The organism is Halomonas sp. FeN2 (assembly GCF_020595105.1).
Classification (GTDB): domain Bacteria; phylum Pseudomonadota; class Gammaproteobacteria; order Pseudomonadales; family Halomonadaceae; genus Vreelandella; species Vreelandella neptunia.
In genome coordinates this window covers 3911721-3969391 of the sequence record NZ_CP074200.1, presented here as the reverse complement: position 1 = coordinate 3969391, position 57671 = coordinate 3911721, and the positions used below count along the sequence as shown (strand labels likewise).

At 56.2% G+C, this 57671-nt stretch carries 49 protein-coding genes (1 of these 49 only partly in view); 24 read left to right on the top strand and 25 right to left on the bottom strand.

The window, feature by feature from the left end; genetic code table 11:
- Positions 1-91: 91 nt before the first annotated feature.
- Together clpS and KF947_RS18305 are read right to left on the bottom strand one after the other, a co-directional pair.
- Positions 92-400 carry an ATP-dependent Clp protease adapter ClpS gene (gene clpS, locus KF947_RS18310; RefSeq protein ID WP_035538640.1) on the bottom strand — a complete coding sequence of 103 codons (309 nt, stop codon included), beginning with the start codon at positions 398-400 and terminating at the stop codon, positions 92-94.
- 356 nt (positions 401-756) lie between these two features.
- Complete coding sequence (locus KF947_RS18305; protein ID WP_227404736.1) at positions 757-2994, bottom strand: NADP-dependent isocitrate dehydrogenase; 2238 nt, start codon at positions 2992-2994, stop codon at positions 757-759.
- 264 nt (positions 2995-3258) lie between these two features.
- Here KF947_RS18305 and KF947_RS18300 point away from each other — a divergent pair, with 264 nt between their 5' ends.
- The 9 genes from KF947_RS18300 (at position 3259) to KF947_RS18260 (ending at position 12164) form a co-directional block, all read left to right on the top strand.
- Positions 3259-3891 carry a pseudouridine synthase gene (locus tag KF947_RS18300; protein ID WP_133733361.1) on the top strand — a complete coding sequence of 211 codons (633 nt, stop codon included), beginning with the start codon at positions 3259-3261 and terminating at the stop codon, positions 3889-3891.
- Positions 3891-4331, top strand: a complete 441-nt coding sequence (locus KF947_RS18295; protein ID WP_227404735.1) for an NUDIX hydrolase — start codon at positions 3891-3893, stop codon at positions 4329-4331. The genes KF947_RS18300 and KF947_RS18295 overlap by 1 nt, the downstream gene beginning before the upstream one ends.
- 88 nt (positions 4332-4419) lie before the next feature.
- Entirely contained in the window at positions 4420-5595 is a 1176-nt protein-coding gene (gene mnmA / locus KF947_RS18290) for a tRNA 2-thiouridine(34) synthase MnmA (RefSeq protein WP_166650430.1), read from the top strand.
- Positions 5592-6233, top strand: coding sequence for a high frequency lysogenization protein HflD (gene hflD / locus KF947_RS18285; protein WP_133733358.1), 642 nt, complete (start codon positions 5592-5594; stop codon positions 6231-6233). The genes mnmA and hflD overlap by 4 nt, the downstream gene beginning before the upstream one ends.
- 95 nt (positions 6234-6328) lie before the next feature.
- Positions 6329-7714 carry an adenylosuccinate lyase gene (purB, locus tag KF947_RS18280; RefSeq protein ID WP_227404734.1) on the top strand — a complete coding sequence of 462 codons (1386 nt, stop codon included), beginning with the start codon at positions 6329-6331 and terminating at the stop codon, positions 7712-7714.
- Positions 7715-7768: 54 nt separating this feature from the next.
- Positions 7769-8959 (top strand): cupin domain-containing protein, encoded by a 1191-nt coding sequence (locus KF947_RS18275; RefSeq protein ID WP_227404733.1) that lies wholly within the window; start codon positions 7769-7771, stop codon positions 8957-8959.
- Positions 8959-9384, top strand: coding sequence for a GNAT family N-acetyltransferase (locus tag KF947_RS18270; protein ID WP_227404732.1), 426 nt, complete (start codon positions 8959-8961; stop codon positions 9382-9384). The genes KF947_RS18275 and KF947_RS18270 overlap by 1 nt, the downstream gene beginning before the upstream one ends.
- A gap of 403 nt (positions 9385-9787) precedes the next feature.
- Positions 9788-11386, top strand: a complete 1599-nt coding sequence (locus KF947_RS18265; protein WP_133733354.1) for an isocitrate lyase — start codon at positions 9788-9790, stop codon at positions 11384-11386.
- A gap of 307 nt (positions 11387-11693) precedes the next feature.
- On the top strand, positions 11694-12164 hold the full coding sequence (locus KF947_RS18260; RefSeq protein ID WP_133733353.1) for a glycine zipper 2TM domain-containing protein: 471 nt from the start codon (positions 11694-11696) through the stop codon (positions 12162-12164).
- 82 nt (positions 12165-12246) lie between these two features.
- On the opposite strand, the gene KF947_RS18255 is transcribed toward KF947_RS18260, so the two are convergent.
- Positions 12247-12528, bottom strand: a complete 282-nt coding sequence (locus KF947_RS18255) for a hypothetical protein (protein WP_227404731.1) — start codon at positions 12526-12528, stop codon at positions 12247-12249.
- Positions 12529-12704: 176 nt separating this feature from the next.
- Here KF947_RS18255 and KF947_RS18250 point away from each other — a divergent pair, with 176 nt between their 5' ends.
- Positions 12705-13187: an FKBP-type peptidyl-prolyl cis-trans isomerase gene (locus KF947_RS18250; protein ID WP_071695751.1), complete on the top strand. Its 483-nt coding sequence runs from the start codon at positions 12705-12707 to the stop codon at positions 13185-13187.
- A gap of 69 nt (positions 13188-13256) precedes the next feature.
- Here KF947_RS18250 and nikR read toward each other — a convergent pair whose 3' ends face one another.
- Positions 13257-13658 (bottom strand): nickel-responsive transcriptional regulator NikR, encoded by a 402-nt coding sequence (gene nikR / locus KF947_RS18245; protein ID WP_007111085.1) that lies wholly within the window; start codon positions 13656-13658, stop codon positions 13257-13259.
- A 107-nt stretch (positions 13659-13765) separates the two neighbouring features.
- Here nikR and KF947_RS18240 point away from each other — a divergent pair, with 107 nt between their 5' ends.
- The 6 genes from KF947_RS18240 (at position 13766) to KF947_RS18215 (ending at position 20026) form a co-directional block, all read left to right on the top strand.
- A complete protein-coding gene (locus KF947_RS18240) occupies positions 13766-15355 on the top strand; it encodes an ABC transporter substrate-binding protein (RefSeq protein ID WP_227404730.1) in 1590 nt (529 codons plus the stop codon).
- Positions 15346-16326, top strand: a complete 981-nt coding sequence (locus KF947_RS18235; RefSeq protein ID WP_227404729.1) for an ABC transporter permease — start codon at positions 15346-15348, stop codon at positions 16324-16326. The genes KF947_RS18240 and KF947_RS18235 overlap by 10 nt, the downstream gene beginning before the upstream one ends.
- Positions 16323-17123: an ABC transporter permease gene (locus tag KF947_RS18230; protein WP_223287796.1), complete on the top strand. Its 801-nt coding sequence runs from the start codon at positions 16323-16325 to the stop codon at positions 17121-17123. The genes KF947_RS18235 and KF947_RS18230 overlap by 4 nt, the downstream gene beginning before the upstream one ends.
- A 64-nt stretch (positions 17124-17187) precedes the next feature.
- Positions 17188-18012, top strand: a complete 825-nt coding sequence (locus tag KF947_RS18225) for an ATP-binding cassette domain-containing protein (protein ID WP_227404728.1) — start codon at positions 17188-17190, stop codon at positions 18010-18012.
- Positions 18005-18628, top strand: a complete 624-nt coding sequence (locus KF947_RS18220; RefSeq protein ID WP_227404727.1) for an ABC transporter ATP-binding protein — start codon at positions 18005-18007, stop codon at positions 18626-18628. The genes KF947_RS18225 and KF947_RS18220 overlap by 8 nt, the downstream gene beginning before the upstream one ends.
- A gap of 375 nt (positions 18629-19003) precedes the next feature.
- Positions 19004-20026: an IS110 family transposase gene (locus KF947_RS18215; RefSeq protein WP_227404726.1), complete on the top strand. Its 1023-nt coding sequence runs from the start codon at positions 19004-19006 to the stop codon at positions 20024-20026.
- 508 nt (positions 20027-20534) lie between these two features.
- On the opposite strand, the gene KF947_RS18210 is transcribed toward KF947_RS18215, so the two are convergent.
- The 4 genes from KF947_RS18210 to KF947_RS18195 form a co-directional block, all read right to left on the bottom strand.
- On the bottom strand, positions 20535-21734 hold the full coding sequence (locus tag KF947_RS18210; protein ID WP_227404725.1) for an MFS transporter: 1200 nt from the start codon (positions 21732-21734) through the stop codon (positions 20535-20537).
- Positions 21735-21761: 27 nt separating this feature from the next.
- Positions 21762-22289, bottom strand: a complete 528-nt coding sequence (locus KF947_RS18205; RefSeq protein WP_227404724.1) for a C40 family peptidase — start codon at positions 22287-22289, stop codon at positions 21762-21764.
- Positions 22290-22488: 199 nt separating this feature from the next.
- Positions 22489-24954: a YbeU/YbeR family protein gene (locus tag KF947_RS18200; RefSeq protein ID WP_227404723.1), complete on the bottom strand. Its 2466-nt coding sequence runs from the start codon at positions 24952-24954 to the stop codon at positions 22489-22491.
- A 153-nt stretch (positions 24955-25107) separates the two neighbouring features.
- The gene (locus KF947_RS18195) at positions 25108-25350 is read right to left on the bottom strand and encodes a GlsB/YeaQ/YmgE family stress response membrane protein (protein ID WP_133733343.1); all 243 of its coding nucleotides are present in this window, start codon (positions 25348-25350) and stop codon (positions 25108-25110) included.
- A gap of 137 nt (positions 25351-25487) precedes the next feature.
- On the opposite strand from KF947_RS18195, the gene KF947_RS18190 reads away from it, so the two are divergent.
- From KF947_RS18190 to KF947_RS18170, 5 genes are all read left to right on the top strand, one after another.
- Positions 25488-26357, top strand: a complete 870-nt coding sequence (locus tag KF947_RS18190; RefSeq protein WP_227404722.1) for a D-hexose-6-phosphate mutarotase — start codon at positions 25488-25490, stop codon at positions 26355-26357.
- A 61-nt stretch (positions 26358-26418) separates the two neighbouring features.
- Positions 26419-26610: a hypothetical protein gene (locus tag KF947_RS18185; protein ID WP_022520445.1), complete on the top strand. Its 192-nt coding sequence runs from the start codon at positions 26419-26421 to the stop codon at positions 26608-26610.
- 33 nt (positions 26611-26643) lie between these two features.
- Complete coding sequence (locus tag KF947_RS18180) at positions 26644-28047, top strand: YcjX family protein (protein WP_227404721.1); 1404 nt, start codon at positions 26644-26646, stop codon at positions 28045-28047.
- Positions 28044-29081 (top strand): YcjF family protein, encoded by a 1038-nt coding sequence (locus KF947_RS18175; protein ID WP_227404720.1) that lies wholly within the window; start codon positions 28044-28046, stop codon positions 29079-29081. Before KF947_RS18180 ends, KF947_RS18175 begins: the two co-directional genes overlap by 4 nt.
- Positions 29082-29189: 108 nt before the next feature.
- Positions 29190-30830 carry a BCCT family transporter gene (locus KF947_RS18170; RefSeq protein ID WP_227404719.1) on the top strand — a complete coding sequence of 547 codons (1641 nt, stop codon included), beginning with the start codon at positions 29190-29192 and terminating at the stop codon, positions 30828-30830.
- 98 nt (positions 30831-30928) lie between these two features.
- On the opposite strand, the gene KF947_RS18165 is transcribed toward KF947_RS18170, so the two are convergent.
- From KF947_RS18165 to KF947_RS18135, 7 genes are all read right to left on the bottom strand, one after another.
- Complete coding sequence (locus KF947_RS18165; RefSeq protein WP_227404718.1) at positions 30929-32050, bottom strand: ABC transporter ATP-binding protein; 1122 nt, start codon at positions 32048-32050, stop codon at positions 30929-30931.
- 180 nt (positions 32051-32230) lie between these two features.
- On the bottom strand, positions 32231-33109 hold the full coding sequence (locus tag KF947_RS18160; RefSeq protein WP_009287309.1) for a carbohydrate ABC transporter permease: 879 nt from the start codon (positions 33107-33109) through the stop codon (positions 32231-32233).
- Complete coding sequence (locus tag KF947_RS18155; RefSeq protein WP_227406315.1) at positions 33102-34028, bottom strand: carbohydrate ABC transporter permease; 927 nt, start codon at positions 34026-34028, stop codon at positions 33102-33104. The genes KF947_RS18160 and KF947_RS18155 overlap by 8 nt, the downstream gene beginning before the upstream one ends.
- Positions 34029-34163: 135 nt before the next feature.
- Positions 34164-35423 (bottom strand): ABC transporter substrate-binding protein, encoded by a 1260-nt coding sequence (locus KF947_RS18150; protein WP_227404717.1) that lies wholly within the window; start codon positions 35421-35423, stop codon positions 34164-34166.
- A gap of 111 nt (positions 35424-35534) precedes the next feature.
- Positions 35535-37034 (bottom strand): ATP-binding protein, encoded by a 1500-nt coding sequence (locus KF947_RS18145; RefSeq protein ID WP_227404716.1) that lies wholly within the window; start codon positions 37032-37034, stop codon positions 35535-35537.
- Positions 37031-37756 (bottom strand): response regulator, encoded by a 726-nt coding sequence (locus KF947_RS18140; RefSeq protein ID WP_009287305.1) that lies wholly within the window; start codon positions 37754-37756, stop codon positions 37031-37033. The genes KF947_RS18145 and KF947_RS18140 overlap by 4 nt, the downstream gene beginning before the upstream one ends.
- Positions 37757-37890: 134 nt before the next feature.
- Entirely contained in the window at positions 37891-38688 is a 798-nt protein-coding gene (locus KF947_RS18135; RefSeq protein WP_227404715.1) for an HAD family hydrolase, read from the bottom strand.
- A gap of 173 nt (positions 38689-38861) precedes the next feature.
- Here KF947_RS18135 and KF947_RS18130 point away from each other — a divergent pair, with 173 nt between their 5' ends.
- Positions 38862-40802: an exoribonuclease II gene (locus KF947_RS18130; protein WP_227404714.1), complete on the top strand. Its 1941-nt coding sequence runs from the start codon at positions 38862-38864 to the stop codon at positions 40800-40802.
- A 124-nt stretch (positions 40803-40926) separates the two neighbouring features.
- On the opposite strand, the gene KF947_RS18125 is transcribed toward KF947_RS18130, so the two are convergent.
- From KF947_RS18125 to KF947_RS18115, 3 genes are all read right to left on the bottom strand, one after another.
- A complete protein-coding gene (locus tag KF947_RS18125) occupies positions 40927-42552 on the bottom strand; it encodes a methyl-accepting chemotaxis protein (RefSeq protein WP_227404713.1) in 1626 nt (541 codons plus the stop codon).
- A 144-nt stretch (positions 42553-42696) separates the two neighbouring features.
- Positions 42697-43818, bottom strand: a complete 1122-nt coding sequence (locus tag KF947_RS18120; protein ID WP_227404712.1) for an alpha/beta hydrolase family esterase — start codon at positions 43816-43818, stop codon at positions 42697-42699.
- Positions 43819-43841: 23 nt separating this feature from the next.
- A complete protein-coding gene (locus tag KF947_RS18115; protein WP_133731112.1) occupies positions 43842-44258 on the bottom strand; it encodes a CopG family transcriptional regulator in 417 nt (138 codons plus the stop codon).
- Positions 44259-44536: 278 nt separating this feature from the next.
- On the opposite strand from KF947_RS18115, the gene KF947_RS18110 reads away from it, so the two are divergent.
- Positions 44537-45655: a glycosyltransferase family 4 protein gene (locus KF947_RS18110; protein WP_223287805.1), complete on the top strand. Its 1119-nt coding sequence runs from the start codon at positions 44537-44539 to the stop codon at positions 45653-45655.
- Positions 45633-46658 carry a lysylphosphatidylglycerol synthase transmembrane domain-containing protein gene (locus KF947_RS18105; RefSeq protein WP_223287806.1) on the top strand — a complete coding sequence of 342 codons (1026 nt, stop codon included), beginning with the start codon at positions 45633-45635 and terminating at the stop codon, positions 46656-46658. The genes KF947_RS18110 and KF947_RS18105 overlap by 23 nt, the downstream gene beginning before the upstream one ends.
- 105 nt (positions 46659-46763) lie before the next feature.
- On the opposite strand, the gene sucD is transcribed toward KF947_RS18105, so the two are convergent.
- The 7 genes from sucD to sdhA form a co-directional block, all read right to left on the bottom strand.
- The gene (sucD, locus tag KF947_RS18100; RefSeq protein ID WP_007111115.1) at positions 46764-47636 is read right to left on the bottom strand and encodes a succinate--CoA ligase subunit alpha; all 873 of its coding nucleotides are present in this window, start codon (positions 47634-47636) and stop codon (positions 46764-46766) included.
- Positions 47636-48802 (bottom strand): ADP-forming succinate--CoA ligase subunit beta, encoded by a 1167-nt coding sequence (sucC, locus tag KF947_RS18095; protein WP_088701079.1) that lies wholly within the window; start codon positions 48800-48802, stop codon positions 47636-47638. The genes sucD and sucC overlap by 1 nt, the downstream gene beginning before the upstream one ends.
- 164 nt (positions 48803-48966) lie before the next feature.
- On the bottom strand, positions 48967-50406 hold the full coding sequence (gene lpdA / locus KF947_RS18090) for a dihydrolipoyl dehydrogenase (RefSeq protein WP_223287807.1): 1440 nt from the start codon (positions 50404-50406) through the stop codon (positions 48967-48969).
- A 135-nt stretch (positions 50407-50541) separates the two neighbouring features.
- Positions 50542-52116, bottom strand: a complete 1575-nt coding sequence (gene odhB, locus KF947_RS18085) for a 2-oxoglutarate dehydrogenase complex dihydrolipoyllysine-residue succinyltransferase (protein ID WP_227404711.1) — start codon at positions 52114-52116, stop codon at positions 50542-50544.
- A gap of 38 nt (positions 52117-52154) precedes the next feature.
- Positions 52155-54989, bottom strand: a complete 2835-nt coding sequence (locus KF947_RS18080) for a 2-oxoglutarate dehydrogenase E1 component (RefSeq protein ID WP_133731354.1) — start codon at positions 54987-54989, stop codon at positions 52155-52157.
- Between the two features lie 388 nt (positions 54990-55377).
- Positions 55378-56088, bottom strand: coding sequence for a succinate dehydrogenase iron-sulfur subunit (locus tag KF947_RS18075; protein ID WP_009287296.1), 711 nt, complete (start codon positions 56086-56088; stop codon positions 55378-55380).
- A gap of 27 nt (positions 56089-56115) precedes the next feature.
- Positions 56116-57671 carry the 3' portion of a succinate dehydrogenase flavoprotein subunit gene (gene sdhA / locus KF947_RS18070; protein ID WP_223287809.1) on the bottom strand. It continues 217 nt past the right edge of the window, so the window shows 1556 of its 1773 coding nt (coding positions 218-1773); its start codon lies beyond the right edge, outside the window — the gene reads right to left on this strand; its stop codon occupies positions 56116-56118.

The window sequence follows — 57671 nt, the reverse complement described above, 5'->3', positions numbered from 1 at the left end:
TGCGTCGGATCAGTTTAATCGACCGGCACTCTCAACATCGGGTACAAATGGCACGGTTGCAAGCCTCGCCACCAATTATTTCTCAACGTTTCTAATTGGCGGCCTCAATATCACTTATCAACGGGTGCTCACACTCACGGGCATATTCGTTAACCTGATAGCTTTTTGTCTCGGCTATATCGCGTGTAAACACGCCGCAAGTGCCCTTTCCTTGGGTATGTACGGCGAGCATAACCTGCACGGCCGTCTCGCTATCCATATTGAAAAAATCTTGCAGCACTTCAATGACAAATTCCATCGGCGTGTAATCGTCATTATGAAGCACCACCTTATAAAGCGGCGGTTGCGCCAGCGCCGGTTCTGCTGACTGCACCGCTATGTCGCCATCTTCATCGGGCATATTTGGCCGTGTCATTCCCGCCTGGGCAGGTAGCACGGTCAAGCATGAACTATCTAGTTTGGGCATAAGCAGCACGGTTGGTTGTCTCGCCACTGACCGATGGAAGCGTCTAAATGATGTTGTCTACATTTCAGACGCTGCCGATCAGCAAGGGTTCATGGAAAATTCAAAATTAACATATTAAACAAGACAAAAAACCCTCGCCCACAACGATGGGCGAGGGATATCACAGCGTTTTCATGCGAAGCGGTCTCACAAGCCGCACTAAAGTGCTTGTGAAACCTTGGCTTTTAAAACCCTGGCTCTTGAAAACTTAGATGTAAAAACCGGGCTTCAAAAACCTGATCTTTAACAAATTAGTCGTTTGCCACCATAGCAAGCGCTTCGTTGAGCGTTTTGCTCGGCCGCATGACCTGTCTAGCCAACTCGCCATTGGGGTGATAGTAGCCCTTAAGGTCAACGGGCTGCCCTTGAACGCTATTGAGCTCATCGATAATAGTCGCTTCGTTGGCTTTCAGCGTTTCTACAAGGCGGGCAAAGCGTTTTTTCAGTTCAGCGTCTTGATCTTGAGCCGCCAACGCTTCTGCCCAGTAAAGCGCCAGGTAGAAATGGCTTCCTCGGTTGTCCAGCTCACCCACTTTGCGTGACGGTGACTTGTTGCTTTCGAGGAACTTTCCGTTAGCTTCATCCAGCGCTTTCGCCAGCAGCTTAGCACGGTCATTGCTAAAGCGTTTAGCGAGGTGCTCCAAGGAGGCCACCAGTGCCAGGAACTCGCCAAGACTGTCCCAACGTAGGTGATTCTCTTCCAGTAGCTGCTGCACGTGCTTAGGTGCGGAACCACCAGCACCGGTTTCAAACAGGCCACCGCCATCCATCAGGGGAACGATAGAGAGCATCTTGGCACTGGTGCCCAACTCAAGAATCGGGAACAGATCCGTCAGGTAATCACGCAGGATGTTACCCGTCACCGAGATAGTATCGAGGCCACGAATCACACGCTCCAGGGTGTAACGCATTGCCCGAACCTGGGACATGATATGGATCTCGAGCCCATCAGTGTCGTGATCCTTGAGGTACGTTTTAACCTTTTTGATCAACTCGTTCTCGTGCGGGCGGTATGGGTCGAGCCAGAACACCGTCGGCATACCCGAATCACGGCAGCGCTCTACTGCCAACTTGACCCAATCGCGAATCGGCGCGTCCTTGACTTGGCACATCCGCCAGATATCGCCCTGCTCCACGTTCTGCGTTAATAGCACCTCACCCGTGTCCAGATCGGTGATATTAGCAACACCATCTTCCGGAATTTCAAAGGTCTTGTCGTGGGAGCCGTACTCTTCGGCTTTTTGCGCCATCAAACCAACGTTGGGTACGGTGCCCATCGTCGCCGGATCAAAAGCACCGTGCCATTTACAGAAATTGATCATTTCCTGATAAATACGCGCGAACGTGGACTCGGGCATAACGGCCTTAACGTCCTTAAGACGACCGTCACCGCCGTACATCTTACCCCCGGCACGAATCATCGCTGGCATCGAAGCATCCACAATCACATCGCTGGGCGAGTGAAAGTTGGTGATACCGCGAGCCGAATCTACCATCGCCAACTCTGGGCGTTTTTCATGGCAGGCGTGCAAGTCGCTGATGATTTCATCACGCTGTGATTCTGACAGCGTCTCTATCTTTTCGTAGAGATTGGCGATGCCATTGTTGACATCGACACCCAACTCTTTGAATAACTCGCCGTGTTTCTCAAAGGCGTCTTTGTAAAAAATCTTGATACAGTGGCCAAACACAATCGGGTGTGAAACCTTCATCATCGTCGCTTTTACGTGCAACGAGAACATCACGCCAGACTTGCGAGCATCTTCTATTTCCTGCTCGTAGAATTCGAGTAATGCTTTTTTGCTCATGAACATACTGTCGATGATCTCGCCTTCGAGTAGCGGGATATTCGATTTGAGCACCTGGGTCTGGCCACTCTTGGTGATCAGCTCCATCTTCACATTGCGCGCACGATCCAGCGTAATGGACTTCTCACCGTCGTAGAAATCGCCCTTATGCATGTGGGAAACGTGGCTACGCGAGGCCTGACTCCACTCACCCATCGAGTGAGGATACTTGCGCGCGTACTCTTTGACGGCCTTCGGCGCACGACGGTCAGAGTTACCTTCGCGCAATACTGGGTTAACCGCGCTGCCTTTGACTTTGTCGTAGCGCGCTTTGATGTCTTTCTCTTCGTCGTTACTTGGCTCGCTAGGATATTCAGGCAGTGGGTAGCCCTGCTCTTGCAGCTCTTTGATCACTGCCCGAAGCTGCGGCATGGAAGCACTGATATTGGGCAACTTGATGATGTTGGCTTCCGGAACCTTGGCCAGGGCACCCAACTCAGCCAAGTGATCCTCAATGCGCTGATCTTCAGTCAAGTAATCAGGAAATAAAGCGAGAACGCGAGCCGCCAGGGAGATATCCCGGGTTTCCACTTCGATACCAGCTGCGTCGGTGAAGGCGTCAATAATCGGTAGCAAAGAATATGTTGCGAGCGCAGGCGCCTCGTCGGTGAGCGTGTAAATGATCTTCGGCGTTTTGGACATTTTGCGTTAACCTCTTTTTTCTATCGCTGTGATTATAAAGACCCTGAGCGACGCGACTCATTCAACGAGAGACCATGCCGCGAAGCAGGCGGGGCCGTTTTATTTGGCTTTATCTAGCCTTATTTAGCTTGCTCAATTATCGATCGGTGGTGATTGAGACGGTTGTTGAGCTGGTTGTTGAAACAGTTTTGAAAAGTATACCAGCGCTGCATTTTAATCACATGAGAGATTGTCGACAAATCAAGGACAGCCCCGAGAGAGATTATGAGCACTCTATATTTATTGCATAAACCCTACCGCATGCTCTCTCAGTTTACCGATAAACAGGCTCGTGCCACATTAGCCGATATCATTACGGTGCCGGGCGTGTACGCCGCTGGACGGCTTGACTACGACTCGGAGGGCCTGTTGCTACTTAGCGATGACGGCGAACTGATTCACCGCATCTCGCACCCGCGGCATAAGCAGCCCAAAACCTACTGGGCTCAGGTGGAAGGCGATATTAGCGAGGCCGCGCTGCAAGCGCTGCGTCAGGGAGTGGCCCTGAAAGATGGCCCAACACAGCCAGCCAAAGTGCGCAGGATAGATCCTCCCACTACCGCGCCGCGCCAACCGGCCATTGACCCCAAGCGCCATCCGTCAACTAGCTGGCTGGAGCTAACCATCAGTGAAGGCCGTAACCGCCAAGTACGCCGCATGACGGCCCATGTCGGTTTTCCAACGCTACGCTTGATTCGCACGGCCATTGGCCCCTGGCGACTGGATGGATTAGCCCCCGGAGAGTGGCGCAAAGAAACCTTGCACGCGCCCCGCCCCGCCAATGCGCCGCCTGGCCGGGGAGCAGGTCAGCGAAAAGAGCAGCGAGCGCGGCCCACCACAAAACGCAGGAAATCCTGATGGATCTTATTCGCAGCACGGCTGCCTGCGTCATTCAGCAAGGCGAGCGCTTTTTAATGGTAGAAGAGCAGCGTGGCGGCCCGAAGAGCGTGTTTAACCAGCCCGCTGGCCATATCGAACCAGGCGAAGGCCCCATGGAGGCCATTCTGCGTGAGGTACTGGAAGAGACTGCCTGGCAGGTATCACTCACCGGCTATCTGGGACTCTACGTTTTTCATACCGAAGGTGGACAGACATTCCATAGCCACGGCTTTATTGCCGAGCCGCTTAGTCAACTCGATCTCGCCCTTGACCCCGATATCACTGCCGCCCACTGGTTAACGCTTGAGCAGATACGCGCGTTAGAGCAGCAGGCGCGCCTACGCAGCCCACTGGTACTCAAACGTATTGAGGACGCACTCAGCGGGCCTTGCTATCCGCTGGCGGTGATTCGCGAGTGAAGCACTCGAAGGCATTCCCTCCCATCGTGTATAATCCCTGCCCAAATGCACACTGCTCTTTTGCACACTACTTCTACTGAGGATGCCTATGTCATCCAAGACCGAGTCATCCAATACCGACTCATCCAGCACCGGCTCAACCACTACCGGATCCTCTGCTAACGGTAAAGTGATTGTCGGAATGTCCGGCGGCGTCGACTCGTCCGTTTCCGCCCTTCTCCTCATGCAGCAAGGCTATGAGGTCGAAGGCCTGTTTATGAAAAACTGGGATGAAGACGACGGCACCGAATACTGTACGGCCAAAGAAGATCTCGCCGACGCCGAGGCGGTCTGCGCCAAACTGGGCATTAAACTGCACACCGCCAATTTTGCCGCAGAGTATTGGGATAATGTATTCGAGCACTTTTTAGCCGAATACAAAGCAGGCCGCACGCCCAACCCGGACATTCTGTGTAACCGGGAGATCAAGTTTAAGGTGTTCCTTGAGTACGCCGAAATGCTCGGTGCCGACAAAATCGCCACCGGCCACTATGTGCGCCAGGGCGTGCGTAATGGTCGCCCGCGTCTGCTTAAAGGCCTGGATAGTAATAAAGATCAAAGCTATTTCCTGCATGCGGTGCCGGAAGCCGCGATTGCCCGCACCCTGTTCCCTGTGGGTGAGTTGGAAAAACCCGCCGTGCGTGCGTTAGCAGAACAGTACGAGCTGATTACCGCCAAGAAAAAAGACTCCACCGGGATCTGCTTTATCGGCGAGCGCCGCTTTCGCGACTTCCTGCAGCAGTACCTGCCCGCCCAGCCCGGCACCATTGAAACGCCGGATGGCGATGTCATCGGCGAACATATGGGGCTGATGTACTACACCCTGGGCCAGCGTCAAGGTCTAGGCATTGGCGGGCTTGCCAACTACTCCGAAGAGCCCTGGTACGTGGCGGCGAAAGATCTTGATCGCAATGTGCTGATCGCGGTGCAGGGTAAGCATGACCCGTTGCTCTACTCCGATACGCTGGCCACAGAGGCCATGGACTGGGTGGCGGGCGAGCCGCCGGTCACCCAGGGGCGCTTTACCGCCAAGACGCGCTATCGGCAAAGCGACTGCGGCTGTGAAATGCGCGCGCTGCCCGACGGCGGTGTGGAAGTTACCTTCGACGATCCTCAGTGGGCGGTTACACCCGGCCAATCACTGGTACTTTACGATGGCGACATTTGCTTAGGCGGCGGTGTTATTCGTGCTACCTGGAAGAAAGCTGCGGAGGCCGCTGCATGAATCCTACCACCCCGATTCATCGCGCCCCCGACTCACCGGCCGCCCGCCAAGCACTTGCCCTGGCGGGTGTGTTCCAAGCTGCCAGCCTGGTTGACGAGCTTGCCCGCACCGGTCAAGTCGACCCGCGTGCCTGGGAAACGCTAATTGAGGCCACCGTGGACACCAACCCGGCGAGCTTTGAAGCGATCTATGGCGGTCACCCCAACAACTTGCGACGAGGTCTGGATACCCTGGAAGCCTTGGTGGGGCGCAAACAGGCGAACCCGGTGGTGCTGCGTTACGGCTTTTCACTGCTGATGTTGATGAACAAACTGCGCACCGATAACGACATGATGGATACGCTGGGGCAAAAGTTAACCCGTATTCAGGGGCAGGCCGAGCACTTTGGCACTACCCATGAAAACGTGGTCGCCAGCCTTGGGGAAGCGTATCAAGAGACGATCTCCACCTTTAAAACCCGTATCGTGGTGCAGGGCGATCCATCACTGCTGCAGAGCCGTATGATGCCCGAGCGTGTGCGCGCCTGTTTAATGGCCGGCATTCGCTTTGGATTACTGTGGCACCAGCAAGGCGGGCGGCGTTGGAAGCTGGTCTTCCAGCGTAAAGCGCTACGCCGGGCGCTGGACAGTCTCAGCTAGATGCCTAGCGAACCGGCTACTCTGTTATCGACCGACGTCTTCTCAATTAACTTGCTCTCGACTAAATTTCTTTCGAACCTCCTGGAAACGATGCCATGCAACTCTCCGCTTTGACCGCCCTCTCCCCCGTTGACGGCCGCTACGCCACTAAAGCCGCCGCGCTGCGCGAACACTTCAGTGAATTCGGCCTGATTCGCGCCCGCGTGATTGTGGAAGTTCGCTGGCTACAGCGTCTGGCTGAGCACCCGCAAATTATCGAAGTACCAAGACTCTCCGCTGAAGCTACCGCGTTTCTTGAACAGTTGATTCGTGAGTTTTCGCTTGAAGATGCCGAGCGCATTAAAGAGATCGAGCGCACCACCAATCACGACGTCAAAGCGGTTGAGTATTTCCTCAAAGAGAAGATCGCAGGTCAGGCCGAGCTACATGCAGTGACCGAATTCATTCACTTTGCCTGCACCAGTGAAGATATCAACAACCTCTCATACGGTGTGATGCTCAGCGACGGCCTAAATGCCATGCTGCCCACCATGCACGAGGTCGCCGACGACATTGCCCAACTGGCCATTGCCCATGCCGCTCAGCCGATGCTATCGCGTACCCATGGTCAAACCGCAACGCCCACCACCCTGGGCAAAGAGATGGCCAACGTGGCGTATCGTTTAAAGCGCCAGCTCAAGCAGATTGAAGCAGTGGAAGTGCTTGGCAAGATCAATGGGGCCGTGGGTAACTATAACGCCCACCTAACCACCTACCCAGAGATCGACTGGGAAGCCAATGCACGCACTTTTGTGGAGGGTTTAGGATTAACGTTCAACCCCTATACCACTCAGATCGAGCCTCACGACTACATCGCTGAACTGTTTGATGCCATTTGCCGCTTCAATACGATCCTGATCGACTTCGATCGCGACGTATGGGGCTATATCTCTCTGGGCTACTTTAAGCAGCGCACGGTTGAGGGCGAAATTGGCTCTTCCACTATGCCGCATAAAGTGAACCCGATTGACTTCGAGAACTCCGAGGGCAACCTGGGTCTGGCCAATGCGGTACTTAGCCACCTCGCCCAGAAACTGCCGATCTCGCGCTGGCAGCGTGACCTCACCGATTCCACTGTGCTGCGCAACCTGGGAGTGGGCTTGGCCTATGGCTTGATTGCTTACCACGCTAGCCTGAAAGGTATCAGCAAGCTGGAAGCCAACCCGGAGCGTTTAGACGCTGACCTGGATAACAGCTGGGAAGTGCTTGCCGAGCCTATCCAAACGGTGATGCGCCGCTACGGCATTGAGAAGCCCTATGAAAAACTCAAGCAGCTAACCCGTGGCAAACGTATTGACCAGGCGGGCTTTGCGGCGTTCATTGATACCCTTGAACTGCCCAATGAGGTCAAAACCGAGTTGAAGGCGCTCTCACCGGCCAACTATATTGGTAATGCCCAGGCCCAAGCCGAAGCGCTGACACAACAGCTAAGCTCTTTATAACGCTACGTTTATAACGCACCTTATTACGCCAACTTACTAACGCCAGGGCATGCCATGAACCATCACGATAAGCCGTTAACCCTGCTGGGCGATCTTACCGCTGCAGACTTTCTGGCCAACTATTGGCAGCAAAAGCCGCTGCTGATCCGTGGCGCAATGCCAGACTTCATCAGCCCGATTGAAGCCGATGAGCTGGCCGGCCTCGCCTGCGAGCCTGGCGTGGAAGCGCGTTTGGTTGAAGAGGAGGGCCCGGATGGCCCTTGGCAGGTCTCCCACGGCCCCTTCGATGAAGCCACCTTTGAACGGCTCCCAGAAAACAACTGGAGCCTGCTGGTGCAAGCGGTTGATCACTATGTACCGTCGGTGGCTGCGCTGATGGATGAGTTTGACTTCCTGCCTCGCTGGCGGCTCGATGACGTGATGATCAGCTACGCGCCTCCTGGCGGCAATGTGGGCGCACATATCGATCAATACGACGTTTTCCTACTCCAAGCCAGCGGCCATCGCCGCTGGCAGCTGGGTGGCAAACTTACCGATGACGCGCCGATTATCCAAGGCATCGATCTGCGCATTCTGAAGGAGTTCACCGTAGAGCCTGACTCCGACTGGGTGCTTGACCCCGGCGACATGCTTTATCTCCCTCCCGGCTGGGCGCATCACGGCGTTAGCCAAAGCGATGACTGCATGACCATCTCGGTTGGTTTCCGCGCCCCCTCCGCCGATGAGGCGATTACCTCCTACGCCGACTATTTGGGCGAACAGCTTCCCGCCTCCCAGCGCTACAGTGATGCGGGCATGGCGCCTGCGCAGCAGATCGGTGAATTGGACGACGCAGCCGTTGAGCGTATGCGTCAGTTGATCATGTCGACACTGGATAACCCCACCCAGGTCGCCCAGTGGTTTGGCCGGGTGATGACCCAGCCAAAATATGTCGATCAAGTGGTACCGCTTGAAACACCGATGGACGAAGCAGCGCTTGTTGCTCAACTACAAGATGGCGATCCGCTCTACCATATGCCCGGCTCACGCTTTGCCTGGCGGCACGACGCCAGCGGCACCACGCTGTTTGTCGATGGCGACGGCCACGCCTGTTCTACTGAGTTAGCCAAGCGACTTGCCGACACCACCCCACTCTACGCCGAAGACCTCGAGCTTGACGGTGCAGCTACGCTCATCACCCAACTGGTCAATACCGGCAGCCTTGGTTTTATGAGCGATGAAGGTGACGACGACGAGGAGTATTAATGGCGATCACCCACATCAGAACCGGTGACTGGGAAACGCTGGGGTCAGCGGCCAGCGAGATCCGGCGCCGAGTATTTATTGAAGAGCAGAGCGTGCCTCAGGATGAGGAGTGGGATGGCTTGGATCCTGAGTGCCAGCACTTTCTCGCCATGCTTGATGGGCAACCGGTAGGCACCGCACGGCTGCTGCCCGACGGACATATCGGCCGCGTCGCGGTGCTCGCCGAAGCGCGTGGTTCTGGTATTGGTGAACTGCTGATGCAGGCTGCGATTGAAGCAGCCCGCCATGCGAACCATACCCAGGTAGCCCTCAGCGCTCAGGTGCATGCGCTGGCGTTTTATGAGCGGCTAGGCTTCGTCGCCCACGGCGATGAGTTTCTGGATGCGGGCATCCCCCATCGAGAAATGACCCTTTCGCTCGCGTAATTAGCTATCTTGATTGATCTCTAGCACTGCCTCGGCAGTGCTTTTTTATGCCCTCCTGACGAAAAACCACTACACAAACCCACCGCTTTCTCACCGCACTGTAGTCGGGTTACAACCCGCTATGCCTCCAAGTGTCAATTGTTGAATGAGCCATCCTAGTAGATAGTTGTTGCATTGCAGCGTTATGGCGAATGCTTCAAGTCCGCGACGCTGTATCAGATGTCTCTAACCCTGGTGTCTCTAGTACCCAAGACGATGGACTTAGAGACGATTGACTTAGAGACATAAAGAACAAATTCGATGATGCTGAATACAACTTCGCAGGTGCAGCATAAGCAAGCGCTGATTTGCGAATCATCATTAGCATTCAAGAACTGCTATCACGACCAAAGAGGGTAAGCTCATGTCAGGACTGCTCGACGATATCAAAGCCATGGCCCAACTACGCGAAGCACAAGGCGGCAAATGGGAAGCTATCAAACCTGAGTACGCCGCCCGTATGCGTGCTCAAAATCGCTTTCACACCGGCCTGGACATTGCCCGCTATACCGCCAAAATCATGCGTGAGGACATGGCCGCTTACGATGCCGATACCGCACAGTACACTCAATCACTGGGCTGCTGGCACGGCTTTATTGGCCAGCAGAAGCTTATCTCGATCAAAAAACACTTTGGCACCACCAAACGTAGCTACCTTTACCTGTCAGGCTGGATGGTTGCCGCGCTGCGCTCCGAGTTTGGCCCGCTGCCCGACCAGTCGATGCACGAAAAAACCTCGGTCGCGGATCTAATCGAAGAGCTCTACACTTTCCTCAAGCAAGCCGATGCGTGGGAACTTAATCACCTGTTCCGCGCCCTGGATGAAGCCAAAGAGGCTGGCAACAGAGGCAAAGAGCAGGAGCTGATCAGCAAAATCGATAACTACGAAACCCATATCGTCCCGATCATTGCCGATATCGACGCTGGTTTTGGCAATGCAGAAGCCACTTACCTGCTAGCCAAGAAGTTTATTCAAGCAGGTGCCTGCTGCATCCAGCTGGAAAACCAAGTCTCTGATGAGAAGCAGTGCGGCCACCAGGACGGTAAAGTTACCGTGCCCCATGAAGACTTTCTGGCCAAAATTAACGCCGTCCGTTACGCCTTTTTGGAACTCGGCATTGAAGATGGCGTTATCGTGGCACGTACCGACTCACTCGGCGCGGGTTTGACACAAAAAATTGCCGTCACTAATGAGCCAGGCGATCTCGGCGACCAATACAACAGCTTCCTCGACGGCGATGTGATTGAGAATGCTGCCGACATCAATAACGGCGACGTTGTCATCAAGCAGAACGGCAAGCTGGTGAAACCCAAGCGCCTCGCTTCAGGCCTCTACCAGTTCAAACCCGGCACTGGTGAAGATCGCGTAATTCTTGACTGCATCACCAGCCTGCAAAACGGTGCCGACCTGCTGTGGATCGAAACCGAGAAGCCCCACGTTGGCCAGATCGCTAGCATGGTTAACCGGATTCGCGATGTCGTGCCGGATGCCAAACTGGTCTACAACAACTCACCGTCGTTCAACTGGACGCTGAACTTCCGCCAGCAGGTCTTCGATGCATGGCAGGAAGAGGGCAAAGATGTTTCAGCGTACCAGCGTGACATGCTGATGAGCGCCGAGTACGACGACACCGAACTGGGCCAGTTGGCCGATGAGTGGACGCGCAATTTCCAGCGCGACTCGTCGCGTGAAGCGGGCATCTTCCACCACTTGATCACGCTGCCGACGTACCATACCGCTGCCCTGTCCACCGACAACCTTGCGAAAGGCTACTTCGGCGACGAAGGTATGCTGGCTTACGTGAAAGGTGTACAGCGCCAGGAAATTCGCCAGGGAATCGCCACCGTACGTCACCAGGACATGGCCGGCTCCAATATCGGTGATGACCACAAAGAGTTCTTCCACGGCGACGCAGCGCTCAAGGCCGGCGGCAAAGACAACACCATGAACCAGTTTGGCTAATGAGCAGGTTTTAACACCTTAACTCACCTTGCAAACCCTGCAACAGGAGGCCTCCAGGCCTCCTGTTTTTGCTTGTCTAGCCGCATTTGCACACTGTTTTCTTAATACGCTGTTAGACTCTTGATTAGGCTATGGTTAGCTACTGCTTTATCAGCTTTGATCTTTTTAAACGATCGCTGGTCAAAGCCATTAGCATCAGCTATCTTTAACGAACACTGTTCTATAACTGCAGTCTATTCTTTGCCCCCTTACAAATGGCAGACATTTAGATGACAGTTGTAAAAAAATAGACACCCTGGAGGTTTTAATGAAACGTCTTCTTCTCCCTGTTGCCGCAATGAGCATTCTCACGCTGGCAGGCTGTGCCAACACTGCCCCCTATTCAGGTGATGTCTATCGCGGTAGCCAGGCGCAAACGGGGCAAAGCGTCACCTACGGCACCATCGTGGCTATTCGCCCGGTTCAGATTCAAGCGGAAAGCCGCGCCGGTGGTCTTTTAGGCAGCGGCGGTGGCGCGATTATCGGTGGTCTTCTGGGTAGTCAAGTAGGCGGCGGTTCGGGCCGTCAGCTAGCCACTGTGGCAGGCGCGCTCGGCGGTGCTGTTGCCGGTACCGCGGCAGAGGATCGTACAAACCGTATCAGCGCCCTAGAAATGGAAATTCGTCGCGATGACGGCAGTAATGTAGTGGTGGTTCAGAAAGCCGATCATCAATATCAAGCCGGCCAACGTGTACGCATGATTGGCAACGGCGCCAGCATGAGCGTTGCGCCCTATTAAGCACAATCGTTAATCGAAAGCGTTCAAGTATAAAAAAGCCCGGCCATCAAATAAGATGGCCGGGCTTTTTATCGTGAACAGCTTAGTGGTGGGTTTTATTACCCGCCCATTTAGTCAGCGCCATGATCACCCAGCCAATCAGGGCAAGCAGGATGACGACCAACAGCATTTCAACCGGTTGCACCAGGGTGGTGGCCCCCAGCACTGCCAGCGTAATCACCCATAGATAACGGTTATCACCATGGCTTTTCAAAAAACCGGGCAACACCTTATCTAACCCCTCGCTAACGCCGCTATTCCAGCGCTGATAGACAAAATAAGCAATCAGGCAAAAAGCGATAAGCCAAATAATCAAGATCGTCATTACATGCTCCCAAAGTGATAGGGCAAAGGAAAAAGTGATGGTCGTAGGGTATCCCTGGTCACCCTGGCGCGCAATACCGCCGAAAGTGGTGAGTAGGAAAAAGCACCGCTACCCCCTGACAAGCCAGCGCACACGCGTTACCATATTGGGACATGCACTCACCGAAAGGTTATTCCATGCAAATTGCGCAAAACTCGGTTGTCGCGTTTCACTACACCCTGACCAACGATGCAGGTGAAGTGCTAGACAGTTCCGAAGGCCGTGAGCCACTTACCTATCTCCACGGCGCTGGTAACATCATTCCGGGTCTTGAGAAAGAGTTGGAAGGTCGTGCAGCAGGCGAGAAGCTGAACGTCAGCGTCTCTCCTGAAGAAGGTTACGGCGAGCTGCAAGAGCAGCTGATGCAAGAAGTACCCCGCGATGCGTTCCAGGGCGTTGAAAGCATTGAGCCGGGTATGCAGTTCCAAGCCCAGACTCAAGGCGGCCCTCTGATGGTTACCGTCAAGAAAGTCGAAGGCGATACGGTCGTTGTCGATGGCAACCATCCGCTGGCTGGCCAGCAGCTCAACTTTGATGTTGAGATCGCTGAAGTACGTGAAGCCAGTGCTGAAGAAGTTGAGCACGGCCACGTGCACGGCGAAGGCGGCGTTGAGCACTAAAACGCTCGCGTAACCGCTGCAAAAAGGGCGACCCTATCGGGTTGCCCTTTTTTATGCTTAAAAAGAAGGTTATTCGTCAGGTATTAGCACCAACTGGCCGTGACGAACGCTGCGCGACGAAGTAACTTCAGCAGCAAACTGCTTGAGCGCCCGCCCCTGGCCTTTGAGCAACGCTACTTCCAGGCAGCTGTCATGGTTGATATGCACATGCAGGGTCGAAAGCGTCAGGTCATGATGATCATGTGAGTGGCGCGTTAAGCGCTTGGACAGTTCCCGAGCGGCATGATCATAAACATATACCAACGCGCCCATGCAGGGCGAATCCGGTGCGGCCTCTTCTCTCACCTGCTTTAAGCCACTGCGGGTTAAATCGCGAATCGCCTCTGAGCGGTTTTGGTAGCCGCGCTCGCGCATTAACGCGTCCACTTCCGCCACCAGCTCCTCATCAAGCGTTACCGTTACACGCTGCATTCACGCCCCCTGTACTGATTAACTTTGCATGCGCTGCCGTCACCGGTAGTATGATGTTATTGTAAAAACATCATACTCTTGACGCTAACAGCATAAAGGATAAAGCGATGGCTAAACTAACTCAGCCCATCTTACTGGGTATTGCGTTAAGTTGTTTAGTCGTAGCTACCACGGTACACGCAAAACAACAGCTGGTGCTCGCCATCGGCGGCGAACCTGAACAGGGGTTCGATCCACTGCTGGGCTGGGGTCAGTATGGCAATCCACTGTTTCAATCGACGCTGCTCTCACGGAGTAAGGATCTTGCGCCGCAGCCAGAGCTGGCCACTGAGTGGTCGCTTTCTGAAGACCGCCTGACCTGGACACTGACACTGCGCGAGGACGCCCGCTTTGCCGACGGTTCGCCGCTGACCGCTGAAGACGTGGCTTACACGTTTAATACGGCGGCCCAGGCGGGCGGGCGAGCGGATCTTAGCGCGCTTGATGTAGCCACAGCGCTTGATAAGCACACTGTTTCGCTCCGCCTGAAAGCTCCGCGCATTACTTTTATCGACCAGTTGCTGACACTGGGCATTGTGCCCAACGCCGAACGTGACAACGGCTATAGCGAGCAGTATGGCCGCCATCCCCTGGGTTCTGGGCCCTATCAGTTGGTCGAGTGGCAGGAAGGCGAACAGCTCATTGTTGAACGTAATCCTTACTTCTACGGCCCTACGCCTGCCTTTGAACGGCTGGTATTTCTCTTTACCGGTGAAGACGCCACGCTCAGTGCCGCCCATGCTGGCCAAGTGGATATCGCCTCTGTTCCTTCTGCACTGGCGGCCAATGTACCAGCACATATGCAGCGGGTGATTATGGAGAGTGTCGATAATCGCGGCATTCTGTTCCCTATGCAGCCCGTCAATGGCGAGCACACCGCTTCCGGCGCGCCGATTGGTAACGACGTGACCGCAGATATTGCTGTCCGTCAGGCAATTAACCTTGCGGTTGACCGCGATACGCTGGTCGAGGTGGCGCTTCACGGATATGGGCGCCCCGCCTTTGGCCCGGCGGACGGCCTCCCCTGGAGCGCTAGAGATGAACGCCTTGTCGCTCCCGACCCTGAACAGGCGGCGGAGATACTCGACGCGGCAGGCTGGCAGCTAGGTGACGACGGCCTGCGCTACAAAGAGGGCCTACCCGCTAGCTTTAGACTTACCTACCCTTCCGGCGATACCACCCGACAGCTACTCGCGGAGGTGAGTGCAGAGATGGTTCGTCCACTGGGGATTGAGATCCAGCCCACCGGCCGTCACTGGGACGAAATTCAGCGCGAAGCGCTCCACCAGGATGCCATTATGTTTGGCTTTGGCAGCCACAGCCCTCAAGAGGTTTACTACCTTTTCCACAGTCAACATGCAGGCAACGGTTTCTACAACAGCGGTTTCTACGCTAATCCAGCGGTGGACGCCCACTTGGACGCCGCCCAGGCGGCGTCTAGCTTTGAGCAAGCCAACCGCGAGTGGCAGGCAGCGCAGTGGGACGGCACCAGCGGCTACGGAGTACGCGGCGATAGTAGCTGGGCCTGGCTGGTCAATCTTGAGCATGTCTATTTTACCAATACCTGCTTAGATGTCGGAGATCTAGGTGTAGCGCCCCACGGCCACGGCTGGCCAATCACTGCCAACCTGCTTGAGTGGCGCTGGACGTGCGACTAATTGCGCCTATCGCCAAGCGCGTGGCTCGCCTGGCGCTGGTATTAACCTGCGTCGCCCTAGTGTCGTATGGGCTTATGATGGCCTCCCCCATTGACCCCGTTGATGCCTACCTAGGCCCACAAATGGCCCAGGTAAGCCCTGAGCAGCGGGCACTGATTGCTCAGCGCTGGGGGTTTGATGAGCCACCTGCCGTTCAGTTTGGCCACTGGCTGCGCCAGTTAGTCGGTGGTGACTTAGGTTGGAGCCACGTGTATAACCAGCCGGTTAGTGAGGTAATCGCTCAGCGCTTTCAGCGCTCCATTGCACTACTGGGCAGCGCCTGGATGCTCTCTACGCTGGTGGGGTTTAGCCTGGGTGTTTTGGCGGGGGCCAAAGAGGGCTCCAAGCTGGATAACATTATCAGTACCTACGCCTTCATTACCGCCTCTACGCCCGCCTTTTGGCTGGCGATACTGGCGGTGCTGCTCTTTTCGGTAACCCTGGGCTGGACGCCCACCTGCTGCGCAGGGCCCGCCGGGGCGTTAAATCAGGAGGTCTCCGTCGCTACCCGGTTACACCATTTGCTGCTACCGGTTACCACCCTGGCACTGCTGGGCATCGCCAATATCACCCTACACACACGCACCCGCATGCTTGAGCTAATGCGCTCAGACGTTGCTACCCACGCCTTTGCTCAGGGGGCCAGCCGAATTGATGTGGCCTGGCGCCACGGCCTTCGCCACGCCAGTTTACCGGCGATTACGCTGGCGTTTGCCTCGCTGGGAGAACTGTTTGGCGGCTCCATCTTAATCGAGCAGGTATTTGCCTACCCAGGTTTAGGCCAAGCCACGGTGGCAGCGGGCCTGCGCAGCGACGTTCCGCTGCTGCTGGGCATTGCGCTCTTTACCGCCCCGTTTGTCAGCGTCGGCAATATGATCGCCGATAGCCTGTATGGCGTTATTGACCCGCGCATTAAGGCAGGTGGTTTATGAGCCAAGCTCAACCGCGCCTTCGTGCCGCCTTGAGCCTGGCCGTCACCGCCCTGCTGGTCATAGGATTAGTCGCTAGCCAGTGGTTGCTGGGTGATGCACCGCGACAGATGCAGTTTGACGCTCGACTAGCACCGCCCGGCGTTGACCACTGGTTGGGCACCGACGCGCTGGGCCGTGAGCTCTGGGCACGCACTCTGGCGGGGCTGGCACTAAGCTTCTGGGTGGGCTGCTTGGCGGCGCTACTGAGCACGCTGATTGCATTGAGCCTGGCAGCAATAGCCACGCTGTCGGCGCGGCTGGATGCGTTGGTGAGTCTGCTGATTGATACGCTGCTCAGCGTGCCTCACCTGATTTTATTAATGCTGATCGCCTTTGCCTTGGGCGGCGGCACCCAGGCGGTGATTATTGCCGTGGCCGTGACCCACTGGCCAAGCCTGGCCCGGGTGCTACGCGCCGAGCTATGGCAGTTGCGGCAGGCGCCCTATGTGCGCATCTCCCGCGCGCTAGGTAAATCGCGCTGGTTTGTGCTCCACGGCCATCTGCTTCCCCATCTTATTCCCCACTGCCTGGTTGGCGCCCTACTGCTGTTCCCACACGCCATTCTCCACGAAGCCGCATTGACCTTTTTGGGCTTTGGCTTAAGCCCCAGCCAGCCCGCTATTGGCGTGCTGCTGGCCGACGCCATGCGCTACTTAAGCGGCGGTTACTGGTGGCTGGGAGTATTTCCAGGTTTGGGGATGTTACTGATGGTGCTGGGTTTTGAACGCCTTTCCAGCCACCTGCGCCGTGCGCTTTAACGCTTGTCCGAAAACCATTAGCTGTAAAAACCATGACTGTAAAACGATTGTTGGGAGGCATGCCGTGTTAACGATTGAGCAATTATCGCTACAGCTACCTCTGTATGCCTCCTGGTGGAAGCGTGACTGGGCCACCTGCCTGGATAAATTTTCGCTCCGGGTTTACCCAGGCGAGGTACATGCGGTGGTGGGCGCCTCCGGCGCCGGAAAAAGCCTGTTGGCCTATGCGATTATGGGTTTACTGCCAACACCTGCACGCTTAAGCGGTCAGCTTTACTATCAAGGCAAACCGCTTAATGCGTCGCTCCAACGTCAGCTTCGCGGCCGGGAACTGGCGCTAATACCCCAATCGCTAAACGCCTTGGATCCACTGGTGCGCACTCAGCGTCAGGTGGCCTGGGCGGCCCAACGCGCAGGCCAAGCATCCGCACACGCTTGGCACGCCTCCCAACAAGCCCTCGATCACTATCAGCTAGACGCCCGAGCACAGCAGGCCTATGCCCACGAGCTTTCCGGCGGCATGGCCCGCCGCGTGTTGACGGCCATGGCCCACGTCAGCCAAGCCAAACTGGTGATTGCCGATGAACCCAGCGTGGGCCTTGACCCTTACCAGCGCCAGCATGTACTGGACGCGCTGCGCGAACTGGCTGATCAGGGTAAAAGCGTGATTCTGATTACTCACGACCTGCGCCATGCCCTGCCAATCGCCGACCGCGTCACCATTATGCGTGACGGTAAGCGGGTGGAAACTGCGTCAGCCTGCGCTTTTCAAGGTAGCGGTGCTTCGCTTACCAACGCTTATTCACAGGCATTGTGGCTGGCGCTGCCGGACAACGCTTTTGCAACGACCGCTATAACCAGGCGAGAACAGGAGGCAAACGTTGCTTAAAGCACGCCAGCTTAGTTTTCACTTTTCACCCAGCGTACCGCTCCTTAAGGACGTTTCGCTCACGCTGGGCGCGGGTCAGTGGCTGGGGTTAAGCGGCGACTCGGGCGCGGGCAAATCGACGCTGGGCCAACTGCTGGCGGGCTACTTAGCACCCCAGGCAGGTGATGTCACCCTGGATGGCGAGGCGCTACCGAAAAGCGGCGTGCAGCCCGTGCAGTGGCTACCGCAATCGCCGGAGCTGGCGGTAAACCCACGCTGGCGGGTGGGTAAGATACTACGTGAAGCGTGGACGCCTTCTGACGAACAGTGCCAAGCGTTTGGGGTGCAAGCAAAATGGCTGTCGCGCTTCCCTCAATCGTTATCAGGGGGAGAATTGCAGCGGGTATGCGTGTTGCGAGCGCTCGCGCCGAGAGTACGCTTTCTCATCGCCGATGAGATCTCCACCATGCTCGACCCGATTACCCAACTTGAGCTTTGGCAGGCGCTAAAACGGGAGGCAAAACAACGCCAGCTTGGCGTGCTGGTGATTAGCCACGACACCGCCCTACTGGAACGACTTTGCCCACAGCGCTTGCACTTAAGCGAAGGGCATCTGAAGCCATGGTCAACTGAATAAAATGGCTCCTCGCCACTCAGTATGAAGTTACCTCTACCAGCCTGATAGCAACACCTGTGGGAGGTAGCTTTAGCTCGCGACCGTTCGAGCTTCCAGCCTCATCAGGCTAAGGGGCGCCTTCGGCACCCTTCGCCGAAGTGTCGGGCCAACGCTGAAGCGCCCTCCTACAAGTCGCTCCTGGCTTTGTGCTGGCTATAGGATCTTGTGGGAGGGAGCTTTAGCTCGCGACTATTCGGGCTGCCAGCCTGATAAGGTGAAGGGGTACCTGTGGCCATTGTGGGAAATGGGATGGATCCGTCCCTCTGTGCCAAGATGAAGAAGTACTTCATCTAACGTGCGCAGAACACTGACGGCATCTTGAAAGAGGATCCATCCATGAACAACATTAGCATTGTGGGTATTGATCTTGCCAAGCATGTTTTTCAACTTCATGCCGTTGATGACAGTGGCCATAAAGTGTTTAGCAAAAAGATCAAACGTGATCAGTTGAGAACAGTGATGGCGAACCTTCCGCCCTGCATCATGGCCATGGAAGCGTGTGGCTCCGCTCACTATTGGGCTCGTGAGATCAGCCAGCTTGGTCACGATGCACAACTGCTCCCTCCACAAGCCGTAAAACCGTTTATTCAGGGGCATAAAAATGATGCACGCGATGCCGCCGGTATCGCCGAAGCGGCTGCACGCCCGGCGACACGGCGCGTGACAGTGAAAACCCAGGAACAGCAGTCGCTACAAGCACTGCACCGGGTACGCAGCCGCCTTGTGCGTGCTCGGACGGCGGTCGGCAACGAGCTGCGCGGGCTGTTAAATGAAGTTGGCATTATTGTGGCTCAAGGCCACCGGGTTATCCGACAAGGGGATATACGCCAATGGCTAGACGAGCGTCACGATCAGTTGGGAGCCACGTTATGCAACGTGATCCATGACCTCTTAGATGAGTGGCTAGCACTCGACACGCGCATCGCCGAGTACGACAAACGACTAGAGGCGTATGTTCAGGCCTCTCCCTGCACGAAGCAGCTGATGAGCGTTCCTGGCATTGGCCCTGTCAATGCCACCTTGCTCGTCAGTCATATGGGGGATCCCAAGCGTTTCCCTAATGGACGGCAATTTAGCGCTTCTATTGGTTTAGTGCCACGGCAGTACTCAAGTGGTGGTAAGAACGTCTTAAAAAGCATCACCAAACGTGGCAACAGCGAGGTGCGGCGCCAACTCGTTCATGGTGCCAGGGCGGCTTTGAGGCAGTTTCAACGTCAAGAATACCCCGACCGACTGGCTCAATGGGTCATACGGCTGGCGGCACGGGTAGGTCAGCGAAAGGCGATTGTGGCCCTCGCGAATAAAATGGCGCGAATTTGCTGGTCGGTACTCGCTCATCAACGCTCTTATCAAGCCTAGAAAAGTGAGGCAGTTGCCTCTACGAGGTACTTAGAAAAAGTCATATTATCGTTTGAAGTAAGCACACCCGAGGTTGCGTGAGTAAGACATTTGATGGCACACAGGTAAGACCGACTCTCTGCCACTCTGTGAAGCTGTTAGGCCCCTTGAGAGGCCGCGTGGGAGATTAAGAGCAGAGAGTGCGCATTCCATCAGGGCCAGGTAGTAGCGCTACCATCAAAGGCCGGATATAAGCGTGCAGTCCTCATCCGTGTGCATCTCGTGGCTTGCTTGCTCAACGGGACGGATCCATATAAGGGAGCTTTAGCTCGCGACCGTTCAGGCTGCCAGCCTGATTCGACTCAGGGGTGCCTTCGGCACCCTTCGCGCGCTGAAGCGCCCTCCTACAAGTCGCTCCTGGCTTTGTGCTGGCTATAGGATCTTGTGGGAGGGAGCTTTAGCTCGCGACTATTCGGGCTGCCAGCCTGATAAGGTGAAGGGGTACCTGTGGCCATTGCGGGAGGCAGCTTTAGCTCACGACCGGCTTAGCTTGGCGACGCTCAAAGCGCCATAGGCCGCAAGCAATTAGCAGCGTGATACTCAGCAGCAGCCACGAACCGACGCTCACCCCTGGCCAACCGGCCCATTGCCAGAACGGCTCCAGCCAGAAGCCGCCCAAACTGGCTCCCAGGTAATAAAACACCAGGTAGAGCGCCGAAGCACTGCCCCGTGCCCCCTGGGCATAGCGCCCTACCCAGCTGGAGGCCAACGAATGGGCCAGGAAAAAGCCAAAGGCGTTAACGGTTAAACCGACGATAATCAGCAGCAGCGAATCCGCTAAGGTAATCGCTGTGCCCAGCATTAAAATCACCACCCCCACCATCATGCATGCCGCGGGAGAAAACCGCCCAGCCAGACGCCCAGAAATCATCGAACCGAAGGTACCGCCGAGATAGGTCAAAAAAATCAGCCCCAGACAGCTGGCGGCTAATTGATACGGCGCTGCCGCCAACCGAAAGGTTATATAGCTGTATTGATTGATAAAGATCAGGAAGTTAATACCACCCAGGCAGTAAGCGGCGAGCAGCACCGGGTTGCGCAAATGACTGGCTAAATCGCTTGCTGCTTTGCGCAGCTCAAAGCGCTGGGGTGTAAAGGCGCGACTATTGGGCAACAGACGCCAAAATACCGCGCAGCCAACAAGCGTCATGATACCTACCGCTAGAAATGCCGCCGTGGGGCCGCCAATTTCAGCGGCGCCGCCGCCGACGATACGCCCACTGATGCCGCCAAGTGAATTAGCGCCAATATAGAGTCCCACAGCGCTTAACAGCGCAGGCTTCTCAAACTCATCGCCCATCCAGGCGATCGCCACCGCTGGCAGCCCACCCAGCACAAAGCCCTGCATCAGGCGCAAAAACAGCAAACTTTCAAAGGTGGGTGCGAATGCCAAGGCAATAGAACAGCCGCCTGCAAGCAGCAGAGTGATACGCATGATGCCTTCACGCCCAATGGCATCCGAGAGAGGCCCGAACACCAACAGCGCAATGGCTAAGGAGAGGGTCGACACCGACATGAGCAGGCTGACGCCTAAGGTAGAGACCTGATAGGTCTCCTTTAACCCCGGTAGCAGCGGCTGCGGTGCGTACAAATTGATAAAAACTAGAAATGAGCCGAGGCAAAGCGCCAAGGTGGCGCGCCACCAGGCGCGCGATTTGGCTTCAATCATGCCGTTCCTAAAACATGGTCGGTCTGGCTACTGGAAAACGCTGCCACCCAGTTGAGCCAAATGCGTTGGCTCCAGCGCGCGACGTGACTGCCAGTAGTAGCGCTGCCAGTAACTATTATCCAGTCTGGAGATAATGACCCCTTTTGAGGTGGAGGCGTGGAGAAAATACCCATCGCCCACGTAGATACCCACATGGTTATAGCGCCCCGGCGGTCGGAAGAACACCAGATCGCCCGCCTGCAGCTCTTGGCGGTCGATCGGGCGTCCCTCGTGTACTTGGCCACGGGTGGAGCGCGGAAGCTCTAAATTGAAAGTGTCACGGTAAACATTGCGAACCAGAGCCGAACAGTCGATGCCTCTCTCTGAGGTACCGCCAATCCGGTAAGGCGTTCCGGCCCAGCGCTGGTGTTGTGCCAGCAGCGCCTCGCGAACGACTGTTGGCGGCGGTACTTGCAAACTGCGCAAATGCGCATCGATGGGGTCAACCGGGGACATTTGCGGGTTAGCTCCCATTCCCGGTAACGTCATCGAGAAGTAATTCTCGGGGGCCTGCATATTGCTCTGTCGCGCAGAACCTGCGCAGCCAGCGACCAATGTAACTAAAAAACAAACGCTTACAACACGGACAGCGGTCACAGCGGGGCGTGGCAACGCAACCATGCGATTAACCTCGTGACATTAATAAGAGGGCGGTATGACAAAACTCATTTTCCTTTGCACGACTATAAGCTAGTTATCATATGTTTGGCGAGCATCAATGTAATGTGCGCTGATCGCCCGGCAACGTATCAATATGCAGTGGCGCAAAATGGCGTGGTTTATTGCCAGGAAAATCCAAGCTCACCCATGGGCCAGCCAAGACCGGCGCGCCGCATACCCAAGCTACCAGCGCCTGACGAAAACCGGCTAAAAAGCTTTCTCGTTCAGGGGTTTCGCCCATAAAAAATGAGAAGCCTGCGTACATCCCCATGGCGTACTCTTGCCACCCAGCATAGTGATCCGCCGCCAATTGGTAAGCACGATCCAACACCTTGGCAAAAGCATCGCTGTCCAGCCAGCCTAGCTGCCGCGCAGCAATTGCCAGATCGACCAGTTGGGCAATGTCCCAGGCCGCCATATCCACCTCATTACAGCCATCTTCGTTGTCACGCACACGGCGTAAGCGAAGCAGATGGTGGCGCTCATCTTCAGCACAGTCGCCGGATTCAAGAATGGCGATCTCAGCGCTTAAGCGCTCAGTGTTGAGGGTATAGGGCGCGTAGTTAATCTGATACTCCTGGCGATCCCCCGATTCGAGCATGTAGGTCAAAAACTCCTGCATATCGCCTGCGTTGCTCAAGTGGTAGTGGCTCTCCACCCACTCGCGAATCTCGGCGCACTCACGGGCGCTCTCGGGCTGGGGCTCACTCCATACCGCGCTATTCAGCGGGCCTACCAGTGACATGGCGGTAAAGTGGCTCAAGGTGGGGCGACTGCCCGGCTCACGCCAAGCGTCGTGGCGCCAATCCAACCAGTGAAACAAGCTGCCGGGATCTTCAATGTGCCAAATAATTTCATTCACCAACGAGGAGTGTTCAGGCTCAGGCAGGCAGCTCTCCCAAGCGAACCAGGCTTCTAACAGGCGCTTGGCATTGGGGTAAAAACGGCACAGGCAGCTGCGTAGTGCACTGGCGTATTCCATTAACGGCGCGCGATCAAATAAGCCACTGTCGAGAGACATATGCAGATAGAAGGCGAATTTTTCGGCCATATGGATCGTCGCCGCATGGCGACTTACCCCTTTAACCGCGTTGCGCTGTTTAAGCTCTTCTGGAGTCGGCTGGCCAAACCAGCTCTGCGAGGGGGGTAAAACGCCATGCACAGCGTCGGCCGCCAACTGATTTAGATGGTGCGCCTGGGCGGGCAGCCAGTAACGCGCTAGCGCATGAGCGCCTTCATCGGCATGTAAGCCAAGTGACTCCTGCAAATAGAGCGCCGCGTCGGCACGTTGCTCTTCCGGCAGCGCCGCAGAGGGGTCTATCTGGCGCAGCATGGCATCCGGCTCGCGTACGCTGGCCAGTGCTAACAGCCAATGATGGGGCGTATTGCGCCACTGCCGAATGCGCGCTTGGGATGCCTTGCGCGTAGGCTCGTCCAATAGCTCCCTTGGGGGACGTTTCCAGGGGCTATGGGCACTATGCAGCAACAACTGATGCCGCTCGCTGGGTGTTTTATCTCGCCGGTCGATGCCGTCAAACAGGCTTTGCCCGCGCCCGTAAGCGTTAAGCACAGCGTACCAATCATGGTAGCGGCGACTCATCAAATCGGCGGCATGCCCCGCTAGGTCATCGGCCTCCTCCTGGCTAAGCAAGCCACAGCAGGCGCCGGCCCAAGCGAGTTCAACAATCCGCAGCCAATCCCAAGCTGCCCACTCCAGAGGCTCGCCTTGAGCGACGAACTTATTCAGCACCGGCGCATAGGGCGACTCTTCCACCACGCTACGCTGCCACTCCATGCGTTGGGCGTTGTCCATGCTGAGCAATTCGCGAGCTTCGATATCCCAGCGCTGGCGCTCGCCTTGAGCACCTAGCCAGAGTATCACGCCAATAAGAGCGTCACGGTCATGGACATCCCACACGTGAGCAAGCCACTCGATGGCTTCAGGCCAATCGGTGTGACTCGCGGGATAGGTAATAATCGGCCGGAACAGCGCACATAGCCGCCAGCTCTGCGCCTCGGGCTGCTGGGGCCATAGCGGTGCGGGAGCCGGCAATTTAGCCAGGGCGTTTTCGAGCGCATCCCAGGTAATCCCTTCGCCATCGGTTTCAAGCTTGGCCAGCGCTTGGCAAGCGTCGATAAAACGGTCGTCGGCCCCTACTTCCCAGCCCCGTGCGCCTAACGCACGACGTAGATCTGCCAGCCAGGCACGTAGATCGCTGTAATCACTGGTGATGCGACGGGTTAGATGGTGCGCCCAATGGCGGGCTTGATCAGCGTCTAACCAGCCCGCCGCCCCCGCTAGGGCGGCCCACTCTAAGGCACCTAGCAATCGGTCGGCACTACCCGCAGGCGCCCCCAGCCCATGGAACAGCTGCTCGGCAAGCTCCCCTCGGCTGGTAATCCCCAACTGTAACAGGCGCTGCTCCGCCGCCCCTGCATCGACCGCCAACGGATGAGGAGTAAACGCCCAATCACACAGCACCAGCTGTTGGGCCCACCAGGCATTTAACGCGTCGATCAAGAGGCACCTCGAAAAAGCACAATGACACCAGCCAATAGCCGGAAGTAAAGCTGCCTAGTGTAACGGAAAGTGGCGCGAACACCGATAGCATCAGTATAAACGACGCCGCCCGGCACAAGGCCGGGCGGTGTCATGCGGTTAGCTACTCAATCGCTAAGATTGTTTCACTTTGCTTATTACCCAAAGGAGCACCACTGCACCCACGATCGCGGTGACTAGCGAACCGATAAAGCCACCGGACGAGAGGCCAAGAAGGCTGAACAAAAAACCACCCACGACCGCGCCAACGATACCGACACCGATATTACCCAGGATGCCAAAACCGCCGCCACGCATGATGTTGCCAGCAATCCAACCAGCCAAGCCACCAATGATTAACCATGCAATAAAGCCCATATAGTCTCCTTACTATTTCGATTACGGGTTGCAGTTACGCGTTTTACCTTAGAGTCACGCTTGTTCTACCATAGCACACAGCGTTAGTGTTCGGCGCCTACAGGTATCGATGCCTGGCAACTCTTAAAGGAAAATTCATGATCCCCGACTCGCTCAATCAACTGGTTAAAAGCACTCAAGGACAGCAGACGACGCAGTGGGAAGGCCGCGACGTGGTGCTTTTCAATATGCCTTGGGGCGAGTTGGTGATTAGTCTCCAGGGCGCTCAAGTGCTGCACTTCTGCCCTGCTGGTGATACCGGCTGGTTATGGCTGACACCTACGCCCCAGGCGCTGCCAGGCGCTATCCGGGGTGGCATTCCACTCTGCTGGCCGTGGTTCGCTGACGAGCGCTATGCCGATGAGAGCCCCAACCACGACGGCCCTTTCCATGGTCTTGCCCGCCATGCTGAGTGGCGTCTAGACGCTGTTGATGAGCACGCCGAGGGTATTGAGCTCCACCTCTCTCCAGCACAGCCCCTGCATACACTGCTTACCGCACGCTTAGTGGTACAAGCCAACGCCCAGCGCTTGAACGTTGAGCTGATTAGCGAAAACATCGGCGAAACGCCGATCAAAACCAGCGGCGCGTTGCACACCTACTTAGCCGTTGCCGATACCCACCAGTGTCGCCTGGAAGGCCTTTCCGGGGCGCGCTATCTCGACAAACTGCGCGACTTTGCAGAAAGCGAACAACAAGGCACGCTGGCCGTTCAGGGCCCCGTTGACCGCATTTATCACACCAATGAAGCCGTGCTGCTCAACGATGGCGAGCGCAGCCTGCGCATCGGCAAGCAGTCCAGCGACTCCACGGTGGTGTGGCACCCCAACAACGACCTGCCCAGCGACACTCCCGCCGACGTAGCGCGCCACTTTATCTGCGTTGAAGCCGCCAATACGCGCCTCGACCCGGTATGGTTAGTGCCTGGCGCTCAGCATCTACTAGGCACCACCCTCAGCCGCGGTTAATCTTAGGTTCATCAATGCTTTGTTATCATGCATTTACTATCATTTGTGTTAGGGAGACCCAATGGATCCGCAGCAATGGCTAGAAGCCGCCACCCTGGCCTTTAATTTAATCGGTATGGTGGTGTGCTTGGTCGGCCTGACCCTGGCGCAGAAGATGACACGACGCTGGCCAGGCTACACCCTGGCGGGGGTTGGTTTTTTAATTGCCACCCTGCCGATGCTTTCGCAACTGGTATTAATGTTTAGCCAATAAAGGCTAGGCAAGAGCCACAAAGGGATCGAAAGGATGCGCCAGCCGTTAAGTCGCGAACTGAGCAATTTGTTGGAACGCGGAAGGGATCGCCAACTGCGCTTAGCGGTCACCGGCCTCTCCCAAGCGGGAAAAACCGCGTTTTTAACCTCATTGGTCAACCAACTGCGTCATGCGGGCGTTGAGGCACGGCTCGATTTACTGCCCGCTGCCCGGGAAGGCCGCCTACTGGGTGCCCAAAGGCTTAACCAGCCCGACCTGGGCGTGCCTAGGTTTCCCTACGACCCCGGCATGGCCGCCCTGCGCGATACGCCGCCGCGTTGGCCGGAGCCCACCCGCGGCATCAGCGAATTACGCTTACAGCTGCGCTACCGCCCTGCCCGCAGCGGCTGGCTAACCCCTGAAATTGCCCACCTTACGCTGGATCTATTCGACTACCCTGGCGAGTGGCTGCTCGATTTGCCGCTGCTGCAGCACGACTTTTATAGCTGGAGCCAAGCACAGGCGTTACACGAGGGCGAGCAGCGCCGCGGTCTGTTTAGCGAATGGTTGACGGCAGTGGAGCAGCTCGACCCTGCTGGTGAAGCTGATGAAGCTCAGCTTGCTGCCCTGGCCGAGGAATACGCTCAGGGCCTTCGCCGCGCCAAAAAGGCCGGTTTTTCCGACCTACAGCCCGGGCGTTTTTTGCTTCCCGGCGAACTGGAGGGCGCGCCGGTGCTGCAGTTTTTTCCGCTGCCCCAGCTCGACGCCTCTCAACACAACACATCGAGAGAAATGCTGGAGGCGCTGCCTGCCAATAGCCTTTACGCTACCCTGGCGGCGCGCTTTCGCTACTACCAGCAGCAGGTGGTCAAGCCCTTTTATCGCGATCACTTTCGTCGTTTTGACCGCCAAATTGTACTGGTGGATGTGCTGGGCGCGCTCAATGCCGGGCCCGAGCGCTTTGAAGATCTTTCCCGTGCGCTGCGCCAGTTAATGCATAGCTTCGACTATGGCCAACGCAGCCTGCTCACGCGCTTGTTTGCACCTAAAATTGACCGCCTAGCGATTGCCGCCACCAAAGCCGATCACGTCACCCCCGATCAACACGGCCACTTGGTGCAGCTGTTAGAGGCCCTGCTGGCAGAGCCTCTCAAAGACCTACGCTTTGCCAATGTGCCGGTTAAAGCGCTCTCGCTGGCAGCGATTCGGGCCACTGAAGCCCGTGAGGTGACCCATGAGGGTAAGCGCTCACCTGCTCTGCGAGGCACCACACTGGAAGGAGAAGAGGTGCTGGTTTACCCCGGTGATGTGCCCGCCCGGCTGCCCGCTGCCGATTTCTGGCAGCAGCAGGGCTTCGATTTCCCCGGCTTTCGCCCGATGCAAACCACGTCAGAAGCGCTGGATCATATCCGCATGGACGCCGCCATCGACTGGCTGATTGGAGATAAACTGACATGACCACCCCACAGCCACGTCGTCACTTTACGCTGGATGACACGCCCGAAGAGGCCGCTGATGCAGAGATAGCTCTACGCCAGCGCGAAGCCTTTGCTGGCACTAGCGAGCATCATCCACTGGCGCCCCTTCCCGAAGACAAAGCGCTGCCTGCTGCCAGTTTAGGCGCACCCCGTAAACGCCGCTGGGGGCTGCTATTTGCCCTGGCCGGTGGAGCCGGTCTAGGCACGGCAGAACTGGTCACCGGCATTCCTGATGCGATGGCTCAGTCGCAGTGGCTCGCCATGGCCTGGCAGCTGTTCGGGATCAGCCTGATTGGCCTAGGGGGCGTTTCACTGCTGAAAGAGTTGGGCCGTTTGCGCCGTCTCAAGCGCCACGACAAACTGCGCAGCAATCTGGCCGAGCTGCCGCTACGCTCACCCAAGCAGGCCCGGGAGATGGCCGAGCAGCTAAGACGTCAGCTCAAACTCGCCGACGATGACCCGCACTGGCTGGCCTTTCAACGCGCTAGCCAACCCCACCATAACGGGGAGGAGATCCAGGCACTGCTGCGTTACCACCTGCTAGCCCCGCGTGATCGCGAGGCCCAGCGCCTGATTACGCGTATGTCCGGTGAAACCGCCATCATGGTCGCCATCAGCCCGCTAACGCTGGTGGATATGGCGCTGGTAGCCTGGCGCAGCCTGGCGATGGTGGATCGACTCTGTCGCCTTTATGGGCTTGAGCTGGGCTACGCCAGCCGCCTGCGGCTGTTTCGTAACGTGCTGCACAACATGGCTTTTGCCGGTGCCAGCGAACTGGCCACCGAGGCCAGTATGGATATGCTCTCGCTGGATTTAGCCAGCCGCCTCTCCGCACGCGCAGGCCAAGGGCTTGCCACCGGGCTGCTTAGCGCGCGCCTGGGGCTACGCGCCCAGCGGCTCTGTCGTCCAGTGCCTTTCACTGCCGATGAGCAGCCCAAGATCGCCGATCTACGCCAGGATCTGTGGCGGCAAATCAAGCGGCTCGACAAAGAAACGGCGCCGCAGAGACGCTAATTAAGTAGCCGACAACAAGCCTGTTTTCGGCCACAAGATGGGATTCAACGCTGTTTATCCTCATGATGGGTGTTTGACATGGCATCCTCCAATGAGGAGACGTAGTGTATGAACAGTTCCAATGATCCTGAGTCGCCTTCGGTAACGAGCGACATGCAGACCGACTATGTCGTCGGCCAGGACAATATCAAGGGGCAGCTTGGCCCCATCGGTTTCGACATCCACAACCGCGTTTTTGTTGTATCCGCGCTGGCCTCGGCTATTTTTATCGTCCTTACCCTGCTGTTTCCAGAGCGAGCGGGGAATGCTTTTCAGTCCATTGTTGCCTTCTCGACGGGTACGTTGGACTGGTATTTCATGATCCTGGTCGATTTCTTTATTCTGTTCTGCTTGGCGCTGGTGGTTCTGCCCTATGGGTCAGTCAGGCTGGGCGGGGCCGATGCCCGACCGGATCACAGCTACCTCTCCTGGTTCGCCATGCTGTTCACCGCGGGGATCGGCATCGGCCTGCTGTTTTTCGGCGTGCTCGAACCGGTTTACCACGCCAATGTCTCGCTGCCTCTGGGTATCGCATCACCCTTCGGCGCTGACGGGGCGCTGAATCCAGCCGCTATTGATGACGCCAGCGCCATGGGGCTGGCGGGTACCTATCTGCACTGGGGTATCCATGGCTGGGCGGTGTATGTGGTGATGGCGCTAGCGCTGGGCCTGTTTACCTACAACAAAGGCCTGCCGTTTTCGATTCGTTCGGCATTCTTTCCCATTCTCGGTGAGCGTGTCTGGGGCTGGTGGGGCCACGTGATCGATATCCTGGCGGTGTTTTCCACCCTCTTCGGGCTGGCCACCTCCCTTGGGCTTGGGGCACAGCAGGCTAATGCGGGGATGAACTTTGTCTTCGGCCTGGAAGTAAGCACCTTAACCCAGGTCATCGTCATCATTCTGGTGACAGCGGTGGCGCTGGTGTCGGTTTGGCGCGGTCTTGAGGGTGGCTTGAAGAAGCTTTCAGAGATCAACATGATCCTGGCCGTTCTGTTCTTCTTTTTTGTGCTTTTCGCTGGCCCTACTCTGCTGGCCATGACGGGTTTCTGGTCGGGGCTTACCACCTATGTCACGGACTTTATTCCTCTATCCGCGCCCTTCGGTCGTGAGGACGATGCCTACCGCCAGTCCTGGACAATTTTCTACTGGGCCTGGTGGATTAGCTGGGCACCTTTCGTGGGGATGTTTATCGCTCGCGTCTCCCGGGGGCGTACGGTGCGTGAGTTTATCCTCTGCGTTTTGCTGGTGCCCAGTCTGTTTATCTTTATCTGGATGGGCGTCTTTGGCTCGACCGCCCTTGAACAGCTCTATGCTGACCCGGCAGGCAGCCTGGTTAAAGAGTATGTCATCGACAACTACAGACCCGAGCTGTCGCTGTTCGGCATGCTAAACGAGCTACCATTGACGGGCCTGATGTCGACCCTGGGCATCGTTTTGGCGCTGATCTTCTTTGTCACCTCTTCGGACTCCGGCTCTCTGGTCATCGACACCATCACCGCCGGTGGCAAAATCGACGCTCCGCGCCCGCAGCGGATGTTCTGGGCGATCGTCGAGGGCCTAATCGCGATAGTGCTGCTGATCGGCGGTGGTCTGACCGCCCTTCAGGCAGGGGTTACCGCCACCGCTATTCCGTTCTCGATTGTGATGCTGCTGATGTGCTACTCGATCATCAAAGCGCTCAATGGCGAGCTGCGGCTTATTCGAAAGTGATACCTGCAGCTAAAAACCTTTAGACAACTGTAAAAAAGGCCCCCTGCTGAAACCAGCAGGGGGCCTTACTATTTCACGACAGACTCGAACCAAGTCGCCTACGCAATACGCTGCTCGGTCTCGGCATCAAATAGAATCGCCCGCGCCATATCAACACGCAGCGATAAGCGCTCCCCTGCGACCACCGCGCATTTAGGCCCAACACGGGCAGTCACTTCCTGTTCGCCCAGGGGTAAACGCAGCAAAATATCCGCTCCGGTAGGCTCTACCACCGCCACACTGGCGCTCAGCAGCGTTCCTTCGGCTTGGGACGTTAATCGCTCATCTTCTTCACTGAAGTGCTCTGGGCGTAGGCCAAGAATGACCGGCTGGTTAAGCCGTTCGGCCATATCTGGGGCGATGCGCTCTTCCGGCCAGGGTAGCACCAGCTCATCCTCACCCGGCGTGGCAATGCGCAGTTGATAACCGCCGTTGCTATCTTCCAGAGTGGCGCGAATAAAGTTCATCGACGGCGAGCCCATAAAGCCCGCCACAAACATATCCACCGGGTTGTTGTAGACCTCATCCGGCGAGCCGAGCTGCAGAATATGGCCGTCGCGCATCACCGCAATGCAGTCGGCCAGGGTCATGGCTTCGACCTGGTCGTGGGTGACGTAAACAATGGTGGTGCCCAGGCGCTGGTGGAGCTTTTTGATCTCGGTGCGCATATCCACGCGCAGTTTGGCATCCAGGTTTGAGAGCGGCTCGTCAAACAGGTACACCTTTGGTTCACGGGCAAGCGCCCGCCCCATCGCCACCCGCTGGCGCTGCCCGCCGGAGAGCTGCGCAGGTTTGCGCTCCAGCAGGTGAGTGATCTGCAGTAGATCGGCTACCCGCTCTACGGCGGCTTCCCGCTCGGCTTTGGGCACCTTGCGCATCTCCAGCCCGAAGCTGATGTTCTGGCGTACGGTCATGCTGGGGTAAAGCGCGTAGGACTGAAATACCATGGCGATATCCCGATCCGCGGGGGTTCGCCAGGTCACGTCTTCACCATCGATATAAATATTGCCAGAAGTCACCGGTTCAAGCCCGGCAATGGCATTCATCAGCGTGGACTTACCGCAGCCCGAGGGGCCAACCAGAATCAGGAACTCGCCGGAATCGATCGAAATACTGACGTCTTTGAGCACCCGCTCGCTGCCGAACTCTTTGCGCACGTTGTGGATTTCTAACGCTGCCATAATGAAAATCCTATTGTAAAGCGACTGACAAAACCCATTCATTTGGAGGGTCAGAAGTAGCCCGTAGCGGGGGTCTTTCGCCATGGATGGCGAAAGTAGCGCCCATGGATGGGTTCACAGCGCCCCCGCGGAGGGCTGCTTCTGACCTTCTAGAAATGGTTGCCCCTCACCTAGTTGTTATTAGCCTTTCACGGAGCCTGCTGTCAGCCCGCGCACGAAGTATTTTCCCGCCAGCACGTACACCACCAGGGTGGGCAGCGCGGCAATCATCGCTGCCGCCATATCCACGTTGTACTCGCGCACGCCGGTGGAGGTATTCACCAGGTTGTTTAGCGCCACGGTAACGGGCTGGGTGTTATGAGCTGAAAACGCCACGCCAAACAGGAAGTCATTCCAGATTTGGGTGAACTGCCAAATTACCGAAACAACGATAATGGGAGCGGAAACCGGCAGTAGAATGCGCCAGAAGATGCGGAAGAAACCCGCGCCATCCAACTTCGCCGCCGATACCAACTCATTAGGGATACCCACGTAGAAGTTGCGGAAAAACAGCGTGGTAAAAGCGATGCCAAAGACCACGTGAACCAGGATCAACCCGGCGCGGGAGCTGGAGATCCCCAGCCAGCCGAGGGTTTGCGCCATAGGCAATAGCACCACCTGGAAGGGAATAAAACACCCAAACAGCATTAGCGCGAAGACTAACTCGGAGCCTTTGAAGCGCCATTTGGTTAGCGCGTAGCCGTTAAGGGCACCAATAGTGGTTGAGATCAGCACCGCTGGAATCACAATCGCAAAGGAGTTCCAGAAGTAGCCGCCAACGCCATCGCAGCGCATGCCGGTACAGGCTTCACCCCAGGCTTTTGTCCACGGTGCGAAAGTGGGATTTTGCGGAAACGAGAGCAGCGACCCGGCGCTGATTTCGCTCAGCGGCTTCACCGAGGTCATCAGCATGACCACCAGCGGTAGAATATAGAACAGCGCGGCGAGTATCAGCACGCCATAGAGCAGGCCACGGCCCAGCCGCGCAGCGGGCGTCTGACGACGAATCACATTAGCCATGCTTGCGGCTCCTTAGTTCGGAGTAGAGATAAGGAATCAAAATCGCCAACACGCCGCCCAACATCAGCATGGCGCTGGCAGAGCCCAAACCTATCTGCGCCCGGGTAAAGGCGTGGGCGTACATAAAGGTGGCAGGTAAATCGGTGGCATAGCCCGGCCCACCGCCAGTAAGCGCGACGACCAGGTCAAAGCTCTTAATCGCGATATGGGCCAAGATCATCACCGCGCTAAACACCACCGGGCGCAGGCACGGCATCACTACGCGCAGATAAATCCGCGGCAGGCTAGCGCCATCTAGTTGCGCTGCTTTGATAATGCTGTCATCAATACCCCGCAAGCCGGCTAAAAACAGCGCCATCACAAAGCCTGACGCCTGCCATACGGCGGCAATCACCAGGGTATAAATCGCCATATCAGGATCGACAATCCAGTCAAAGCGAAACGACTCAAAGCCCCAGCCTTGAACCATCGCTTGAATGCCCAGCTGCGGGTTGAGTAGCCACTTCCACACCACACCGGTCACGATAAACGACAGCGCCATGGGGTAGAGGTAAATCGTGCGCAGCGCGCCCTCTTGGCGAATTTTCTGATCAAGCAGTATCGCCAGCAACGCGCCGATCGCCAGGCAAATCACCACGAACAGCACGCCAAAAATCATCAGGTTGGTCGAGGCGACCCACCAGCGCTCATTAGCCATCAGGCGTGCATATTGACCAAAGCCGACAAAGTCGTAGCTGGGCAGCATGCGCGAGCTGGTTAGCGAGAGCACGAACGTCCACAGCATGAAGCCGTAAACAAAGAACAGCGAAATGGCCACCGACGGTGCCAGCACCAGGCGAGGCAGCCACGCCTGCAAACCACCGGATGGCGTCGACCGCTTAGCGCCAGCCCCTAAAGGCGTCGCAGAGGTATTTTTCATGGGGAGGGAATCTCTCATGGAGAAGTATCCTTGCCAAGCAACATAGTGTCCTTGCTAAGCAACATAGTGTCTTTGCTAAGCAAAATAGGCGCCGCCGTTGCAGCGGCGCCTGAAGAACGCTAACGCTAGAGAAGCCTAGAAAGAGGCCGCTTCGGCAGCGCTCACCATACGTTCTGCCGCTTCTTCAGCAGGCATATCGGCATCGTTGAAGTAGTTGGTGACCACGTCAAAAATGGCGCCCTGAATATCCGCACGTACGGCCATACCGTGGGCCATACTGGGCACTAGGCCACCCTCTTCAGCGGTGCGCTGGAAATCAGCCAACGACTGCTGGGCACAGCTATCGAATTCGCTCATGTCCAGATCAGGCCGCGCCGGGATTGAACCTTTGGCAAGGTTAAACGCTTCCTGAAAAGTAGGCTCAAGTACCAGGCGGGCTAACGCTTGCTGCGCTTCACGCTCCTCGTCGTCGCTGACCCGGAACATGGCCAGACTATCGATATTGAAGGTGAACGCATCTTGGGTGCCCGGCGCTGCCGCACACAGGTAATCTTCTCCGGCGGTCAGTCCGGCCGCGGTGAATTCGCCTTTGGCCCAATCGCCCATCAGCTGAAACCCAGCAACCCCCTGAATCACCATGGCGGTAGCGACATTCCAGTCACGCCCGGGCATACCTTCATCCATCAGCTCGCGGGTGCGTTTAAAGTCTTCAAGGGCATCGATCATTTGTTCGCCGCCCAGGGCCTCTGGGTCTAGTTCTACCAATGCCTGCTGATAAAACTCGCTCCCCTGGCCACCTAACAGCACGCTTTCGAAGACCGTCGCGTCCTGCCAGGCCTGACCGCCATGAGCCAGCGGTACGAAGCCCGCTTCGCGGATCGCCTCACCTGCCTCGAATAGCTCATCCAGCGTGGTGGGCATCTCTACCCCTGCCGCGTCCAGCACTTCCGGGTTGGCCCACAGCCAGTTAACCCGGTGCACGTTGACGGGTACCGCCACGTATTGACCATCGTGGCGCATGATATTGGCCACGACTTCTGGCAGCAGTTCATCCCAACCTTCCGCATCGGCAACGCCGTTTAGGTCACCGAGCAAGCCAAGCTCACCCCACTCCTGAATTTCGGGGCCTTTGATTTGGGCTGCAGAGGGTGGGTTGCCCGACATGGCACGAGATTTAAGCACCGTCATGGCGGTTTCACCTCCGCCACCGGCCACGGCAAAGTCCTGCCAGCCGTAGCCTTCAGCCTCCATTAACTCTTTAAGCACGTTGGCAGCGCGAGCTTCACCACCGGACGTCCACCAGTGCAGTACTTCGACTTCATTTGCTTGAGCGGTGGTGGCGAGCGTGGCACCTGCCAGAGCAAGCGCGAGGGTTATCTTCTTAAACGTCGACATGGAGTTACTCCTTATATTGTTATTGTCCTCTCGGACGTGCGACATCCAAGAGGTTACGCCACGGCGTGCGTGAACGGGAGTTACCGAGTACTGCATAGTGTTGGGGTTTTATTACAAACCTGTAATAGTTTCTTGGCGGGGTAGCGTGAGAGTCACTATCAGCCCACCATCAGTATGGTTGGCGAGCGTAATATCGCCACCGTGGGCACGGGCAATATGCCGAGCAATACCCAACCCCAGGCCGCTACCGCCGGTGTGTCGGCTGCGTGAGGGCTCCAGGCGAACGAAGGGCGAAAACACCCGCCCCAACTGCTCTTCAGGTATACCTGGGCCGTGGTCACGAACACGCATGGTAACCGCATTACCGTGATCAACGAGTTCCACATCCGCTTGCTTGCCATAGAACACTGCATTCTCAAGCAGGTTCGCCAAACAGCGTTTAAGCGCCAGCGGTTTGGCAATCAGCGGTGCAACAGGGTGAGTGCTTTTAATCTCGATAGTGACCTTACCGCCTTGAAGGCTAAGCTCTTCGGCCAGCTCTTCGATCAGGTGCGTTAGATCAACGGGCGCGGGCTCTTCGTGCAGATCCAAGCCTTTCACCGAGGCCAAGGCGCCTTTAACCAAGCTATCCAACTCATCCAGTGAGGCGCAAAAGCGCTCACGCTGATAGTCGTCTTCGAGCATCTCGGCGCGTAGGCGCATCCGGGTTAACGGCGTTTTTAAATCATGGGAAATCGCCGAAAACAGCCGTTCTCGCTCCTCAATCTGCTCGCGGATACGCCGCTGCATACGATTGAACGCCGCGGCGGTGGCGGCCACTTCTTTGGGGCCGCTCTCCCGTAGTGGCGGCATATCCAAGTCATCGCCCAACTGATTAGCTGCCCGCGAGAGCCGCGCCAATGGCCGGGTCACGCTGGTAATGCCCAATAGCGAAAGCGCCAGCACGCTCAGCAGCACCAGCAGCCCTACCAGCAAACGCTCTTCAGAAAGCCAGCGATAGCCGCTGAAAATATCCGGTACGCCCAGCAGCGTGGCGACATACAGCCAGGTGCCTGGCGCAAGCTCCAGTTGAACCACTAGAATCGGCGGCGAGAGCGGCTCCATCAGCAAGCTGTGCTGCCCCCAGCGCGGCGGCAGGTCGTAAAGCAGTACTTCATTATTGAGCACACGCAGGTTTTCCGGGCGGGAGAACTCGACAATCACATCGTCGATATTGAGCTGCTGGGTGAGCACCGAGCGCACATTGTTCACCACCACCTGTTTTTCAGGCCCCGAGCCGATATCGTCGATAGTCAGCCTGCGTTCGTTGACGCTAACAAAAAAGCGCGTGCCACCCATATTACGCAGCTGATCGAGCACAATATGGCGATAGTCAACGGGCAGTGAGCGGAAAAACTTCATGGTGGAGGCGATGCTAAACGCCATGTTGGTGGACAGCTCATCCAGCTGTGCCAAGTGGCTGGAGCGCACCTGGGAAGTCCAGATGGCGTAGCTGGCCCCTTGGGCGACCAGCACTCCGGCGATCATGATGATCACAAAGCGCCCGCGAAGAGACGCTGGCAGCCAGCGGGATAAGCGTCGCCGGATATGCGCCCACCCCGCCCGGCTCACGTTAATGCATCGACCTGGGCGGTTAACACATACCCTGCCCCGCGCACCGTTCGAATCAGCTGCGAGTGCTGGGCATCTTCACCCAGCCGTTGGCGCAAGCGGCAAACGTGGACATCAATGGAGCGGTCAAGCGGCGGCGCGTCCCGCCCCCGGGTAAGCGCGTAGAGATCATCCCGAGTGAGTACCTTCGCCGGGTGCTCCAAAAACACCTGCAATAGCTGAAAATCAGCCCCTGAAAGCGCGGCGCGCTCGCCCTGCAGGTCAATCAACTCGCGGGTCATGCGGTCGAGTTGCCAATTACCAAAACTGACCCAGCGCGCCTGCCCCGCAGGCAACTCTGGTGGAGCACTGCGGGTGCGTCGCAGTACCGCTTTGACGCGCGCCAGCAATTCGCGGGGATTAAACGGCTTGCCCAAGTAGTCATCAGCACCCAGCTCCAGACCCAGAATGCGGTCGGTCTCATCGGCGCTGGCGGTAAGCATTATGATCGGCACATCGCTGTGCTTTCGAACATCGCGGCAGATGGTAAAGCCGTCATCTCCGGGAAGCATTAAATCGACAATCAGCAAGTCAGGTGCGTGTTCAGCGCGCAGCGAATGCAGCGCTTGGGCACCGTCCGCCGTAAATACCCGGTAACCGTGGCGCCCCAGGTAGTCAGCGAGCAGTTCACAAATTTCCGGGTCATCGTCGACCACAATCAAAGTAGCAGGGGTTGTCGTCATCTCAGCGGGTTCAGCCCTACGCTATTGTCGTTATTGGGCCTTGATGATGGTCGAGGGGCTGGACAGTAGCAATAGTGCTACGACCAAGGTTGCATTAGCGTTAATCATTGACGAAAGCCATGCGCTCCTTGCGCTTAAATTCCAAACCGCTTTCTCAACCACTTGGCAACGGCGGCCTCACCATGGTGACCGATACGCTCAGCGCTGGTGACACGATCAAATAGCGCCGGGTGAGCATTGGCCATTACCTGGGCTTCCCCTGCTAAATCGAGCATTTCGGTATCGTTAAGATTATCGCCAAACGCTAGGCAATCTGCAGGCGTTAAGCCCAACCGTTCCAGCAGTGATGACAGCGCCACGCCTTTGTTGACCCCACCGGCCATGATTTCCAGAGAATCAATCGTGGAATAGGTAATATGCAGCCCGTCGCCGTGGGCCTCTTGCGCCTGGGCTTCTAGCTGTTTTAGCGCCTTTGGATCGCCTAGATAGAGCACTTTGCCTACACCATTAGCGTCCATTTGCGCGGGGGGCACGACTTCATAGCCAAAACCGGTAGAAGCGTGAAGTGATAATAAATGTGGAGCCTCTGAATCAATATGCCAGCCGCTTTCGCGATAAAGGTTAAGCCGTACTTGAGGCGGACGCGGAAGACCGATCAGCGTCTTTGCATGTTCAGGCGCAAGGTGATTAGCCGCCAGCAGAGTATCTACGGGGTCGTGAACATAGGCGCCGTTGGTGCTGATCAAGTGCGCAGGAATGTCTAACTGATCACGAAACACCTTCATATCGTGGTAGTGGCGACCCGAGGCGAGCGCGACATGATGGCCTTGCTTTACCAATGCTCTTAGCACCTCGACGGTGCTTTCGTGCAGGGTGTGGTCGCTTCCTAATAGGGTTCCATCCAGGTCAGAAACAATCAGGCGAGGTTTCATAGCGCGCTCCGTGAGTATGAATATTCAGCTTAACCGATTCCCTTGAGCGCATGTAAGCCTTTGACTCGCCGTTACCAACGCCAACATCAGGGCCAACATCGCGTAGCGACAATTGGCGCAGCCTGCGGGAATCCGTATAGTGGCAGCCTAACTCTCGCCAACTGATTGAGCTCATGCTTCAGAACAACGCCATGCTTGCCCAGCTCAAGCAACAGATTCGTCAAACCACCCCCCGCGCTGAAGGGGTGATCAAAGCCACCGACAAAGGTTTCGGTTTTCTCGAAACCGACGACGGTGAATCCTATTTCGTGCCGCCGCCCGCCATGAAGCAGGTGATTCACGGTGATCGCGTGGAAGGCGTGATTCACGAGAACGGTGACAAAAAGTCCATTGAGCCGGAAAAGCTGATTGAAGCGGGTCTTGATCGGTTTGTTTCCCGCGTGCAGAAACGTGAGGGCCGCCTATCTGTCGTCCCCGACCATCCGTCGATTAAAAATATTATCAAGGCGCGGATAAAGAACAGCCTTGATGAGGACACCATTGCTGACGGCGACTGGGTCGTCGCTCGCTTGGTACGCCATCCGCTAAAAGCCGACGACCGCGCTTTCTTTGCCCAGATTGATGAATTGGTTGCGAAAAGCGATGACCCGGCAGTGCCGTGGCGCGTTACGCTGGCTCGCCATGCGCTGGAGCAAGAGTGCCCCGATGCAGGCACCGACTGGCCGTTAATTGATGAAGGCCTGACTCGCGAAGACTTAACGTCCACGCCCTTCTTCACCATTGATGGTGAGAAGACCCGCGATATGGATGATGCGCTGCATGTCGCTGCTCGTGCGGAAGGCGGCTGGCGGTTGAGCGTGGCGATTGCCGACCCCACCGCTTATGTGGAAGAGGGCCATGCGGCTGACTTGGAAGCCCGCACTCGCGCTTTTACCGTTTACCTGCCTGGCCAAAACGTCACTATGCTGCCAGAGCAGCTAGCGGATGATCTCTGCTCGTTGTGGGAAGGCAAGGAGCGCCCCGCGCTGGCCTGTACGCTGGATATTAATGCTGACGGCAGCCTGGGCGATTACCGCTTTTTTGCGGCGAACGTTAAATCTCACGCCAAGCTCGTTTACGACAACGTCTCCGACTGGATCGAAGGTCAAGGCGACTGGGCACCTGCGGATGAGATCGCCGAGCAGCTTACTGCGCTGCGTGATTTGACCGAGGCGCGCACCGCTTGGCGCAATGAACACGCGCTGGTGTTTAAAGACCGCCCGGACTACGTGTTTGATCTCGACGCCGCCGGTAATGTACTGGCGGTGCGCACCGAAGAGCGCCGCATTGCCAACCGCATGATCGAAGAGTCGATGATTGTGGCCAACGCCTGCTGCGCGGATTTCCTGGCCCAGCATATCGGCCACGGTATCTTCAACGTGCACCGCGCCTTTGAGCCGGAAAAAGCCGAAGCCGCCCAGGAGTTTCTGGCCGGGCAAGAGATCATCGTCGAGCGTGAAGCGCTCACCGAGCTTGCCCGTTACACTGAGCTGAAGCGTGCGCTGGAAAGCCGCGACGACGCCTGGCTGGATGCGCGTCTGCGCCGTTTCCAGGGCTTTACCATGATGTCCGCTCAGCCCGGCCCGCACTTTGGTTTAGGCTTGGCTGCCTACGCCACCTGGACGTCGCCGATTCGTAAGTATGGCGATATGGTCAACCACCGCCTGATCAAGCGCGTGCTTAAAGGCGAACAGGCACCCGCCGAGGCGACCCAGCAGCTCACCGAGCAGCTGACGGAGCGTCGCCGCCTGAACCGTATGGCCGAACGCGATGTGAAGGATTGGCTCTACGTGCGTTACCTGACGCCCTCCGCGCAGAACCAGGACACCTTTGAGGCCGAAATCATGGCCATCAACCGTGGCGGTATGCGCGTTCGTCTGCTGGAGAATGGCGCGACGGCGTTTGTGCCAGCGCCCTTAATGCACAGTGACCGCAGTAAAGTGGTGATTGACGATAAAGAGGGGCGTATTCAAATTGAGGGTGAAGAGCGTTATAAGCTTGGCGATCCTATTCGGGTAGCACTGACCGAAGCCCGTGAAGAGACTCGCTCACTGGTGGCTAAACCTGCTGAGTAAAGCGAACGTGTTTAATCGCAAAAACCGACAACGGCGCCTAATAGCGCCGTTGTTGTTTCTTTAGTTCAGGCCTTCATTTAATCAGCCCTATCGTTCACATCAATGTAAATGCATAGCTGCTGACTTAAAACTCTGCATGTCTTGGAGCCGAGGGTAAAGCCGTTGTAGGCTTATAATCTGTTGCCTTTTGCACAACAGCTTCATCTATTTGAAAGGCAGCTACCAACTCGCGAAGTCGCCCAGCCTGATCTTCCAAGGAAAATGCTGCATTAGTCGATTGCTGGACCAAGGTGCTGTTTTGCTGAGTGGTAGAATCCATTTCAGTAATAGCAGTATTGATCTGCTCAATACCACTACTTTGCTCCCGAGTGGCAGAGGAGACCTCGACCATCAACATAGCTAGCCGCTGGATCACCGCTTCCGTCTCACCTATGGTCGCAGCGCCTCGCTCCGCTTGGTCAGAACATAGCTTTATTTTGCTACGCGTATCGTCGAGCATGCTGCGTATTTCACCTGCTGAAGCGGCACTGCGGCTTGCTAACGCACGAACTTCCGTCGCGACCACTGCAAACCCACGGCCTTTATCACCAGCACGCGCCGCTTCAACGGAGGCGTTTAAAGCCAGGATATTGGTTTGAAATGCAATTGTATCGATTGCCTCAACGATCTTATCCATGCTTAGCGATGCGGCTGTCACTTCGCGCATTAATTCCACACTTCGGGAAACTTCTTCACCACTACTTTGCATCTGCTGCGAAGCATTATGGGCCAGCGTATCAGCCTCTTTGGTTGAATCACTATTCTGGCGAACCGTTGCCGTCATCTCCTCCATACTTGAAGCCGTTTCCTGCAAGGCAGCTGCTTGCTGCTCAGTACGAGCAGCGAGTTCCTGCCCGCCTTTGGCAATCTCATTGGCACCGTGCAAAACATTTTCGCTTGAGTCACGTAGTGAGGCGACCAGCGTCGTAAGCTCTTTGCTCATGTGAGCCATAGAACTCAATAGCTGTGCTGTTTCATCACGTCCGGTGAATACAACATCGTGGCGTAAATCGCCTTCCGCTACACGCTGGGTGACCTCTACGGCTCTTCGCAACGGCAGTACGATACTTCGCGTAATGGCAATAGCCAGTGCCACTGCCATCAACAGCGCCACTCCCGCGAAGATGCACAGTTGCCAAAGTGCTAACCGGTACTCAGCGTTTATCGTTTCATTAGCGATTTGAACGCCCGAACCCGCCGCCGAACTGATCTCATCAGCTAATTCCTCCAGCCGATAGATACTATCTTTATGTTCACCAAACGCCTGGTTGGCTTGGGAGGTATCGGAAATACTGCCTCCCTCGATTCGACGAAACACCTGCATGAAGCCCTCTTCATACCCCTGAAGAGCGCCTTGTGCCTGCTGATAGAGAGAATCTAAACTATCTTGGCTCGCGATTTCTTCTCCCTCCTGAAGGGCAGTCCGAATTGCCTCAATGGCCGCCACCCAACGTTGCTGATAGTCCGCTACCCGTTCGGGACTGTCGATATTGATAAACATATCCTTTTCATAACGCCGAGCAAGCAACGCCAACCGCTGAATCTCAGCAGCATTACTGGCTAGAGCAACATCCGTGTCCAAGGTTTTTTGAGCCGTATCTTTAGTAACGGTGATACCTACCACCCCCGCCACTAAGGTGCCCAAAAGAAAAAGCGAAACTAAGCCAAAGGCTAACGCTAAGCGAGTGCCAATCTTGAACCGGGAAAGCATAGCCACATCCTAATAAGTAAGAGGACTAAGATTGTAGGCAACAAGAATGAAAACTGTAACTCACCCTTTGCAAACTATTGTCAACTTTTATACAGAGTTAAAGAGTATCTACCCTACCCGCGCGTGAGCGAATATCGGCCAGTTCTATGACACTATCTGCCGATGCTGAAGAAAGAACCGCAGCATTTCCCGGGTAGCGTCAGGGCCTTGAGGGTCGGTATAGCTGCCCTTTTTACTACCTCCTGACCAAGCATGGCCCGCGCCGTGGATGCACCACTGCTCCATGTGTGGTTCGCCCTTCTCATTGTGATGCGTGGTACGTGTATAGGCATGGCCATTGGCCACCTTCCCCTGCTCTACCGTCGCCCCTGCTTGACGCGATGTGCTGTACTGGGCGGCTACTCGATCCGCATTGCTGGGGTGCACGGTGGTGTCACGATCACCATGAAAGATAATCGCTGGCACATTCGAGCCCCATCCGGCTCCTTTTGCTTGATTACCGCCACCGAGCGGCCCTGTGCCGCCCTGCATTGCCCCCAAGGCATCGGGAAGACTCTGGGCCACGCCATGGGGCAGCCCAGAGTGCACGCCTACCGCAGCAAAAAGATCGGGATAGGTCATCGCCAGAGTGGTCGCCATGGCGGCGCCTGCCGAGAGCCCTGCCACATAGACACGAGAGGCATCGAGCCCGTAGGTGGCGATAATCTGACGCGTCATGCCCGCCAAAATTGCCGGCTCACCGCCCTCACGCTGCTGGTCTTCGGCCTTGAACCAGTTCCAGCACTTGGAGTTGTTGGCGGTCATCGGCTGGGCCGGATAGAGCACGCAACACAGCTGCTCTTCGGCCAGCCGGTTCATATCGGTTCCAGCAGCGAAATCATCGGGATTCTGCGTGCAACCATGCAGCATAACCACTAGCGGCAGCGCTTGCCCGTGATAGCCGCTGGGGATATACAGCTTGTAATCGCGTGTGCCGACGCGGTTGCTGAAACTACCGGCCGTGAAGGCGCCTGCGTTCGTTTGACGAGCGTGGCCTGAGGCAGAAGTTGGGGCCTCTGACGTTGGTTTGGTTACCGTGTCGTCTTTATCAACAACTTGCCAGGTTCCATCGATGGTATCGCCACCTCGGTAAGCGTTTTCTGACGTTTCCTCTCGCCTGGCTTCGGGCTCGCCGCCCTGAAGGAGAGCCATGGCCTCATGCAGTTTCCCCGCACGGGTGAGTCGCGTTGCTTCTTCCATTCGCTTCGACATAGTGGCGTCGATCATGATCAATGTCCCTATTGAGTGATTCAGTGGATTCGATCCGCCAGGGCGGCCTTGACCGCTTTGCTAGCGTGCAGTGCGCCCAGTACGACCACCGACTCGATGGTGGCAAGAGCTAACTCCGGCGTAACGTCGTCGGCAATACTGGCCATACCCAGAACCTGAATCTGCAATTTCTCCCCTGCCGACTGCAGGGCTTCTAGATCCGCACGACTATAGTGCTCAAGCCCGAGTACAAACGACTTGCGGGTGACGGTCTCTTTAACGACCTCGGCATGGGTCACCAACTGGTTGCGAATGGCGGTGCGAATCAGATCGGTTCGGTTGGAGTAAAACCCCTCCTGAACCAGCAGGTCTATCTGCCCCAGGTCAACGACCCCCAGATTGATGGTGATCTTCTCGCTGGAGTCGCCGCTTTTGCGGCGCAGTTCGTGCACGCTCATAGGTGATGTCTCTTTTGCTCATCATAAAACGCTTATTGATACCTACTAACTGGCAATCACATACCGGTCGCGCATCAATTAACTCTAAATGGAATCCATATAACATCCATATGGCATCCATATGGATGGTTAGAATAGACAATGCCGAGAAATAGTCCAGCTCGAAACCTCAAATACACTTGAATAACAGAAAATAAAAAGCGGGCTCCGTTGTCGCTGAACTGACTTATTTCTCCTTTATGGTGAAACGATGACACTCTTTGGGGTTGGAGGTTAGATTGCACATTGCCGATGTGACGATGTTTCATGCCCCCGCCAGCGGCGGTGTGCGTACCTACTTACAGGCTAAACACCGCGTTTTTTCACACCTCCCACAGCTACGAACCAGCCTGCTGGTTCCGGGAGCAGAGCGCGATAGTTTGGGCGACCACCACACTTTACCGGCGTTACACCTGCCCTTAGGTCAAGGCTATCGCTTTCCGTTACGAGGCTCGCCATGGCGTGATGCCCTGGTCGATCTAAAACCAGACCTTATTGAGGCAGGCGACCCCTATGTAACCGCTTGGGCGGCACTCGAGGCAGGTCAACGGCTCGGTGTGCCAGTGGTCGGTTTCTATCACTCCGACCTCCCACGTCTGATGGGAGACCGCTTTGGGCGCTTCGTTGAGAAACGCTTAACCCGATATGTCACGACGCTTTATAGCCAGTTTGATAGCGTGCTGGCGCCCTGTAACGCCATGGCTAACCGGCTTAGGGATTGGGGCGTCGATAACGTCCGCGTTCAGCCGTTGGGCGTCGATTTAACCCAATTTAACCCCCAGCAGCGTGACGATACTTTCTGCAAAACCATGGGCATACCCAGCGAGAAAAGGCTGCTGATCTTTGTGGGGCGCTACTCCCGCGAGAAAAATATTGATGTACTGCTGGCGACGATGCGCAAGCTAGGCAGCGATTACCATCTGTTGCTAATGGGCCCCGGCATGCCACATCACGTACCCAGCAACGTTACCATTGTGGATCGCTGTTGCGGCGCCCATGAGGTAGCCAAAGCACTGGCCAGTAGCGATGCCCTACTGCACGCAGGCACCCGCGAAACCTTCGGCTTGATTGCTCAAGAAGCCATGGCCAGTGGCATTCCGGTAGTCGCTGCGCGCGCTGGGGCGCTGGCAGAAAACGTGCCGCTGGGAGCGGGTATTTTATGCAAACCGCTTGACCCCATTGCCATGGCAGAGGCGTGCGTGGCACTGTTCAGTAATGATGTCGCCGCCAGTGGGCGCTATGCGCGCCGCCATGTAGAGCGCCACTTCAACTGGGATGGTGTCATGTATTCCCTGCTGGAGCACTATCAGCAGCTTTGCCACGGCAGCCAACCGTATGCACTCCACCAACACCACTAGTCGCCGTCAGCTACTGAAGTGGCGACCCATCCATGGTGTGATGATTGCCTTAGCGCTGATTGCACCACTAGTGCTCACCGCTTGGCTAGGTGGCGTTGAAGCACTGCAGCGCGTCAAACACTTCCCACTTGGGCTGCTGTTATTGATGCTGGTGATGGCCTTTCTGTGCTGGAACCTGAATGCAGCAAGGCTACGTTTGATGCTGGGTGGCCGTGCGGGCAGGCTCGGCCAGCGCGGCGCGCTGGGTATCGAACTGGCGTCCAAGTTTGCCCTGTGCGCCACCCCAGGCGGCAGCGGTGGCCCAGCGACCCTGTTGTTGTTGCTTGCACGGCGCGGTTTCCCGCCTGCCAAGGGCGCGGCAGTGTTCCTGATTGATCAAGGCTGCGACTTACTGTTCTTCCTGGCCATGCTAAGCGGTCTGGTGCTCTTTTCAATGCTAAGCGACACCCAATGGCCACATCAGTCGCTTGTGCAGTGGGCACTGGTAGGATTAGCGTTCATGGCAGCGCTGGTGATTATCGTAATGCGTTATCTACCCAGCCTCTTGCGCTCACCCGGTGTGAACACGCCATGGCCAAGCCGATATCAGCGACGCTGGCTCGTACGGCGCCTCTTGCGCTGTCGGCATGCGTTAAAGGTCACCCTTAAGCTCCCGCTCAGTATACTGATCGCCATGCTAGCGCTGACGACGGCACACTGGCTGATGCGTTATAGCTTGCTCTATTTAGCAGTGCTGGGGGTAGGCGGTCATGCAGATTGGATGTGGACGTTTTTAACGCAAATGCTGGCGATGGCAGCCAGCCAATTTAGTTTTCTGCCCGGCGGCGCGGGTGCCGCTGAGGTAGGCGTGGGTAGCCTGTTGCTGCCGCTAATGGAGCGCGAACAGGCCGCTGCAGCGGTTCTGGTGTGGCGGTTGGTCAGCTACCATTTATATTTGGCGGCAGGCGCACCGCTGTTTGTGCTGTATAGCTACCGAATGCTGCGCCGCTCACCGACGCCATAGCAACATTAGCCATAGAAACATTATCCAGAACAACATTAAATGTGCAGGAATGAATAAGGGCGCCCCTCGGGGCGCCCTTATAGCGTGCAGCTAAACGTCAATGGCTTACCAGCCGGTGACTTCTTTCAGCGCATCACCGATTTCAGCCAAAGAGCGCACGGTTTTAACACCGGCGTCTTCAAGAGCAGCAAACTTCTCGTCAGCGGTGCCTTTACCGCCAGAGATGATTGCGCCCGCGTGGCCCATACGCTTGCCAGGAGGTGCAGTCACACCGGCAATGTAGGAAACCACGGGCTTGGAAACATTAGCTTTGATGTAAGCTGCCGCTTCTTCTTCAGCCGTACCGCCGATTTCACCGATCATAACGATGGCTTCGGTTTTCGGATCCTTCTCGAACATCTCAAGGATGTCGATGAAGTTAGAACCCGGAATCGGGTCACCGCCGATACCTACACAGGTAGACTGACCAAAACCGTGATCAGTGGTCTGCTTAACGGCTTCATAGGTCAGGGTACCAGAGCGAGATACGATGCCTACGCGGCCCGGCTGGTGAATGTGACCCGGCATGATGCCGATTTTGCATTCGCCCGGAGTGATAACACCTGGACAGTTCGGGCCGATCAGGCGTACGCCCAGCTCGTCGCACTTCACTTTGGCTTCGAGCATGTCTAGCGTGGCGATGCCTTCAGTGATGCACACAATCAGCTTGATACCGGCGTTGGCCGCTTCAAGGATTGAGTCTTTACAGAACGGCGCCGGTACGTAGATAACGCTGGCTTCCGCGCCGGTTTTCTCTACCGCTTCTTTCACAGTGTTGAAAACGGGCAGACCGAGGTGCTCCTGGCCGCCTTTACCCGGCGTAACACCACCGACCATTTGCGTGCCGTAGGCAATCGCCTGCTCGGAGTGGAACGTGCCTTGGCCACCGGTAAAGCCCTGGCAGATGACCTTGGTGTTCTTATCGATCAGGATGCTCATTACTTGCCCTCCGCCGCTTTAACGACCTGCTGAGCCGCGTCGGTCAGACTAGTAGCCGCGATGATGTTCAAACCGCTAGATGCTAGTTTTTCAGCACCCAGTTCGGCGTTGTTACCTTCCAGACGTACGACAACCGGTACATTGACGCCTACTTGCTCAACGGCACCGATAATGCCTTCAGCAATCATGTCGCAACGTACAATACCGCCGAAAATGTTAACCAGTACGGCTTTAACGTTGTCGTCAGAGAGGATGATTTTGAACGCTTCTGCAACGCGCTCCTTGGTGGCACCGCCGCCAACGTCCAAGAAGTTAGCGGGCTTGCCGCCGCTCAGGTTGACGATGTCCATGGTGCCCATGGCCAAGCCTGCGCCGTTAACCATGCAGCCGATGTTGCCATCCAGTGCGACATAGTTAAGTTCCCACTTCGCCGCATCGGCTTCGCGCTGATCTTCTTGCGAAGGATCACGCATGGCCTGCAGGTCGGGGTGACGGTACAGTGCGTTGCTATCCAGGCCAAGTTTGGCGTCGAGGCAGTGCAGATTGCCTTCGTCGGTAACAACCAGCGGGTTAATTTCCAACAGCGCCAGGTCTTTGTCGTGGAACAACTGAGACAGACCTAAGAAAATCTTGGTGAACTGTTTGATCTGGTCACCTTTCAGGCCCAGAGCAAAGGCTAGCTCACGCGCTTGGTACGGCTGAGCGCCGACCAGCGGATCGATTTCAGCTTTCAGAATCTTTTCCGGAGTCTCTTCCGCAACCGTCTCGATCTCAACACCGCCTTCAGTAGAGGCCATGAAGACAACACGACGGGTGGTACGGTCGACAACGGCACCGAGATACAGCTCGTCGGCGATGTCAGTGCAGGTTTCAACTAAAATCTTGGCAACCGGCTGACCTTTTTCGTCAGTCTGGAAGGTTACCAGGTTTTTACCTAGCCACTGCTCAGCAAATGCTTTGGCTTCTGCCGGGTCTTTAATCAGCTTAACGCCACCCGCTTTACCACGGCCACCGGCGTGCACCTGGGCTTTAACCACCCACATGTCACCACCGATTTTTTTGCAAGCCTCTTCCGCTTCTTCGGGCGTGTCGACTGCAAAGCCTTTAGACACTGGTAGACCATAGTCGGCAAACAGCTGTTTACCTTGATACTCGTGAAGATTCATCGATTCATGCCATTGGTTGCATGTGACTCGAACGATGATCAGCTTTTTTTAAGAACAGTCTTAAAAGAACTGGCCATCCCCGTTCTTTCGATCTTTGTGGATTAAGACAAAGCCGAAAGTTTGCGCCACCATTAAAAGGTGGCGCTTCGTTGTTACTTACTGAATTACTTACGCTTCTTACGATTGGCCATATGAATCGCGTGGCCTTCCACCGCAAGCGCTGCTTCGTGAACAGCTTCCGACATGGTCGGGTGCGCGTAGCAGGTCAACGCCAGATCTTCGGCGCTAGAGCCGAATTCCATGGCAATCACGCCTTGGGCAATCATCTCGCCAGCGTGTTGACCCACGATGTGCATACCGAGAATGCGGTCAGTTTCCGCATCGGCGATGATTTTGGCGCTGCCTTCGGTGGCGTTGTTCGCCATTGCACGGCCACTGGCCGCGAACGGGAAGGTACCGGTTTTGACTTCGATGCCTTTCGCTTTGGCGTCCTGCTCAGTCATACCGACCCATGCAACTTCCGGGTAGGTATAAATAACGCTAGGAATGGTGTCGTAGTTCATCTCTGCTTTATGGCCAGCGATGATATCCGCCACCATGATGCCTTCTTCAGACGCTTTGTGCGCCAGCATCGGACCGCGTACACAGTCACCGATGGCGTAAACGCCCGGGACGTTGGTACGGCACTGGTCGTCAACAAAGATGAAGCCACGCTCATCTAACTCGATGCTGACACCATCAGCGATGACACCTTTGGTGTAGGGGCGACGGCCGACACAAACGATAAGTTTGTCGAAGGTCATCTCTTGCTCACCATTTGAGTCGGTGTACTTAACGATAACCTCTTCACCGTTAGTTTCCGATCCGGTGACGCGAGCACCCAGTTTGATATCCAGGCCTTGCTTCTTGAGCAGTTTCTGCGTCTCTTTTGCGACGGTGGTATCCACCATCGGCAGGAAGGAGTCCATAGCTTCAAGTACGGTAACTTCAGAGCCCAGGCGATTCCAGACGCTACCCAGCTCAAGACCGATGATACCGGCACCGATCACGCCTAAACGCTTCGGTGTTTCGGTGAATTCCAGCGCGCCGGTAGAGTCGACAATCAGGCCTTCGGTCAGCGGGGTCGGAGGAATTTCCACCGGTACTGAGCCCGCAGCGATAACGATGTTGTCGGCATCATAGGTAGTGGTATTGCCGTCGTTGTCGGTGACTTCAACCTGCTTGCCGGAAACCACTTTACCGGTACCTTCGATGGCGGTAACGCCGTTGGCCTTGAACAGACCTGAAATGCCGCCGGTCAAGTTCTTAACGATCTTGTCCTTGCGCGCCATCATCTTGGTGACGTCCATGGATACGTCGCCAGCCTGAATGCCCATATCGTCGAAATCGTGCTTGGCTTCAACGAACTTGTGGGAGGCTTCAAGCAGTGCTTTAGACGGGATGCAGCCCACGTTCAAGCAGGTGCCACCGTGGACAACATTGCCCTCTTTACCAATCCATTTTTCAATACAGGCCGCTTTTAGGCCCATCTGTGCAGCACGAATGGCGGCAACGTAACCACCAGGGCCGGCACCGATAACGATCACATCAAACTTATCAGCCATGTTGGCTCCTTTAGCTTGCTGACCTCCCCCCGTTATTGACTAAAACCGGGCGGGAGGCTAAGTGCGATTGCAGATAAATCCTGGTTAAGCAGTAGCGTACTGAATCACTATTTCAATAAATACGACGCTTATGCTTTAGACATCCAGCAGCAGACGAGCCGGGTCTTCCAGCAACTCTTTGAGAGTAACCAAGAATTGAACGGCGTCTTTGCCGTCGATCATGCGGTGGTCATATGAGAGTGCCAGATACATCATCGGACGAATCTCGACCTTGCCGTTGACTGCCATCGGACGATCCTGGATTTTGTGCATGCCCAGAATAGCGGTTTGCGGCGGATTGATGATCGGGGTCGACATCAACGAACCGAAGGTGCCGCCATTGGTGATGGTAAAGGTGCCGCCGATCATGTCGTCCATGCCCAACTTACCGTCACGACCACGCTTACCGAAATCGACAATCTTACGCTCGACGTCAGCAATTTTCATGCTGTCGGTGTCACGCAGTACCGGCACGACCAAACCACGGTCGGTGGAGACCGCTACGCCGATATCCTGGTAACCGTGATAAACGATGTCGGTGCCGTCGATAGAGGCGTTAACGTCCGGGAATCGCTTGAGCGCTTCTGACGCCGCTTTTACAAAGAAGCCCATAAAGCCCAGCTTGATATCGTGAGCTTTTAAGAAAGTCTCTTTGTACTGCGCACGTAGGGCCATGATCTCAGTCATGTCCACTTCGTTGTAAGTGGTCAGCATCGCCGCGGTTTGCTGCGCCTGAACCAAGCGCTTGGCGATGGTCTGACGCAGACGACTCATAGGTACGCGCTTCTCGATGCGCTCACCCTCGGCAGCCGGTGCAGTGGCGGCTTTCGCCGGTGCGGCCGATTTCGCAGCTTTCTTAGCGGAACCGTCTTTTACCGCTTTTTGCACGTCTTCTTTCAATATGCGGCCACCTTTGCCGGTGCCATTAATCTTGGCAACGTCCAGGTCGTGCTCGGCAACCATTTTACGTGCGGCTGGGGCGAGGATTTTGTCACCGACTTTTTCATCGGCGCCATCGTCATCGCTGCTGTCTGATTTCGCGGACGCTGAATCGCCACCGCTCTCGCTACCGCTGTCACCACCGGCACCTTCGGTGAAAGTCGCGAGAATCGCTTCGGATTCAACCTGGCTTCCCTCTTCGGCTTTAATTTCAGCCAGGGCACCATCGGCCGGAGCGACCACTTCCAGCACAACCTTATCGGTTTCGATGTCGGCCAGCACGTCATCGCGCTTCACCGCTTCGCCGACTTTTTTGTGCCAGGTCGCTACCGTGCCTTCCTGGATCGACTCAGGGAAGCTGGGGGCTTTTACGTCGTGTTGCTTGCCGCCACCGCTGGCTTTTTTCTCTTCTTTCTTACCTTCAGATTTCTCTTCAGATTTTTCAGCGCTGTCATCGCCAGAAGATTTCTCTTCTTTTTGGCTGCCAGACGCGCTGCCTTCGCCGATTTTGCCCAGCACCTGTTCTGACTCAACGGTATCGCCCTCTTCGGCCATTACGTCGGTCAGGGTACCCGCTTCCGGTGCGACGACTTCCAGCACCACTTTGTCGGTTTCGATCTCAACAATCAGCTCGTCACGCTCAACGCTGTCACCCGGCTTTTTATGCCACGCCGCCACTGTGCCTTCGGCAACGGATTCCGGAAAGGTTGGCGCTTTGATCTCAGTAGCCATGTCGTTTCCCTTATATGTTCTCTAAATCCGGTGGTCGCTTATAAATTAAAAGCGTCTTCCACCAGCTGGCGCTGCTGTTCAGTGTGGACGGACATATAGCCAGCTGCCGGAGCAGCAGAGGCAGGACGTCCTGCAAATTTCAACTCGCGGCCAAGGCCATCTTTCAGCATATCGGCCACTGCACGCATATTGTGCTGACTGGAGTACCAAGCGCCCTGATTAAGCGGCTCTTCCTGGCACCACACAATGTCCTCTATGTTGGTATAGTCTTGCAGCGCTTCCAGTAGCTCTTCTTTCGGGAAGGGGTATAGCTGCTCAATACGCACAACTGCCGTGTCATGACGCTCATTCTCAGCGCGCCAAGCGGCTAAGTCGTAGTAGACCTTGCCAGCACATAGCACAACGCGTGTGACCTTCTCCGGCGCCAGATCTGCCTGGTCGGCGAGCACCATGTGGAACTTGCCGTGGGCCAGATCTTCAAGGCTCGAAATCGCTTCTTTATGACGCAGCAGCGATTTAGGTGTCATCACCACTAGCGGCTTACGCAGCGGACGAATCACCTGACGACGCAGTAGATGATAAATCTGCGCAGGCGTAGTGGGGACGCAGACCTGCATGTTGTGCTCGGCACACATTTGCAGGAAGCGCTCCAGGCGTGCCGAAGAGTGCTCAGGGCCCTGGCCTTCGTAGCCGTGTGGCAACAGCATGGTTAAACCACACACCCGACCCCACTTCGTTTCGCCCGACGAGATGAACTGATCCACGACCACCTGGGCGCCGTTGAAGAAGTCACCAAACTGAGCTTCCCAGATCACCAAGTCATTCGGCGCAGTGGTTGAGTAGCCGTACTCAAACGCCAGCACCGCTTCTTCGGAAAGGAAGGAGTCATGAATGGTGAAACGCGGCTGACCATCGGCCATGTTCTGCAGCGGAACATAAGTGGTGCCATCTTTCTGGTTATGCACCACCGCATGGCGGTGGGAGAAAGTACCGCGGCCCACGTCTTGCCCGGTAATCCGAATCGGATGGCCTTGATCGAGCAGGGTGGCGTAGGCAAGCGTTTCCGCAAAGCCCCAGTTAAGCGCCAGACCGCCAGCCTGCATTTTACGGCGATCTTCATAAATCTTGGCTACTTGGCGCTGAACGTCGACGCCATCCGGCACCTCGCACATGCGGGCCGCTAACTGCTGCAGACGCTTCATATCAAACGTCGTGTCGGCATCACCAGACCATTCGTGGCCCAGGTAAGGCGCCCAGTCAACGAACAGCGAAGCGTTAGGCTCTTGCACCAATGCATTGGCAACGTGGTTGCCTGCCACTAGATCATCACGATAGGTTTCAACCATCGCTTTGGCGGACTCTTCAGAGAGCACGCCCTGTTCAACCAAGCGCTTGGCATACAGCGAGCGCGCAGAGGGGTGATCTTTGATCTTGGCATACATCATCGGCTGCGTGCCTGACGGCTCGTCAGCTTCGTTGTGGCCACGGCGACGGTAGCAGACCAGATCGATCACCACGTCTTTCTTAAACTGCTGACGGTAATCAAGAGCTACTTGGGTGGCGTGCAGCACTGCGTCCGGGTCATCGCCATTGACATGAAAAATAGGCGCTTGAACCATCTTGGCAATATCAGTGCAGTATTCGGTAGAGCGAGCATCCAATGGATGCGAGGTGGTGAAGCCCACTTGGTTGTTAATCACAATGTGGACGGTGCCACCGGTTTTATAAGCACGGGTTTGGGACATCTGGAATGTCTCCATCACCACGCCTTGACCGGCAAACGCTGCATCGCCGTGGACGTTGATCGGCAGCACTTTGCTGCCCTCTTCGTCGTTACGACGATCTTGGCGGGCACGCACCGAGCCCTCTACGACAGGTGCGACAATTTCCAGGTGCGACGGGTTAAACGACATCGCCAAATGGACTTCGCCGCCTGGGGACATGACGTTCGAACTGAAACCCTGGTGGTATTTCACATCACCTGAGCCGCGCTCGATGACTTTCTTGCCGTCGAACTCATCAATCAAGTCAGCTGGGTTTTTTCCCAAAATATTGACCAACAGGTTGAGTCGGCCACGGTGCGCCATGCCAATGACGACTTCCTTGGTGCCATAACCACCGGCACGCTGGATAAGTTCGTCCATCATCGGCACAAACGATTCGCCGCCTTCAAGACCAAAACGTTTGGTACCTGGATACTTGGATGCCAGGTAATTCTCCAAACCTTCGGCGGCCGTCAAGCGCTCCAGCACGTGCTTGCGCACGTCGGCACTGAAATCAGGCGCACTGCGTACCGACTCAAAACGCCGCTGTAACCAGCGTTTCTCTTCCGTATCGACGATATGCATGATTTCGCAGCCGATGGAGCGGCAGTAAGTACGCTCCAACGCATCCACGATGTCACGCAGTGGCGCTTTGTCGATACCTAAAAAGAAAGAACCGGTTTGGAACTCGGTGTCCAGGTCAGCTTTGGAAAGCTGATGAAAGGACAGATCGAGATCGGGGACGGGGGTGGGATTACGCAGTCCTAGCGGGTCGATATTGGCCTTTTGATGGCCACGGAAGCGGTAAGCGTTAATCAGCTGCAGGACTTTTACCTGCTTTTTGTTTTCACCGCTATCGGCAGCGGCGACTACCCGGCCCGGGCGACTTTCGCGCCCCAACTGGTAGAACTGATCACGCACGGGGCTAAGTGGAACATCGTGGGAGGCACTGCCCTCGGGACGCGGCAACTGGTCAAAATAGCTGCGCCATTCGTCAGGGACAGACTCAGGATCGGCGAGGTACTGCTCGTAAAGCGCTTCCACGTAGTGAACATTGCCGCCACTAACGTGAGAGGAACGCCACATCAACTCCATTATGCCTTGTTGCATCTCTCGGTCACCCTGCACTGATGGGGTGGTATCGGTATCGTCGCAAACATGCGGCGACATCGCTATTGCCCTGCCGGCGGGGCGGGACATTTGCCGGCGGCGCCGGCCAACGGCCGGAAACCCTGTTCGTCTAGCTATTCTTCATCTAACGCTTGATGTTACATCTAGCGGTCATACTGTGTTTCTAGCGGTCATTCAGTGTTTCGTCTTCAGTTCATGCTCGAAAGCCGGTACCTCAGGCACCGGCTTTCAAACTTGTCTGATCAGCAGTGCGACGTGACGCCGCACCGCGTGACAAACCCTATGATAACAAGCGAAGCGTCATGATTTAAGTGGCATTATCACCCAACTTAAGTGGCAGACGCTTTTTTACTCAGATGTCATAGGCTTAGGTAGCATCAGCGAGTAACATTTCGCGAATTTTACCAATCGCCCGAGTAGGGTTAAGGCCTTTTGGGCAAACCGCTACACAGTTCATGATGCCACGGCAACGGAATACCGAGAACGGGTCTTCCAGGTTGCTCAACCGCTCGCTGGTAGCCGTGTCACGTGAATCGGCCAGGAAGCGGTAAGATTGTAGCAAACCGGCTGGTCCAACGAACTTCTCTGGGTTCCACCAGAACGACGGGCAAGATGTTGAACAGCATGCGCATAGAATACACTCATACAAGCCATCTAGCTTGTCGCGTTCTTCTGGCGACTGCAGGCGTTCAATGGCCGGCGCAGGCGTGTCGTTCTGCAGGTACGGCTGAATACGCTCGTACTGTTTATAGAACAGCCCCATATCCACGACCATATCGCGAATAACCGGCAGGCCTGGCAGCGGACGCAGTGTCAGCTTGTTGTTTTTCACAACGTCTGACAGCGGCGTGATACACGCCAAGCCGTTTTTGCCGTTCATGTTCATGCCGTCAGAACCGCAGACACCTTCACGGCAACTGCGTCGAAACGCCAAACCGCTGTCTTGCTCCTTCATCATATGAAGAACATCCAGCACCATCACATCGCGGCCTTTGGTATCGACCTGAAACTCCTGCATGTAAGGTGCGGAGTCGGTTTCCGGATTGTAGCGGTATACGGATACCTGAAGATTGGACATAGTGACTCCCTCTCGTCTATGCGGCGTTTAGTAGGTACGAACCTTAGGCTCGAACGTATCAACAGTTTTCGGCTTGAAGTTAACGTCGCGTTTTTTCAGCTCTTTCGTCGCCGGGAAGAAGAGCGAGTGCTTCAGCCAGTTGACGTCATCACGGTCTGGATAGTCGTAGCGCGAGTGGGCGCCGCGGCTCTCTTTACGCTCAAGGGCAGCGATCGCCGTCGCTTCTGCCACTTCCATCAAGTTATCCAGTTCCAGTGCTTCTACACGGGCAGTGTTGAAGGCGTTGGACTTGTCAGGTAGGTGGGCATTGGCGATGCGCTCGCGCAGTAGCGCTAGCTTGTCGACGCCTTCCAGCATGTTTTTCTCTTCGCGGAATACGCCGAAAGAGGTCTGCATGATTTCCTGAAGCTCTGCTTTCAGCTCAGGAATGCTTTCGCCACCTTCAGACTCGTTCCAGCGCGTGATCCGCTTCATGGCCGACTCAATGTCAGACTCGGAAGCGTCCAGATACTCAATACCTTCGTTCAGCGCGCCTTCGATAAACATACCCGCGGCACGACCAAAGACCACCAGATCCAGCAGTGAGTTACCGCCCAAGCGGTTGGCACCGTGAACCGATACACACGCTGCTTCACCACAGGCAAACAGGCCGTTAACGATATGATCCTTACCGTTTTCGTCCATGGTAATAGCCTGACCATGAATATTGGTCGGAATACCGCCCATCATGTAGTGGCAAGTCGGTACAACCGGGATCGGATCTTTCGCCGGGTCGATATGAGCGAAGGTCTTAGAAAGCTCAACAATACCCGGTAGGCGCTTGCCAAGAACTTCTTCGCCCAGGTGATCAAGCTTCAGGAAGACGTGGTCGCCCTTCTCGCCGCAGCCGCGACCTTCCAGAATTTCCATGACCATCGAGCGGGCGACAACGTCGCGGCCCGCCAAGTCTTTGGCGTTCGGCGCGTAGCGTTCCATGAAGCGCTCGCCGTCTTTATTGATCAGGTAGCCACCCTCACCGCGGCAGCCTTCTGTGACCAGCGTGCCCGCGCCGTAAATACCGGTCGGGTGGAACTGCCACATTTCCATGTCCTGCATCGGGAAGCCCGCACGCAGTGCCATACCAATACCGTCACCGGTGTTGATCAACGCATTGGTGGTCGAAGCGTAAATACGACCAGCACCACCAGTGGCTAATACCGTGGCCTTGGACTTAACGTGAACCACTTCGCCCGTCTCGATGCACATGGCAATACAGCCGACCACATCACCGCTGGCGTTTTTGACCAAATCCACCGCGTACCACTCGTTGAGGAACACGGTGTTGTTCTTCAGGTTGTTCTGGTAGAGCGTATGCAGCAGCGCATGCCCGGTACGGTCAGCCGCTGCACAGGTACGCGCCGCCTGGCCGCCTTCACCAAAGTTCTTCGACTGGCCACCGAACGGGCGCTGATAAATGCGGCCGTTATCTAAACGCGAGAACGGCAGCCCCATGTGCTCAAGCTCAAATACCGCTTTCGGACCTTCGGAACACATATATTCAGCCGCGTCCTGGTCAGCGATATAATCGCCACCTTTAACGGTGT

What these genes read in the sequence shown, in the direction of transcription:
- clpS (WP_035538640.1), bottom strand. Translation starts at nt 400, where the DNA reads ATGCCCGATGAAGATGGCGACATAGCGGTGCAGTCAGCAGAACCGGCG.
- KF947_RS18305 (WP_227404736.1), bottom strand. Translation starts at nt 2,994, where the DNA reads ATGTCCAAAACGCCGAAGATCATTTACACGCTCACCGACGAGGCGCCT.
- KF947_RS18300 (WP_133733361.1), top strand. Translation starts at nt 3,259, where the DNA reads ATGAGCACTCTATATTTATTGCATAAACCCTACCGCATGCTCTCTCAG.
- KF947_RS18295 (WP_227404735.1), top strand. Translation starts at nt 3,891, where the DNA reads ATGGATCTTATTCGCAGCACGGCTGCCTGCGTCATTCAGCAAGGCGAG.
- mnmA (WP_166650430.1), top strand. Translation starts at nt 4,420, where the DNA reads ATGTCATCCAAGACCGAGTCATCCAATACCGACTCATCCAGCACCGGC.
- hflD (WP_133733358.1), top strand. Translation starts at nt 5,592, where the DNA reads ATGAATCCTACCACCCCGATTCATCGCGCCCCCGACTCACCGGCCGCC.
- purB (WP_227404734.1), top strand. Translation starts at nt 6,329, where the DNA reads ATGCAACTCTCCGCTTTGACCGCCCTCTCCCCCGTTGACGGCCGCTAC.
- KF947_RS18275 (WP_227404733.1), top strand. Translation starts at nt 7,769, where the DNA reads ATGAACCATCACGATAAGCCGTTAACCCTGCTGGGCGATCTTACCGCT.
- KF947_RS18270 (WP_227404732.1), top strand. Translation starts at nt 8,959, where the DNA reads ATGGCGATCACCCACATCAGAACCGGTGACTGGGAAACGCTGGGGTCA.
- KF947_RS18265 (WP_133733354.1), top strand. Translation starts at nt 9,788, where the DNA reads ATGTCAGGACTGCTCGACGATATCAAAGCCATGGCCCAACTACGCGAA.
- KF947_RS18260 (WP_133733353.1), top strand. Translation starts at nt 11,694, where the DNA reads ATGAAACGTCTTCTTCTCCCTGTTGCCGCAATGAGCATTCTCACGCTG.
- KF947_RS18255 (WP_227404731.1), bottom strand. Translation starts at nt 12,528, where the DNA reads ATGACGATCTTGATTATTTGGCTTATCGCTTTTTGCCTGATTGCTTAT.
- KF947_RS18250 (WP_071695751.1), top strand. Translation starts at nt 12,705, where the DNA reads ATGCAAATTGCGCAAAACTCGGTTGTCGCGTTTCACTACACCCTGACC.
- nikR (WP_007111085.1), bottom strand. Translation starts at nt 13,658, where the DNA reads ATGCAGCGTGTAACGGTAACGCTTGATGAGGAGCTGGTGGCGGAAGTG.
- KF947_RS18240 (WP_227404730.1), top strand. Translation starts at nt 13,766, where the DNA reads ATGGCTAAACTAACTCAGCCCATCTTACTGGGTATTGCGTTAAGTTGT.
- KF947_RS18230 (WP_223287796.1), top strand. Translation starts at nt 16,323, where the DNA reads ATGAGCCAAGCTCAACCGCGCCTTCGTGCCGCCTTGAGCCTGGCCGTC.
- KF947_RS18215 (WP_227404726.1), top strand. Translation starts at nt 19,004, where the DNA reads ATGAACAACATTAGCATTGTGGGTATTGATCTTGCCAAGCATGTTTTT.
- KF947_RS18210 (WP_227404725.1), bottom strand. Translation starts at nt 21,734, where the DNA reads ATGATTGAAGCCAAATCGCGCGCCTGGTGGCGCGCCACCTTGGCGCTT.
- KF947_RS18205 (WP_227404724.1), bottom strand. Translation starts at nt 22,289, where the DNA reads ATGCAGGCCCCCGAGAATTACTTCTCGATGACGTTACCGGGAATGGGA.
- KF947_RS18195 (WP_133733343.1), bottom strand. Translation starts at nt 25,350, where the DNA reads ATGGGCTTTATTGCATGGTTAATCATTGGTGGCTTGGCTGGTTGGATT.
- KF947_RS18190 (WP_227404722.1), top strand. Translation starts at nt 25,488, where the DNA reads ATGATCCCCGACTCGCTCAATCAACTGGTTAAAAGCACTCAAGGACAG.
- KF947_RS18185 (WP_022520445.1), top strand. Translation starts at nt 26,419, where the DNA reads ATGGATCCGCAGCAATGGCTAGAAGCCGCCACCCTGGCCTTTAATTTA.
- KF947_RS18180 (WP_227404721.1), top strand. Translation starts at nt 26,644, where the DNA reads ATGCGCCAGCCGTTAAGTCGCGAACTGAGCAATTTGTTGGAACGCGGA.
- KF947_RS18175 (WP_227404720.1), top strand. Translation starts at nt 28,044, where the DNA reads ATGACCACCCCACAGCCACGTCGTCACTTTACGCTGGATGACACGCCC.
- KF947_RS18170 (WP_227404719.1), top strand. Translation starts at nt 29,190, where the DNA reads ATGAACAGTTCCAATGATCCTGAGTCGCCTTCGGTAACGAGCGACATG.
- KF947_RS18165 (WP_227404718.1), bottom strand. Translation starts at nt 32,050, where the DNA reads ATGGCAGCGTTAGAAATCCACAACGTGCGCAAAGAGTTCGGCAGCGAG.
- KF947_RS18160 (WP_009287309.1), bottom strand. Translation starts at nt 33,109, where the DNA reads ATGGCTAATGTGATTCGTCGTCAGACGCCCGCTGCGCGGCTGGGCCGT.
- KF947_RS18155 (WP_227406315.1), bottom strand. Translation starts at nt 34,028, where the DNA reads ATGAAAAATACCTCTGCGACGCCTTTAGGGGCTGGCGCTAAGCGGTCG.
- KF947_RS18150 (WP_227404717.1), bottom strand. Translation starts at nt 35,423, where the DNA reads ATGTCGACGTTTAAGAAGATAACCCTCGCGCTTGCTCTGGCAGGTGCC.
- KF947_RS18140 (WP_009287305.1), bottom strand. Translation starts at nt 37,756, where the DNA reads ATGACGACAACCCCTGCTACTTTGATTGTGGTCGACGATGACCCGGAA.
- KF947_RS18135 (WP_227404715.1), bottom strand. Translation starts at nt 38,688, where the DNA reads ATGAAACCTCGCCTGATTGTTTCTGACCTGGATGGAACCCTATTAGGA.
- KF947_RS18130 (WP_227404714.1), top strand. Translation starts at nt 38,862, where the DNA reads ATGCTTCAGAACAACGCCATGCTTGCCCAGCTCAAGCAACAGATTCGT.
- KF947_RS18125 (WP_227404713.1), bottom strand. Translation starts at nt 42,552, where the DNA reads ATGCTTTCCCGGTTCAAGATTGGCACTCGCTTAGCGTTAGCCTTTGGC.
- KF947_RS18120 (WP_227404712.1), bottom strand. Translation starts at nt 43,818, where the DNA reads ATGATCGACGCCACTATGTCGAAGCGAATGGAAGAAGCAACGCGACTC.
- KF947_RS18115 (WP_133731112.1), bottom strand. Translation starts at nt 44,258, where the DNA reads ATGAGCGTGCACGAACTGCGCCGCAAAAGCGGCGACTCCAGCGAGAAG.
- KF947_RS18105 (WP_223287806.1), top strand. Translation starts at nt 45,633, where the DNA reads ATGCACTCCACCAACACCACTAGTCGCCGTCAGCTACTGAAGTGGCGA.
- sucD (WP_007111115.1), bottom strand. Translation starts at nt 47,636, where the DNA reads ATGAGCATCCTGATCGATAAGAACACCAAGGTCATCTGCCAGGGCTTT.
- sucC (WP_088701079.1), bottom strand. Translation starts at nt 48,802, where the DNA reads ATGAATCTTCACGAGTATCAAGGTAAACAGCTGTTTGCCGACTATGGT.
- lpdA (WP_223287807.1), bottom strand. Translation starts at nt 50,406, where the DNA reads ATGGCTGATAAGTTTGATGTGATCGTTATCGGTGCCGGCCCTGGTGGT.
- odhB (WP_227404711.1), bottom strand. Translation starts at nt 52,116, where the DNA reads ATGGCTACTGAGATCAAAGCGCCAACCTTTCCGGAATCCGTTGCCGAA.
- KF947_RS18080 (WP_133731354.1), bottom strand. Translation starts at nt 54,989, where the DNA reads ATGCAACAAGGCATAATGGAGTTGATGTGGCGTTCCTCTCACGTTAGT.
- KF947_RS18075 (WP_009287296.1), bottom strand. Translation starts at nt 56,088, where the DNA reads ATGTCCAATCTTCAGGTATCCGTATACCGCTACAATCCGGAAACCGAC.